At 73.6% G+C, this 56202-nt stretch carries 50 protein-coding genes (1 of these 50 running past the window's edge); 17 read left to right on the plus strand and 33 right to left on the minus strand.

Translation table 11 applies throughout. The annotated features are described in order from the left end of the window. Positions 1-106 precede the first annotated feature (106 nt). From ACZ4VF_RS05000 to ACZ4VF_RS05040, 9 genes are all read right to left on the minus strand, one after another. The gene (locus ACZ4VF_RS05000) at positions 107-1774 is read right to left on the minus strand and encodes an AMP-binding protein (protein ID WP_467923221.1); all 1668 of its coding nucleotides are present in this window, start codon (positions 1772-1774) and stop codon (positions 107-109) included. Further along, positions 1771-2892 (minus strand): Glu/Leu/Phe/Val dehydrogenase dimerization domain-containing protein, encoded by a 1122-nt coding sequence (locus ACZ4VF_RS05005; protein WP_467923222.1) that lies wholly within the window; start codon positions 2890-2892, stop codon positions 1771-1773. The genes ACZ4VF_RS05000 and ACZ4VF_RS05005 overlap by 4 nt, the downstream gene beginning before the upstream one ends. Before the next feature lie 34 nt (positions 2893-2926). Continuing rightward, positions 2927-3490: a type 1 glutamine amidotransferase gene (locus ACZ4VF_RS05010; protein WP_467923223.1), complete on the minus strand. Its 564-nt coding sequence runs from the start codon at positions 3488-3490 to the stop codon at positions 2927-2929. Positions 3491-3501: 11 nt separating this feature from the next. Next, the gene (locus ACZ4VF_RS05015) at positions 3502-4305 is read right to left on the minus strand and encodes an amino acid kinase family protein (RefSeq protein WP_467923224.1); all 804 of its coding nucleotides are present in this window, start codon (positions 4303-4305) and stop codon (positions 3502-3504) included. Beyond that, positions 4302-5360: an N-acetyl-gamma-glutamyl-phosphate reductase gene (gene argC / locus ACZ4VF_RS05020; RefSeq protein ID WP_467923225.1), complete on the minus strand. Its 1059-nt coding sequence runs from the start codon at positions 5358-5360 to the stop codon at positions 4302-4304. The genes ACZ4VF_RS05015 and argC overlap by 4 nt, the downstream gene beginning before the upstream one ends. Next, a complete protein-coding gene (locus ACZ4VF_RS05025) occupies positions 5357-6205 on the minus strand; it encodes an ATP-grasp domain-containing protein (protein ID WP_467923226.1) in 849 nt (282 codons plus the stop codon). Before ACZ4VF_RS05025 ends, argC begins: the two co-directional genes overlap by 4 nt. A gap of 1 nt (position 6206) precedes the next feature. Then, positions 6207-6392, minus strand: coding sequence for a lysine biosynthesis protein LysW (locus ACZ4VF_RS05030; protein ID WP_356162895.1), 186 nt, complete (start codon positions 6390-6392; stop codon positions 6207-6209). Positions 6393-6504: 112 nt separating this feature from the next. Then, the gene (locus ACZ4VF_RS05035; protein ID WP_467923227.1) at positions 6505-7656 is read right to left on the minus strand and encodes an isopropylmalate synthase; all 1152 of its coding nucleotides are present in this window, start codon (positions 7654-7656) and stop codon (positions 6505-6507) included. Positions 7657-7914: 258 nt separating this feature from the next. Then, a complete protein-coding gene (locus ACZ4VF_RS05040; protein ID WP_467923228.1) occupies positions 7915-8655 on the minus strand; it encodes an SDR family NAD(P)-dependent oxidoreductase in 741 nt (246 codons plus the stop codon). Between the two features lie 101 nt (positions 8656-8756). On the opposite strand from ACZ4VF_RS05040, the gene ACZ4VF_RS05045 reads away from it, so the two are divergent. Beyond that, positions 8757-9152: a MerR family transcriptional regulator gene (locus ACZ4VF_RS05045; protein ID WP_467923229.1), complete on the plus strand. Its 396-nt coding sequence runs from the start codon at positions 8757-8759 to the stop codon at positions 9150-9152. 12 nt (positions 9153-9164) lie between these two features. Here ACZ4VF_RS05045 and ACZ4VF_RS05050 read toward each other — a convergent pair whose 3' ends face one another. Beyond that, positions 9165-12614, minus strand: a complete 3450-nt coding sequence (locus tag ACZ4VF_RS05050) for an AfsR/SARP family transcriptional regulator (RefSeq protein WP_467923230.1) — start codon at positions 12612-12614, stop codon at positions 9165-9167. Positions 12615-12861: 247 nt separating this feature from the next. Here ACZ4VF_RS05050 and ACZ4VF_RS05055 point away from each other — a divergent pair, with 247 nt between their 5' ends. The 5 genes from ACZ4VF_RS05055 to ACZ4VF_RS05075 all read left to right on the plus strand — a co-directional run bounded on the left by ACZ4VF_RS05055 (position 12862) and on the right by ACZ4VF_RS05075 (position 19119). Further along, entirely contained in the window at positions 12862-14103 is a 1242-nt protein-coding gene (locus ACZ4VF_RS05055; protein ID WP_467923231.1) for an MFS transporter, read from the plus strand. A 342-nt stretch (positions 14104-14445) separates the two neighbouring features. Continuing rightward, positions 14446-15693, plus strand: coding sequence for an IS701 family transposase (locus ACZ4VF_RS05060; RefSeq protein WP_467923232.1), 1248 nt, complete (start codon positions 14446-14448; stop codon positions 15691-15693). Next, a complete protein-coding gene (locus ACZ4VF_RS05065) occupies positions 15690-16379 on the plus strand; it encodes a response regulator transcription factor (protein WP_467923233.1) in 690 nt (229 codons plus the stop codon). The genes ACZ4VF_RS05060 and ACZ4VF_RS05065 overlap by 4 nt, the downstream gene beginning before the upstream one ends. A gap of 152 nt (positions 16380-16531) precedes the next feature. Next, entirely contained in the window at positions 16532-17911 is a 1380-nt protein-coding gene (locus ACZ4VF_RS05070) for an NtaA/DmoA family FMN-dependent monooxygenase (RefSeq protein ID WP_467923234.1), read from the plus strand. Next, on the plus strand, positions 17908-19119 hold the full coding sequence (locus tag ACZ4VF_RS05075) for an LLM class flavin-dependent oxidoreductase (RefSeq protein ID WP_467923235.1): 1212 nt from the start codon (positions 17908-17910) through the stop codon (positions 19117-19119). The genes ACZ4VF_RS05070 and ACZ4VF_RS05075 overlap by 4 nt, the downstream gene beginning before the upstream one ends. A 46-nt stretch (positions 19120-19165) precedes the next feature. On the opposite strand, the gene ACZ4VF_RS05080 is transcribed toward ACZ4VF_RS05075, so the two are convergent. The 8 genes from ACZ4VF_RS05080 to ACZ4VF_RS05115 all read right to left on the minus strand — a co-directional run bounded on the left by ACZ4VF_RS05080 (position 19166) and on the right by ACZ4VF_RS05115 (position 29847). Further along, positions 19166-21400, minus strand: coding sequence for an SWIM zinc finger family protein (locus ACZ4VF_RS05080; protein ID WP_467923236.1), 2235 nt, complete (start codon positions 21398-21400; stop codon positions 19166-19168). Beyond that, positions 21397-24252 carry a DEAD/DEAH box helicase gene (locus ACZ4VF_RS05085; protein WP_467923237.1) on the minus strand — a complete coding sequence of 952 codons (2856 nt, stop codon included), beginning with the start codon at positions 24250-24252 and terminating at the stop codon, positions 21397-21399. Before ACZ4VF_RS05085 ends, ACZ4VF_RS05080 begins: the two co-directional genes overlap by 4 nt. A 95-nt stretch (positions 24253-24347) precedes the next feature. Continuing rightward, on the minus strand, positions 24348-24929 hold the full coding sequence (locus tag ACZ4VF_RS05090) for a sugar kinase (RefSeq protein ID WP_467923238.1): 582 nt from the start codon (positions 24927-24929) through the stop codon (positions 24348-24350). Continuing rightward, positions 24926-26071, minus strand: coding sequence for an ROK family glucokinase (locus ACZ4VF_RS05095; protein WP_467923239.1), 1146 nt, complete (start codon positions 26069-26071; stop codon positions 24926-24928). The genes ACZ4VF_RS05090 and ACZ4VF_RS05095 overlap by 4 nt, the downstream gene beginning before the upstream one ends. 62 nt (positions 26072-26133) lie before the next feature. After that, positions 26134-26904, minus strand: a complete 771-nt coding sequence (locus ACZ4VF_RS05100; protein WP_467923240.1) for an ATP-binding cassette domain-containing protein — start codon at positions 26902-26904, stop codon at positions 26134-26136. Continuing rightward, entirely contained in the window at positions 26901-27944 is a 1044-nt protein-coding gene (locus ACZ4VF_RS05105; protein WP_467923241.1) for an ABC transporter permease, read from the minus strand. Before ACZ4VF_RS05105 ends, ACZ4VF_RS05100 begins: the two co-directional genes overlap by 4 nt. Beyond that, positions 27941-28945, minus strand: coding sequence for a sugar ABC transporter substrate-binding protein (locus ACZ4VF_RS05110; RefSeq protein WP_467923242.1), 1005 nt, complete (start codon positions 28943-28945; stop codon positions 27941-27943). Before ACZ4VF_RS05110 ends, ACZ4VF_RS05105 begins: the two co-directional genes overlap by 4 nt. A gap of 164 nt (positions 28946-29109) precedes the next feature. Beyond that, positions 29110-29847 carry a GntR family transcriptional regulator gene (locus tag ACZ4VF_RS05115; RefSeq protein WP_467923779.1) on the minus strand — a complete coding sequence of 246 codons (738 nt, stop codon included), beginning with the start codon at positions 29845-29847 and terminating at the stop codon, positions 29110-29112. A gap of 130 nt (positions 29848-29977) precedes the next feature. Here ACZ4VF_RS05115 and ACZ4VF_RS05120 point away from each other — a divergent pair, with 130 nt between their 5' ends. Then, positions 29978-31000, plus strand: coding sequence for a Gfo/Idh/MocA family protein (locus ACZ4VF_RS05120; RefSeq protein ID WP_467923243.1), 1023 nt, complete (start codon positions 29978-29980; stop codon positions 30998-31000). A 991-nt stretch (positions 31001-31991) separates the two neighbouring features. On the opposite strand, the gene ACZ4VF_RS05125 is transcribed toward ACZ4VF_RS05120, so the two are convergent. From ACZ4VF_RS05125 to ACZ4VF_RS05135, 3 genes are all read right to left on the minus strand, one after another. Further along, positions 31992-33176 (minus strand): cytochrome P450 family protein, encoded by a 1185-nt coding sequence (locus ACZ4VF_RS05125; RefSeq protein ID WP_467923244.1) that lies wholly within the window; start codon positions 33174-33176, stop codon positions 31992-31994. Positions 33177-33247: 71 nt separating this feature from the next. Continuing rightward, positions 33248-33928, minus strand: coding sequence for a response regulator (locus tag ACZ4VF_RS05130; RefSeq protein ID WP_467923245.1), 681 nt, complete (start codon positions 33926-33928; stop codon positions 33248-33250). Positions 33929-34074: 146 nt separating this feature from the next. Beyond that, on the minus strand, positions 34075-35328 hold the full coding sequence (locus tag ACZ4VF_RS05135; RefSeq protein WP_467923246.1) for a sensor histidine kinase: 1254 nt from the start codon (positions 35326-35328) through the stop codon (positions 34075-34077). 200 nt (positions 35329-35528) lie between these two features. Here ACZ4VF_RS05135 and ACZ4VF_RS05140 point away from each other — a divergent pair, with 200 nt between their 5' ends. After that, positions 35529-35732, plus strand: a complete 204-nt coding sequence (locus ACZ4VF_RS05140; protein WP_467923247.1) for a hypothetical protein — start codon at positions 35529-35531, stop codon at positions 35730-35732. Between the two features lie 175 nt (positions 35733-35907). Beyond that, a complete protein-coding gene (locus ACZ4VF_RS05145) occupies positions 35908-36294 on the plus strand; it encodes a guanyl-specific ribonuclease (protein ID WP_467923248.1) in 387 nt (128 codons plus the stop codon). 94 nt (positions 36295-36388) lie between these two features. Here the strand turns inward: ACZ4VF_RS05145 and ACZ4VF_RS05150 are convergent, their stop codons facing one another. The 4 genes from ACZ4VF_RS05150 to allB form a co-directional block, all read right to left on the minus strand. Further along, the gene (locus ACZ4VF_RS05150; protein ID WP_467923249.1) at positions 36389-37015 is read right to left on the minus strand and encodes a dihydrofolate reductase family protein; all 627 of its coding nucleotides are present in this window, start codon (positions 37013-37015) and stop codon (positions 36389-36391) included. A 101-nt stretch (positions 37016-37116) separates the two neighbouring features. Beyond that, positions 37117-37929, minus strand: coding sequence for an AIM24 family protein (locus ACZ4VF_RS05155; protein WP_467923250.1), 813 nt, complete (start codon positions 37927-37929; stop codon positions 37117-37119). 169 nt (positions 37930-38098) lie between these two features. Further along, positions 38099-39214, minus strand: coding sequence for an allantoicase (gene alc, locus ACZ4VF_RS05160; protein WP_467923251.1), 1116 nt, complete (start codon positions 39212-39214; stop codon positions 38099-38101). A 47-nt stretch (positions 39215-39261) separates the two neighbouring features. Then, complete coding sequence (allB, locus tag ACZ4VF_RS05165; protein ID WP_467923252.1) at positions 39262-40599, minus strand: allantoinase AllB; 1338 nt, start codon at positions 40597-40599, stop codon at positions 39262-39264. Positions 40600-40872: 273 nt separating this feature from the next. Here allB and ACZ4VF_RS05170 point away from each other — a divergent pair, with 273 nt between their 5' ends. Continuing rightward, positions 40873-41670 carry an IclR family transcriptional regulator gene (locus ACZ4VF_RS05170; RefSeq protein WP_467923253.1) on the plus strand — a complete coding sequence of 266 codons (798 nt, stop codon included), beginning with the start codon at positions 40873-40875 and terminating at the stop codon, positions 41668-41670. A gap of 96 nt (positions 41671-41766) precedes the next feature. Further along, positions 41767-42183 (plus strand): DUF6234 family protein, encoded by a 417-nt coding sequence (locus ACZ4VF_RS05175; protein ID WP_467923254.1) that lies wholly within the window; start codon positions 41767-41769, stop codon positions 42181-42183. 207 nt (positions 42184-42390) lie between these two features. Here the strand turns inward: ACZ4VF_RS05175 and ACZ4VF_RS05180 are convergent, their stop codons facing one another. Continuing rightward, positions 42391-42705, minus strand: a complete 315-nt coding sequence (locus tag ACZ4VF_RS05180; protein WP_467923255.1) for a DUF5955 family protein — start codon at positions 42703-42705, stop codon at positions 42391-42393. A gap of 144 nt (positions 42706-42849) precedes the next feature. Between ACZ4VF_RS05180 and ACZ4VF_RS05185 the strand changes: the two genes are divergently transcribed. Then, positions 42850-43458 carry a nucleotidyltransferase family protein gene (locus ACZ4VF_RS05185; protein WP_467923256.1) on the plus strand — a complete coding sequence of 203 codons (609 nt, stop codon included), beginning with the start codon at positions 42850-42852 and terminating at the stop codon, positions 43456-43458. A gap of 184 nt (positions 43459-43642) precedes the next feature. Further along, positions 43643-45268: a malate synthase A gene (gene aceB / locus ACZ4VF_RS05190; RefSeq protein WP_467923257.1), complete on the plus strand. Its 1626-nt coding sequence runs from the start codon at positions 43643-43645 to the stop codon at positions 45266-45268. Between the two features lie 61 nt (positions 45269-45329). On the opposite strand, the gene ACZ4VF_RS05195 is transcribed toward aceB, so the two are convergent. Together ACZ4VF_RS05195 and ACZ4VF_RS05200 are read right to left on the minus strand one after the other, a co-directional pair. Further along, on the minus strand, positions 45330-46250 hold the full coding sequence (locus tag ACZ4VF_RS05195; protein ID WP_467923258.1) for a HipA family kinase: 921 nt from the start codon (positions 46248-46250) through the stop codon (positions 45330-45332). 88 nt (positions 46251-46338) lie between these two features. Further along, on the minus strand, positions 46339-47406 hold the full coding sequence (locus tag ACZ4VF_RS05200) for a LysR family transcriptional regulator (protein ID WP_467923259.1): 1068 nt from the start codon (positions 47404-47406) through the stop codon (positions 46339-46341). Here ACZ4VF_RS05200 and ACZ4VF_RS05205 point away from each other — a divergent pair. From ACZ4VF_RS05205 to ACZ4VF_RS05220, 4 genes are all read left to right on the plus strand, one after another. Then, entirely contained in the window at positions 47334-48389 is a 1056-nt protein-coding gene (locus ACZ4VF_RS05205; RefSeq protein WP_467923260.1) for an alpha/beta fold hydrolase, read from the plus strand. The two genes, ACZ4VF_RS05200 and ACZ4VF_RS05205, sit on opposite strands and share 73 nt — an antisense overlap. After that, positions 48389-49726 carry an MFS transporter gene (locus ACZ4VF_RS05210; protein ID WP_467923261.1) on the plus strand — a complete coding sequence of 446 codons (1338 nt, stop codon included), beginning with the start codon at positions 48389-48391 and terminating at the stop codon, positions 49724-49726. The genes ACZ4VF_RS05205 and ACZ4VF_RS05210 overlap by 1 nt, the downstream gene beginning before the upstream one ends. A 73-nt stretch (positions 49727-49799) precedes the next feature. After that, positions 49800-50447, plus strand: a complete 648-nt coding sequence (locus ACZ4VF_RS05215; RefSeq protein ID WP_467923262.1) for a nitroreductase family protein — start codon at positions 49800-49802, stop codon at positions 50445-50447. 139 nt (positions 50448-50586) lie between these two features. After that, positions 50587-51000, plus strand: a complete 414-nt coding sequence (locus ACZ4VF_RS05220; RefSeq protein WP_467923263.1) for a hypothetical protein — start codon at positions 50587-50589, stop codon at positions 50998-51000. A 252-nt stretch (positions 51001-51252) separates the two neighbouring features. Here the strand turns inward: ACZ4VF_RS05220 and ACZ4VF_RS05225 are convergent, their stop codons facing one another. The 5 genes from ACZ4VF_RS05225 to ACZ4VF_RS05245 form a co-directional block, all read right to left on the minus strand. Further along, on the minus strand, positions 51253-52320 hold the full coding sequence (locus tag ACZ4VF_RS05225; protein WP_467923264.1) for a GDSL-type esterase/lipase family protein: 1068 nt from the start codon (positions 52318-52320) through the stop codon (positions 51253-51255). Next, positions 52317-53753: an MFS transporter gene (locus ACZ4VF_RS05230; RefSeq protein ID WP_467923265.1), complete on the minus strand. Its 1437-nt coding sequence runs from the start codon at positions 53751-53753 to the stop codon at positions 52317-52319. The genes ACZ4VF_RS05225 and ACZ4VF_RS05230 overlap by 4 nt, the downstream gene beginning before the upstream one ends. Before the next feature lie 261 nt (positions 53754-54014). Continuing rightward, positions 54015-54857: a class I SAM-dependent methyltransferase gene (locus tag ACZ4VF_RS05235; protein ID WP_467923266.1), complete on the minus strand. Its 843-nt coding sequence runs from the start codon at positions 54855-54857 to the stop codon at positions 54015-54017. A gap of 57 nt (positions 54858-54914) precedes the next feature. After that, positions 54915-55727 carry a cyclase family protein gene (locus tag ACZ4VF_RS05240; protein WP_467923267.1) on the minus strand — a complete coding sequence of 271 codons (813 nt, stop codon included), beginning with the start codon at positions 55725-55727 and terminating at the stop codon, positions 54915-54917. A 14-nt stretch (positions 55728-55741) separates the two neighbouring features. Next, positions 55742-56202: the 3' end of a serine hydrolase domain-containing protein gene (locus ACZ4VF_RS05245; protein WP_467923268.1), read on the minus strand. 775 nt of this gene lie beyond the right edge of the window; 461 of the gene's 1236 nt are visible here — the last part of the coding sequence; its start codon lies off the right edge, out of view — the gene reads right to left on this strand; the stop codon is at positions 55742-55744.

Genomic DNA, 56202 nt, shown 5'->3' on the forward strand with positions numbered 1-56202 from the left:
TCCCCCCCCCCCCCCCCCCCCCTCCCCACTCCCCCCCCCCCCCCCCCCCCCCCCCCTCCCCCCCCCCCCCCCCCCCCCCCCCCCCCCGCCGTGCGGGACGGGAGGGTCAGGCTCCGGCGAGGCGCCGCCGCAGTTCCGCCTTCTTCACCTTGCCGGTGAGGGTCTTGGGCAGGGCCTCGGCCAGTTCCAGGCGGTCCGGCAGGAAGCGGGGGTCCTGCCCCCGGTCGAGCAGGTGCTCCCGCATCTCCCGGAGCGTGGGCCGGGTTCCGCCGCGCGGGACGACGAAGGCCACGACGGGGTCGTCCGTCCGCCCGGTGGGCCCGACCAGCGTCGCCTCGGCGATCTTCGGGTGGGCGCAGAGGATCGCTTCCAGCTCGGCCATCGGGACGACGTCCCCGTCCCGCAGGACGGCGTCCTTCGCCCGGCCCAGGACGCGGATGCCGCCGCGGCCGTCCTCCCGCGCCACATCGCCGGTGTCGAACCAGCCGTCCGCGCTCAGTTCCGCGTCGAAGGCGCGCTGGTTGCGGTAGTAGCCGAGCGCCTGGGAGGCGCCGCGCACCCGCAGCCGGCCGACCCGGGCCCGCCGGCCGGGGTCGTCGCACCGGTCGATGCGGATCTGCATGGCGTCGATCGCCCGGCCGTGGCTGTGCGCGGACCAGTCCTGGTCGTAGTCGAGCCGGCTGATGGTGATCGGGCCGAACTCCGACATGCCCCACACCGAGTAGGTGGCGGTGTCGAAGGTGTCGCGCAGCTCGTCCACCAGTTCCTGGAGCACCGGCTGGGCCCCGGTGACGGTGTAGCGCAGGCTGGACACGTCGTGCCGGTCGGCGCGCTGGGCCGCCGCCACTCCGAGGAGGGTGGGCGGCGGACCGTACAGCAGCGTGGCCCGGTACCGCTCCGCCAGGTCCAGCAGGCTGGTGTGGTTCCTGCCGTCCTGGAAGGCGACCGTCCCGCCGAGCATGACGCCCGCGAGGACGCCCTGGCCGAAGCCGGAGTAGTGCACCAGCGGCGTGGTGACGACGGCCACCAGGTCGTCGCGGAGCAGGAAGGCGTCCACGTAGCCGCGCACGCCCGAGTGAACGGTGTTCTGGCTGTGCACGACTCCCTTGGAGAAGCCGGTCGTACCTGAGGTGAACAGCACCACGAACGGCTCGTCGGGGCCGAGCGCGCGGCCCTCCAGGTCGCCCATGTGCGTGTCCTCCCAGGGCACCGCCACGAAGTGCTCGTGGAAGCCGAGCGTGCCCTCGGGAGCCCGGCCGCCGACCACCACGACGCGCTCCAGCGGCAGTTCGGGGCGGAGCGCGGCGACGTTCCGGGCGAGGGGATGTCCGTCCCACTCGGCGACCGTGACGCACAGCCGGGCGCCGGTGAGTTCGAGGCGGTGGCGCAGCTCCTCGCCCTGGCACTCCGGCGCGATGGGGCAGATGACGGCGCCGACGGCCATGCACGCGTACATCAGCGGCACCATCTCCCACCGGTTGGGCAGCTGGACCGCGACGACGTCCCCCCGCCGGACGTCGAGTTCGAGCAGCGCTCCGGCGAACCGGTCGGTGAGGAGGGAGAGTTCCGCGTAGTCGAAGGTGTCGGTGCGCGCCTCGCCCAGGCGGCGCCCGGCGACGGCCAGCTTGCGCGGCCGTATCCGGGCCTGCCGGCGCAGGTCGTCGAGGAACGTCTCGTCCCTCCACCAGCCGCGCGAGCGGTACTCGGCCGCGCGGTCCGTGGCCGGCGCCGGGGCCGGCGCCGGTATGGGTGCGGGGGGAACGATCGTCGTCATCGCAGTTCTCCACGTCGCACCGCGAGCAGCTCCGGCAGCGGGTCGCCGGCGCGTCCGGCGGCGATCTCCAGCAGGGCCCGGGTGTTGTCCCGTACCCGGTCGCCGATCCAGTCGAAGACCCAGGCCTTGCGGGCCTCGGCCGCCAGCTCGAAGGGCACGACCCGGGTGACGGCGAGGGCCGCCGCGCCGGCACCGCCGATGTTGGCGATGACGCCCGGCACCAGGGTGGCGCCGGCCGCCCGGGCCTTCTCCCGCGCCTCGGCGTCGGAGGCGAGGTTGGCGCCCTCGACCACCAGGCCGGCGCGCAGCCGGTGCGCGTTCTCGGCGTTCAGGGCGTGCTTCTGGGCGGCGAGGACCAGCAGGTCGGCGTCGACGTCGAGCCAGGCGTCGGGGCCGCTGGAGAGGGTGACGTGCTGCGGCAGGCGGGAGCGGTCGATCAGCCCGAACTCGTCGGTGACGGCGATCAGGTCGGCCACCGGCAGCCGGTCGGCGCTGATGGTGCCCTGCGCGTCCGCGACGCCCACGACGACGTGGCCGCGGTCCTCCAGGAACCGGGCGACCGCGCGGCCCACCGCGCCGAAGCCCTGCACCACGACCCGCGCGGGCTCGGTACGGCCGCTCGCCTCCAGGGCGGTGACGGCGGCGACGCCGACGCCGTGCCCGGTGACGTCGATGAGCGGCTCGTAGTAGGTGCGCCAGTCGATCGGCATGTCCGGGGCGCCCAGCCGGTAGCGCGGGTCGTAGCCCGCCTCGTCGAAGAAGACGGCCCGGTCGGCGGGGGTGACGCCCATGTCGATGCCGAGGTGGATGCCGCCGTGCAGCAGCGGCTTGACGGTGCGTCCGAAGGTGCGGAAGGTCTCCTCGCGGTCGCTGCCGTCGGAGACGATGCCGCCCTTGGCTCCGCCGATGCGCAGGCCCGCGAGGGTGAACTTGTGGGTCATGTCGCGGGCGAGGCCGGCCACCTCCTCCTGGGTCACCCCGGGGGTCATCCGGACGCCGCCCATCGCGAGGCCGTCGACCAGCGTGTCGATCACGACCCAGCTCCTGATGGTGCCGCCGCTGCCGTTCAGGTGCACGACGAGCGCGGGATCCTGCGTGGTGGTGTCGTCGAGGCTCATGTGCCGAGTACTCCCATCGGTTCGTGAGGTGCGTTCACTGGTAGAGCTGGGCGAAGCCCCGCAGGATCTCCAGGCCGTCGCTGCGGAACTCCAGGTGCGCCTGGGACCCGTGGATCCGGCCGTCGTCGGAGCGCAGGAACTCCACGGGCGCGTGTTCGGAGCGGCCGATGGAGCGGAAGCCCTCCGGGGCCTCCTGCAGGTAGAGGGTGTGCCGGTGGAAGACCGTCACGGTGGGCTTCACATGGGTGAAGAGGGGCTCTTCCTTGTCGACCTGGACCTCGTAGCCGCCGACCCGCTGCGGGCCCTCGGCCAGCTTGCCGCCGTTCGCGACCGCGAGGATCTGCATGCCGCCGCAGATGCCGAACACGGGGACGTCGGCGTTCATGACGAGGTCCACGAGCGGCTTGTAGTACTCCTGGTCGTAGGCGCGCACCTTGGTGCCGCTCAGGACGATCGCCTGGTAGCGGCCGTCGAGCCGGGCGGGCACGGAGGCCGCGTCGACGGTGTCGGTGTCCGAGCCCAGCGCCTCGAAGCGGCCGCGGAGCTGTTTCAGGGACAGGGTGCGGTTGTTGACAACCAGCACACGGGATTTCGCCACGGTGGTGCTCCTCAGGTTCGCGTGATGACGGTGCCGGTGCGGGCGGCGAGCAGGTCGGTGACCGGCGCGCTGCCGATGACGACCCGTTCCACGCCCCGGTCCAGGGCCTCGCCCGCGGCCCGCAGCTTCTTGCGCATGCCGCCGGTGGCCCCCTTGTCGCGGAACTCGGCGGCCGCCCCGGCGGTGATCTCGGACACCGGCTCGCCGTCGATCAGCAGGTGGGCGACGTCGGTGACGAGGATCAGGTCGGTGGCACCGGTGGCCCCGGCGATGGCGGCGGCGGCCCGGTCGGCGTCGGTGTTCACCTCCTGGCCCGCCTCGTTCCGGGCCAGCGGTGTGACGAGGTAGGCGTGCCCGGGCCGCAGTCCGGTCAGCGGCGCCGGGTCGACGCCGGTGATCGGGCCGACCAGGTTCTCCAGCTCGACCAGCTGCTTGTCCTTCCACCACCAGCGCTCGCCGGCGCCGGCCCGGACCAGGCCGTCGCTGCCGAGCAGCCGCCGGGCGGTGATGCCGCGCTGTCCGAGCCGGTTCAGCACCTCCCGGCCCAGCTCGGCGCTGACGGTCTTGATGTCGCCGATGACCTCCGGGGTGGTCCAGCGGCTCTGGTTGCCGTAGCGGTCGCGCAGGATCGCCGAGGGTTCGCTGTAGCGGGGGCTGAGCTGCTTCAGCGGCTTGGACCAGCCGTGCACGAGGACCAGCGGTCGCTCCTGGCCGTGCCCCGCGAGGTCGTCCCACCAGCCGCCGTCGAGGTCGGCCAGGCAGCTGCCGCCGAGCTTGACGACGGTCGGGGGGAGCTGTGCGTCCGTGCCGTTCACGCGGGCATCACCGGCTGCATGGTCAGGCCCGTGTCCTCGGGCAGGCCGAAGCGCTTGTTCACGGCCTGCACGGCCTGGCCGGCGGCGCCCTTGACCAGGTTGTCGAGGGCGGCGAGGACGACGATCCGGCCGCCGTCCGGGTCGTGCAGGGCGGTGACGTCGCAGTAGTTGGAGCCGAGCACGGCCTGCGGGTCGGGCACCGGGATCAGCGTCTCGTTGTGCCGGCGCACCCGGACGAACCGGTGTCCCTTGTAGAACCTGATGTAGGCGCGCTGGAGTTCCCGCTGGTCCACCTGCTCGTCGGTGTACACGTAGCAGCTGGCCAGCAGCCCGCGCACATGCGACACCCCGTACGCCGACATGGCCAGGGAGCCGACGCTGCCCGGCTTGCTGCGCTGCAGGAAGTCGCTGACCTCGGCGGCGTGCCGGTGGCCGGTGGGGGCGTACGGCGCGATGGCGCCGTTGCGCAGCGGGTGCAGGTCCGGGACGCGCATCTGCAGGCCGCCGCCGCTGGAACCGCTCTTCCCGTCGATCACCACGGTGCGCAGGTTCAGGCCGAGCCCGAGGGTGAGCGGGGCGAGCCCCAGGGTGATGGCGGTGGCGTAGCAGCCGGGCACCGAGATCAGCGCGGCGTCCGCCAGCTGGTCGCCGACCAGCTCCGGCACCCCGTAGACGAAGCGGTCGGCCAGCTCGGTGGCCCGCTCGGCCTTCGGGTACCAGCGGTCGTGCAGCTCCGGGGTGCGGATGCGGAAGGCGCCGCTGAGGTCGGCCACGCACGGGACGCGGTCGGCGAGTTCCGCGGCGAGCCGGGCGGAGACGGGGGCGGGCGTGGCGAGGAACACCACGTCGCACCGCTCGGCCACCCGGTCGGCCGTGACGGGCTCGACGGTCAGGCCCAGGTCGAGACGGAGCCCCGGGTGCAGCTCGGCCGGCCGCCGGCCGGCGCTGGAGTCGCCGCCCAGGAAGGTCAGTTCCATCTCGGGGTGCTGGGTGACCAGCCTGATGAGTTCCCCGCCGGCCAGCCCGGAGGCGCCGGCGATTCCCACACGGATCATTCGAGTGTCTCCTGGACGTGACGGACCACGACCGACGCGATGTCGACCCCGGTCGTGGAGGCGACTCCCCGCCAGGCGGGGGCGTGGTTGACCTCGTTGACGAGATAGCCCGACGGGGTCTTGAACAGGTCGACCCCGTAGATGCCGCTGCCGAGCCGGTCCACGACGCCGTCCACGATCTTCTGCACGTCGGGGTCGTGGGCGAGGGCACGGCTCTGGTTGCCGAGGGCCGCGTTGCTGCGCCAGTCCGCGCCCGCGCTCTCGAACTCGGCGGCGGCGACGATCTCGCGGCCGACGACCAGGCAGCGGATCGAGCCGCCGCCGAGGTACGGCTCCACCAGGCAGGCCTGCTCGAAGGCGTGGCCGAGGTCCTCGACGTAGTCGTAGACGGACTGCGCCAGGTCGGCGTCGCGGACCAGCGTCACCCGCTTGCCCATGCCGCCGTAGACCGGCTTGAGCACGACCGGTACGCCCAGGTCGTCCAGTGCCTTCTCGAAGTCCTTGCGGGACAGGGCGAGCCGGAAGTCCGGCACCGGGACACCGGCCTCGCGCAGGACGGCCCGCAGGACCAGCTTGTTCTCGCAGGAGTGGATCGCGGAGGCCGAGTTGAGGACGCGGAAGCCGTCGGCCTCGGCGAGGGTGGCGATCAGGCCGCCCCGGGTGTAGCTGCGGCTGCGCACCATCAGGGCGTCGTAGCCCTTGACGGACAGGGCGTCGCGGTGGCCGGCGCACAGGGACTCGTCGTTGACCCAGTCGATCCGCAGGCCGAAGTCCTGGGCGGTCTCGATCAGCCGGCGTTCCTCCCAGCCGACCCGGTCCGCGACGATGGCGACTCGGTTGGCCATGTCACTGGCCCCAGTCACGGAGCTGGACCTCGACCATCTGGAGGGTCAGCCGGCCGTCCTCGATGCCCTCGATGCGCAGGGTCAGCATGCACTCGGGGCAGGAGAGGGTCTCGCCCTCGACCATCTCGGGCACGGTCAGGTCGGTCTCGCACTCGGGGCACGAGCCGGTGAGAACAGCGGTGCTCATCGCGGAACTCCGTTCACGGTGAGGGGTGGAGAGGGGAAGGTGGAGAGGGGAAGGCGCGGAGTGAGGTCTGAGGGAGGAGGCAGGGCGCGTACGGTCGCGGCGCGGGACGCGCTCAGGCGGCCTGGAAGTCGATGGCGGCCTTGCGGACCGCCTCCTGGTCCAGCACGGGGGCGCCGTTGCTCTCCTGCCGCTGGACGAGCCAGGCGGTGAAGGCCTCGGTGTCGACGTCGATGCCCGAGCCGGCCAGCGCCCACTTGACGAGGGCCGGGGAGAGGCGGGTACGGACCCGCAGTTCCCGGCTGTTGCCGACGAGTTCGGCCGGCAGCGTCTCGTACGCCTCCGGGTGGCTGAGCTGGCCCGGCAGCTCGTAGGCGAAGGCGTGCGGTGTCGTCGGGCCGGACTGGAAGGCGCTGCCGAGGCCGGCGCCCCTGAGGGCCGCCCGGGACAGCTCCGTGAGGTGGGTCAGGTCGAAGCGGGTGTCGCCGTGGATGACGCGCAGCGAGGTGAGCAGCTCGGCCAGGGGGGCGTTTCCGCCGCGCTCGCCGATGCCGCCGACGGTGGCCGAGATCCACCGGGCTCCCGCGCGGACGGCGGCGAGGGAGTTGGCGACGGCCATGCCCAGCATGTTGTGGGAGTGGATCTCGATCTCGGAGCCGTCGATGGCGGTGAGGTCGGAGATCACCTCCTCCATCTGCCAGGGCGAGAGGTAGGCGACGGTCTCCGCGAGCCGGAACCGGTCGGCTCCGGCCTCGAAGCCGGCGGTGACGTAGGGCACGAGCCGGCCCTTGGGGGTGCGGGCGCCGTCCTCACCGCTGAAGGTGACGTGGAAGCCGCGCTCCTTGGCCTGCTCGATCGCCGAACGCGCCAGCACCTGCAGGAACTTGGCGCTGGGCGAGCCGAGCTTCAGCTTGGCGTGCTGCTCGGAGGTGGGGATGGAGTACATGATGTGCCGCACGCCCAGGCGCTCGGCCTCGTCCAGGGCCCTGCCGACCTGCTCGCGGTCGCGCACCACCACGAGGGTCATGCTGCGCTCGGGCCCGATCGCCTCGTGCGTGGCGAGCACCAGGTCGGCGTCCTTGGAGTTCGGGCCGGAGACCATGCCGACCTCGACCAGGTCGATACCGGTCCTCACCAACAGCTCGGAGATGACCGTGGCGTCCTTCGGACCGAATTCGACACCTCCCATGTGAGCGGAGTCGCGCAGGGTCGCGTCGGACAGATGGGGCAGATACGGAAGGCTGCCCTCGTTCTCTGATTCAGCCATTGCGTTCCCTCCTTTTCCGGAACCTGCTTCCTTTTCGACACGGAACATGCTGCGCGACCCCGTGCAAAGAAGCGATGGCCGCTCTGTCAGAGCTGTGTCAAGGGCTGTCAGGGAATGTCACGCGCGGCAAGAAGTGCGAATGATTCTCAGGCTCCGGCCATTCCGGGAACCGCTTGTCGTCTGTCTTTGAATGAAAACCGCCCCCGCCGGCTGGGCCGGCGGGGGCGGTTCGGGGTCCGTCGTACGGTTCTGAATCCGTCAGGCGGTGTAACCGCCGTCCACGGCGAGGGCGGTACCGGTGATGTAGCGGCCGGCCGGGCCCGCCAGATAGGCCACCGCGGCGGCGATGTCCTCCGCCTCGCCGTAGCGGCCCAGGGCGGTGAGGGAGGCCTGCCACTCGGCGGAGTCACCGTCGGCCGGGTTCATGTCGGTGTCGATCGGGCCCGGGTCCACGACGGTGGCGGTGATCCCGCGCGGCCCCAGCTCCCGGGCGAGGCCCTTGGTCAGACCGACGAGCGCGGTCTTGGCCATCGCCTGGAGGACGAAGTTCCCCGCGGGGACACGGCCGTTGAAGCACGAGCCGATGCTGATGATCCGGCCGCCGTCGCCCATGTGCCGGGCGGCGGCCTGGGAGGCCAGGAACACCGACCGGACGTCGGCGGCGAGCACCTTGTCCAGGTACTCGGGGGTCACCTCGTCCAGCGGGCCGTAGGCGAGGAAGCCCGCGTTGTTCACCAGGATGTCGATGCCGCCCAGCTCGCGCACCGTCTGCTCCACGGCCTCGGCCGCGTCGTTCGGCCGGGTCAGGTCGGCCCGGACGACCGCGGCCCTGCCGCCGCTCTCCTCGATGCTCTTGGCGACCCCGCGGGCCTGGTCCTCCGCCTGCACGTAGGTCAGCGCGACCGCGGCACCGGCGTCGGCCAGCCGCTTCGCCACCGCCGCACCGATACCGCGGCTGCCGCCGGTCACCAACGCCACTTTGCCGGTCAGGTCACTCATGGGACTTCCTCCGTAGACGGCTCGATGTTCGTCGCACCGCTACGCTAGAAGCTGACACCGGTGTGAGATTCAAGTCCTCCGTGAGGACAGGGGGTTGGACGATGCGGATCGGTGAACTGGCCAGGCGCAGCGGGGTCAGCGAGCGGTCGCTGCGCTACTACGAGGCCCAGGGGCTGCTCACGTCCGAGCGGACCCCCGGCGGCCACCGCGACTACGGCGAATGGGCCGTCGACCGGGTCATCCGCATCCAGGCGCTCTACGCCGCCGGCCTGAACAGCAAGAAGATCGCCCAGCTGCTGCCGTGCATGCGCGACGGCGACGGCACACCGAGCGCGAGCGCGACCCCACGGCTCGTGGACGAGCTGACCGCGGAACGCGACCGGCTCGACCGGATGATCGCCGACCTGGTCCGCTCCCGGGACGTCCTGGACGGTGTCATCAGCACCGCCTCCGAGGGCCTGGGCGCCGCCACCCTCTCCGGCACCGGCGGCGGCTGACCGCCCGGTGGTTCAGGCCGCCTTGTCCGCGAGTGCGGCCAGGGCGGTGCGCGCGTGGTGCTCCGCCTCGGCGGGACTCAGCCACGCCCCGCGCTCGAACGCCTCGGTGAAGGCCCGCCCGCCCAGGGCGCCCCGGGCCGCCGCGGTGATCCGGTCGACGTCGCCCCGTTCCGCGGGCGGCAGGGGCGCGCCCACGCTGCGGCGCGCGGCATGGGCGGCGCCGAGGAGCAGGGCCGCGCAGGTGGCGCCGGAGCGGTGCCCGCACAGCGCGGCCGTGCCGGCGAGTCCCTCCAGGGACAGGGCGAGGGCGCGCGGCTCGTCCAGGCAGCGGGCGATGCGCAGACCGCGCAGGTGGTGGGTGGCGGACCGGGCGGCGTCGCCGCGGAGTTCGGCGATGAACCCGAGTTCGGCGTGGAGCAGGTGGTCACCGGCCGGTGAGGAGACGTCGGCGTGGGCGTCGCGGATGCGCAGCAGGTGCGCCTCGGCCGCGTCGATGTCCCCGGAGCGCCGCGCGCCGAGCGCCAGGCCCATGTCGGCGTGGATCTCCCCGTACTTGTAGCCCTGTTCGACGGCGATACGACGGGCCTGCTCGTGCAGTTCGCGGGCGCGGTCGAAGTCCTGGGCGAGCAGCGCGAGCCGGCCGAGCCCGGACAGCCGGGCCGACACCTCGGCCTCCAGGCTCAGCTCCCGGGCGATCTGCAGCCCTTCGTGCTGGCGGTGCGCCGCCTGCGCGTACTCCCCCTTGATCTCGGCGAGCGCGGCGAGCGGTGAGACGGTCTGCAGTTCCCCCCAGCGGTCGCCCAGTTCACGGAAGAGGGCGCGGCTGCGCCGTCCGTCGCGGGCCAGGCCGTCCAGGTCGCCGCGGACCAGGGCGAGCGCCGCCCGCAGGCCCAGCGCCGCGGCGATGCCCCACTGCTCGTCCGCGGCCTCGAAGTGCAGGAGCGCGCGGGTGTTGAGCGCGCTGCTGCCGTCGAGGTCGCCGACGCCGAACCTGCCGTAGGCGTTCAGCCACAGTGCCCGGGCGCGGCGCACGGGGTCGGGTACGGCGTCGGCGCGGCAGGTCACCGTGCGCTCCCCGGTCAGCAGTACGAATCCGCCGTGCAGGAGGGCAAGTTCCGGGTCGCAGTGGCCCGTGGTGGCCGCGAGTACGGCGGCCAGGGCGCGGCGGGCCTCGGTGAGCCGCCCGCGCAGCAGCCACCACCAGGACAGGGCGGTGGCGAGCCGTACGGCCTCCTCGCTGCGTCCGTCGGCGGCCCGTCGTACCGCCTCGTCGAGGGCGGCGCGCAGGTTGCACGCCTCGGTGTCCAGGCGGGCGAGCCAGTCCCGCTGTTCGGGACCGCGCAGCCGGTGCTCGGCGTGTTCGGCGAGCGCGAGGTAGTGGCGCAGGTGGCGTTCGCGGGCCGCGGCCTCGTCGGCGGACTCGCGCAACCGCTCGGCGGCGTAGGCGGCGACCGACTCCAGGAGGCGGTAGCGGGGGCCGGCGGGGCCGTCCGTGACCACCACGAGGGACTTCTCCACCAGCCGGGTGACGAGGTCGAGCACGTCGGCGCCGGCGACGCCCTCGCCCGCGCACACCGCTTCCGCCGCGTCGAGGCCGCAGCCGTCGCGGTGCACGGCGAGGCGGCTCAGGACGAGGCGTTCGGGCGGGCTGAGCAGCTCCCAGCTCCAGTCGATCATCGCGCGCAGGGTCTGCTGGCGGGCGGGCGCGCCCCGCTGCCCGGAGTTCAGCACCCGGAACCGGTTGCCGAGGCGGGCGGCCAGCTCCCTCACGCCCAGGGCGCGCACCCGGGTCGCCGCCAGCTCCAGGGCGAGCGGGATGCCGTCCAGCCGGCGGCAGATCTCGGCCACGGCGGCGTGCTCCGCTTCCTCGCCCGTGCCGAGCCGGAGACCGGGGGCGCAGGCGGCGGCCCGCTCGGTGAACAGGCGTACGGCGTCGGCGGTGGGGAGCGGCTCGACCAGGAACACGGCCTCGCCGGCCAGGGCCAGCGGTTCCTGGCTGGTGGTGAGGATGCGCAGCTGCGGGGCGCTGCGCAGGAGCAGCGCGACCAGTTCGGCGGCGGCCGCGACGACGTGCTCGCAGTTGTCCAGCACCAGCAGGGTACGGCGGTCGCGCAGGGCGGCGGTCAGCCGGTGCACGGGGGAGGCGGTCGCGGCGCCGGTGGCGGGCGGGGTGGAAGGGGCGTCGTCCCGGATGCCGAGGGTCGCGGCGACGAGGCCGGCGAGGTCGTCCGGGGTGGCGCTGCGCACCCCCGCGAACTCCACGAACCAGGCCCCGTCGGGCAGGTCCCCGCCGCCGGTCACCGCGTCCTGCGCGGCGGCCACGGCCAGGCGGGTCTTGCCGACCCCGCCGGGCCCGGTGAGCGTCACGAGCCGCTGCCGCCCGAGCATCCGGGCGATCAGCCCGAGCGCCTCCTCCCGCCCGATGAGCGCGGTGAGGGGCACGGGCAGGCCGGGCGACGGGGCGGCGGCCTGCGGGACTCCGGGGTGCGGGACTCCGGTGTGCGGGGACGGCGGGGCGGACGGGGGCGGGGCGGGCGCCGTCGCGGCATGCGGCCGGTCGGTGTGCTGCGGGTCGGTGAGCGGTGGGCCGGTGTGTGCGCGCCCGGCGTGCGGGAGGGGAGCGTGCGGCGGCGCACTCTTCGGTGAAGCGGCGTACGACGGTGCTCCGTGCGCTGGACCGGCGTACGGCCGCGCCCCCCGCGAGGAGCCCGGGTAGGGCTGCGCCGCGTCCAGGGCCGGGTCCTGGCGGAGCATGGCCTGGTGGAGGGCGCTCAGAGCGGGGGCGGGGCAGGCGCCGAGTTCGGTGGCGAGGCGGGTGCGCAGGTCCTCGTACGACGCGAGGGCCTCGCCCTGGTGGCCGGCCCGGTACAGCGCCCGCATCTGCACGGCCCGCAGCCGTTCCCGCAACGGATGCTCGGCCACGAGCGCGGCCAGTTCGCCGGCGAGCAGCAGGTGGTCCCCCGCCGCCAGCCGGGCCTCGGCCCGCTCCTCCAGCACGGCCAGCCGCTGTTCCGCGAGGCACTCCCGGGCCGCGCGGACGAACTCCTCGTCGGCGAAGTCCGCGTACGCGGGCCCGCGCCACAGTCCGAGGGCCTCGGTGAGCAGGTCGGCCCGTGTCCGCGGGTCCGCGACGGAGCGGGCCTCGGCCACGAGCCGGCCGAACCGGTCGGCGTCCACGTCGTCGGCGGGGCCGAGCCGCAGCCCGTACCCCGGCGGCTGCCGCAGCAGCCGTTCCCGGCCGAGCACCCGGCGCAGCTGCGAGACCTTGGCCTGCAGCGCGCCCGCCGGATTGCCGGGGAGCCGCTCGCCCCACAGGTCGTCGATGAGGCGGTCCGCGGAGACCGGGCCGCCGTCGTGCGCGAGCAGATCCGCCAGCAGCGCCCGCACCTTGGTCTCGGGGACCTGGAGCCGCTCCCCGTCGTCGTCCCACACCGCGAGTGGTCCGAGCACCCCTAACCGCATGTGCACCACCGTACCCGTTCCGTAATACGTCCGCTCGGCTCCGGTTCCGTACCGGGCCCGATCCGTTCCGGCACCGGCCCCGAAGCGTTCCCGAAGGCTTTCCGAAGCATTCCCGAAGCGGCCGCGCGCACAGTCGTGACTCCCCGGATGTCCGGCTGCCGGGTGTGCCCGGCGGCGTCACGGCAGGCCCCTCTCTTCCCCGGCCGCGACCCACGGGCATCGCACCAGCAGAGACGGAGCACACCCCATGAGCGCCTCACCCGACACCGCCGCCGCTGCCGCCCCCGGTGCCGCGCCGCCCACCGGGCGGGCGGGCGAGGAGCCGCGGCAGAGACTTCCGATGCTCGCACTGCTCGCCCTGGCCACCGCGGTGTTCGTCACCAGCCTGACCGAGACGCTGCCCGCGGGCCTGCTCCCCGGCATGAGCCACGCCCTGGGGGTGAGCGAGTCCGCGACCGGGCAGACGGTCACGGTCTACGCCGTCGGCACCGCGCTCACCGCGATCCCGCTGACGGCGGCCACCGCGGGCTGGCGGCGCAAGCGGCTGCTGCTCACCGCCGTCGCGGGCTTCGCCGTGGCCAACACGGTCACGGCCCTGTCGTCCGTCTACGGCCTGACGATGGTGGCCCGCTTCCTCGCGGGCGTCGCCGCGGGCCTCGCGTGGGCCCTGCTCGCCGGCTACGCGCGGCGCATGGCGCCGGTTCCCCTCCAGGGCCGGGCCATCGCCGTCGCCATGGCGGGCATCCCGGTGGCGCTCTCCCTCGGCGTGCCCGCCGGGACCTTCCTCGGCCAGGCCCTCGGCTGGCGCGTGGCGTTCCTGGCGATGACGGCGCTCACGGTGGTGCTGCTGGGGTGGATCACCGCCGCCGTGCCCGACTACCCGGGCCAGCGGCGGGGCGAACGCCCCCGGATGCTGCGGGCGCTGGGTGTCCCGGGTGTGCGCCCGGTGCTCTTCGTCACGCTCGTCTTCGTGCTGGCCCACACGGTGCTGTACGCGTACATCGCCACCTTCCTGGACGACCTGGGCATGGGCGGCCAGACCGATCTGGTCCTGCTCGCCTTCGGCGCGACCTCGCTGTTCGGCATCTGGATCGTGGGCGCCCGGATCCAGTACCGGCTGCGCGCGCTGACCGTCGCCAGCACGCTGCTGGTGGCCGCCGCCGCCGCGCTGCTCGCGGCGCTGGGCGACGGCGGCCCCCTGGTGTACGTCGCGGCCGCCCTGTGGGGACTGGGCTGGGGCGGACTGCCCACCCTGCTGCAGACCGCCGTCGGCGACGCTGGCGGCGACCAGGCCGACGCGGCGCAGGCGATGCTCGTCACGCTCTGGAACGTGGCCATGGCCGGCGGGGGCGTACTGGGCGGCGTGCTGCTGGACGCGACCGGCAGCGGTTCCTTCCCCTGGACGGTGCTGCTGCTCCTGGGGCCGGTGCTGGCGGTGGTGCTCGCCGCGCGCCGCCATGGCTTCCCGGCGCGACGACGCGCAACGTGATGTTCACACACCCGTGAGGGTACGCGGGCTTTCTTTTCGGACCTTCTCCGCCGGCGGCCCCGGCCGTCGGCGGAATATCCGGTTCACACCGCCTGACCAGTGGAAACCGATTCTCCTCCGGGGGTCCGGGAAGGGGCGCAAGGGCTTTCCCCGGCCCCCTGGCCGACCCCGGCCACACCCCTCCTCCGACCGTGTTTGCGCAGGTCAGCGGCCGAAATGGCAAAGTGACAGCACAACGCGTGAAAATGGCGATGCAGCCGGTAGCTTTATCCCTCGTACGACTGCACGTACAACCACACGAACACAGTGGGGCGACACGACTGCGAGGGGGCGTAGTTCAACATGTCGTCATTGGGAGTGCGCGTCGCTGCCGGGGATCGCGAGCGCATACAGACGTTTGTTGAAAGCGTATTCAATCCGCTGCACCGGGCGGAACAACGCCGCTGGGCCCGGGCCTACTTGTGGGGACTCATCCACACCCCCGGCAAGAAGACTCCGCGGCGCATGGCCGAGGCCGGTTCAATGCCGGCCGGCGCGGCTCACGGTCTGCACCAGTTCATCAACAGCAGCACCTGGGCCTGGGAACCCGTACGCCGCGCGCTCGGCCGGACCATCGCGGCGCACCGGCCGGCGTACGCCTGGACGGTCGCCGATCTCCTGATCCCGAAGCAGGGCGAGCACTCGGTGGGGGTGCACCGTCGCCTGGACCAAGCGACCGGACGCACCGTCAACTGCCAGCGCGGCGTGGGGCTCTTCCTGTCGACGGACACCCGGTGCTTCCCCGTCGACTGGAGCCTCGTCCTCGACGGAGCGTGGGACTGGGACGATCTGCGCAGGCGCCGTGCACGGATACCGGACACGGAGACCGGGCGCCCCGTGGGGGCGTTCGTCCTCGGCTTCGCCGCCGGGGTCACCGCGGCGCACCCGCCGCTGCCCACGGCGCCCTGGGTACTGAATCTGACGCAGCGGTGCGACGACGCGAGCGGTGTCATGGCCGGACTCGCCCGCCGGGGGCTCGACTTCGTGTGCGAGGTCGACTCCGGGCAGATCGTCCTCGTCGGACGTCCCTCCCCCAGGGTGATCACCGTCGGGGAGCTGATGGAGGAACCGCACGCCCGGCAGCCGCACGTGCTGCTGCGCCCCACCGAGCACGGAGTGTCCCGGGCCGTACGGGTCAACGCGTACGCGGGGCCGGTCCGTCTGTCCCAGCGCGGGGCCGCCAAGGACGGCGTCTCGCGGACGTACCACGTCCTCGAACAGGTCTCCGCCGACGGCGGGCAGCCGGCGCGGTACTGGGTCACCAGCCTGATGGACCGGGGCGTGGAGGAGGTCCTGGCACTGGCCCGGAGCCAGGCCCTCGCCCGCCGGACCGTCGCCACGCTGCGGGAGGGGTTCGGGGTGCTCGACTTCGAGGGCCGCTCCTTCCCCGGCTGGCACCATCACATGACCATGGTCTCGGCGGCGTACGCCTGCCGGCAGCTGTGCGGCGTTCCCGACGCCGTCCCCGCGCCGGTATCGGGGCCGGCCGAGGCCGGCCCCGATACCGCGGACTACTGGGCGGACGCCGGAGCGAAAGGCCTGGGAGCGTGAAGAAAGTGCTGGTCGTAGAGCCGGACGCCACCACGGCCGAGGCTACCGCGGGTGATCTGCGCCGACAGGGCTACGCCGCCCACACCGTCGACCGGGGGTCACGGATCCTCCGTTCCTACCACGACGCCGATCTGGTGCTGCTCTCCCTGGATCTGCCCGACATCGACGGACTGGAGGTCTGCCGCACGCTGCGGGCGGAAAGCGATATTCCGCTGATCGCCTGCACGCACCGGGACAACGAACTGGAAAGGGTCCTCGCGCTCAAGGCGGGAGCGGACGACTGCGTGCTGAGGACGTGGAGTCCGCGCGAGATCGGCGCGCGGATCGAAGCGGTGCTGCGGCGGACCCGCCCGCACTCCGTCGGCGCCGACAGCATCTCGCTCCGGCCGCTGCACATCGACCCGCGGACGCGGGAGGTGCGGCTGCGCGACCGTGTCGTCGACGTGACGGCCACGGAGTTCGAGCTGCTCTACACCCTGGCCGCCCGGCCCGACTCCGTCGTCTCGCGCAAGGAGCTGATGGCCAAGGTCTGGGGCAGCAACTGGGTGAGCACCAGCCGCACCATCGACACGCACGTGAGCAGCCTGCGGGCGAAGCTCGGCTCCAGCCGCTGGATCATCACGGTGCGCGGGGTCGGCTACCGCATGGGACACGTCGGGCAGGTCCCGGAGATGTCCGCGGGCTGACCCGCGCGGGCCGCCGTCGAGGACCCCGGGAACGCGCGGTGCCGGTCACCGCGCGTGCCCGGGGCGGTTCCCCCTGCGCTTGAGACCCCGCACGCACGTGAGAACCGCGCGCGGGACCCCGTACCCGAGACCCGCGCTTCAGAAGGAGCATCGTGCCGAAACAGATCCATCTCGCGGCCCAGTTGCCGGGCATCCACAACGTCACCGTCTGGTCGGACCCCCGCTCCGGGAGCCAGATCGCCATCGGCTCCTTCGTGCACCTCGCGCGGACCGCGGAACGCGGGAAGTTCGACTTCTTCTTCCTCGCCGAAGGACTGCGGCTGCGCGAACACAAGGGTTCCGTCTACGAGCTGGACGTGGCCGGCCGCCCGGACAACCTGACCATGCTGAGCGCTCTGGCCGCCACCACCACCCGTCTCGGGGTCGCCGCCACCGTCAACGCCACGTTCAACGAACCCTACGAGGTGGCGCGCCGGCTGGCGACCCTGGACCACCTCAGCGGCGGACGGGCCGGCTGGAACGTGGTGACCAGCTTCGACGCCTTCACCGGGGAGAACTTCCGCCGCGGCGGCTTCCTCGCCGAGTCCGACCGCTACACCCGCGCCGCCGAGTTCCTGGCCACCGCACGTGAGCTGTGGGACAGCTGGGCCGCCGGGGACGTGCCCGCGGATCCGGTGTCCGGGCGGTTCGTACGGCCCGGGGCCGGTGAGTTCGCCCACCACGGCGGGCACTTCGACATCACCGGGCGGTTCACCACCCCGCGCAGCCCCCAGGGACACCCCGTGGTCATCCAGGCCGGGGAGTCCGACGCGGGCCGTGACTTCGCGGCGTCGGACGCCGAGGTGGTCTTCAGCAAGTACAACCGGCTGGAGGAGGCCCGCGCCTTCTACCGGGACGTCAAGGGCTGGCTCGCCCGGTACGGCCGGTCACCGGACGACCTGCGGATCATGCCCACCGCCACCGTCGTCGTCGCCGACACCGACGCGGAGGCCGCGGCCTACGCCGACGAGATCACTCGCGCCCAGGTGAGCCCGCAGACCGCCATCGCCCACCTGGAGGCCGTCTGGGGCCGCGACCTGTCCGCGTACGACCCGGACGGCCCGCTGCCCGACATCGACCCCGAACCGGAGTCGCTGGTCCTGAAGGGGCACTCCGTGTTCCGCACGGGCCGGGCCGAGACCGCCCGGCGCTGGCGGGCCCTCGCCGGGGAACGCGGGCTGAGCATCCGCGAGCTGGTCATCGAGGTGCACGGCGGGCAGACCTTCGTCGGCAGCCCGCACACCGTCGCCGACGCCATCGACCACTTCGTGCAGACCGACGGCGCGGACGGCTTCGTCTTCGCCACACATCTGACGCCCGGCGGCCTGGACGACTTCGTCGACCGGGTGGTGCCCCTGCTCCAGGAGAAGGGCGTCCACCGCCCCGACTACACCGGCACGACGCTGCGGGACCACCTCGGCCTGCGCGGACTGCCGGACACCGGGCGCACGTCCGCAGCCGCTTCGGCCCAACGGGAAGGCAGCGCATCGTGAACGACAGCCCCCTGCACCTCGCCGTCGCCCTGGACGGCGCCGGCTGGCACCCCGCGGCCTGGCGGTCCGCGGGAGCCCGGCCCGGCGCCCTGTTCACGCCCGGATACTGGGCGGACCTGGTCGCCGAGGCCGAGCGCGGCCTCCTCGACCTCGTCACCTTCGAGGACGCGCTCGGCCTGCAGTCGGCCGCACCGCACCGTCCCGACGACCGGACCGACCAGGTCCGCGGCAGCCTGGACGCGGTCCTGCTCGCCTCCCATCTCGCCCTGCTCACCACGCACCTCGGCCTGGTCCCCACGGTCAACGTCACCCACACCGAGCCCTTCCACGTCGCCGTGGGCATCGCCACCCTCGACCATGTCAGCGAGGGCCGCGCGGGCTGGCGGCCGCAGATCGCCTCGCGCGCCGCCGACGCCGCCCACTTCGGCCGCCGTACGACCCCGCAGCTGACCGACGACGACATCCGCGACCCCGAACTGATCGCCGCACGGCTGCGCCCGCTGTTCGCGGAGGCCACCGACGTGGTGGAGGTGGCCCGGCGGCTGTGGGACAGCTGGGAGGACGACGCGGAGATACGGGACACGGCCACGGGCCGCTTCCTCGACCGCGACAAGCTGCACCACATCGACTTCGAGGGCGCCTCCTTCAGCGTCAAGGGCCCCTCGATCACCCCGCGCCCGCCGCAGGGCCAGCCGGTGGTGGCGAGCCTCGCGCACGCCTCGACGCCGTACGAGTTCGCGGCGCGCGCCAGCGACGTCGTCTTCGTGACACCGTTCGACCGCGCGGGCGCCAAGGCGGTCCTGGCGCAGGTGGACGAGGCCGCCGACCGCGTGGGCCGGGACCTGCGGGACCGGCCGCTGCGCAGGTTCGCGGACCTCGTCGTCTTCCTGGACGACGAGCCCGGCGCCGCCGCCCGCCGCAAGGAGCGCCTGGACGCGCTGGACGGAGCGGAGTACGCCTCGGACGCCCTCGTCTTCACGGGCACCCCCGGTGAACTGGCCGACCTGCTGCTCGACTGGCGTACCGCCGGACTGGACGGCTTCCGCCTGCGCCCCGGCGCGCTGCCGCACGACCTCACCGCGGTCACCCGGCGGCTGGTCCCGGAACTGCGCCGCCGCGGCGCGTTCCGCGACGCGTACGGCACCGGGACCCTGCGCGAGCGGCTGGGCCTGCGAAGGCCCCGCAACCGGTACGCGGCGCAGGGCTGATCACCGCCGGCGGGCGGTGCGCCGGGCGCCGTTCAGCCGGTGTCCTTCACCGGGCGTCGTCGGGTGTGCCGAGCCCGGTCAGCGCGCCCACCGGGTCGAGGTCCGGGGTGCCGCGGGGCCACCAGTCGTCCTGGCCGGGCTCCGACTCGTAGGCGTACCAGAGGCCGTCGCGGCCGAGACGGAGCTGGACGTGGCCGCGGGGGTGGGTGAGGCGGTTGCGCCAGGGACGGAACGCCGGGAGGTCGGCGGCGAGCAGCAGCGGGCGGGCCCGGTCGAAACGCCCGGCCGGCGGGTCCCACGGCTCCTCCAGGACGGCCAGGCCGGCCGGCCCGCCCTGCCGCCACGCGGCGACGGCACGCGCCAGGTCGGCCGGGGTGCGGCCGACGGCGTCGGCGAGCGTGGCGTACAGCGCCCGGGTGGCCGCGGTCAGCCCGGAACCGGGGCGGGCCGCGGCGAGCCGCACCGCGTCCTGCCACAGGGTCAGCTCGCCGACCGGGTCGCGTCCGGTGCCGAGCAGGGCGTGGGCGCGCGCGGCGGCGTCGGTGGCCAGCTGGTCCAGGGCGAAGGGGTCCGGGCCGCCGGGTGCCGAGGGATAGACCGGGGGCTGCCCGGGGTGCGGGGGCACCGGCGACGGCGGGGGCAGCGGCGGGCGTTCGCGCACCGCGAGTGCCTCGGTGGCCCGGACGCCGGGCAGGGTCTGCGGCCGCGCCTCCCGCGCGGCGCGGGCGGCGCTGCGCCGGGACAGCGCGTCGAGCAGTTCCTTCTCGCCCCGGCCGCGCACCAGGAGCAGCACGAACGGGTCGGCGTCGAGCAGGCGGGCCGTCTGGTAGCAGAGGGCGGCGGCGTGCTTGCAGGGGTGGCCGGAGTCGGGGCAGCTGCACCGGGGGGTGAGGTCGCCGGGTCCGGGCAGCAGGGGCACACCGCAGTCGGCGAGCGAGGGCGGCAGCTCCTTGTCGAGCAGCGCCGCGATGTGCCCGGGGCGGTCGGCCGCGGTGTCGAGGAACCTCTCCCAGTCCTCGTCCCCCAAGGTCCGCACCCGGACCTGGACCCGGTAGGGACGGGGCCGGCTTCCGCGCACATAGGCCAGCACCAGCCCCGGGGTGACGGTGATGGCGTCCACGTGCCCCCGCTCCGCGTACCCCCGTCCGCGGGCCAGCCGCTTGCCGTCCAAGGCCCCCCGCTCCAGCGCCGCCACCCAGGCGTTCCCCCACCAGGTCCCGGCGAACGGGGTCTCCTCCCCCGCCCCGTCCCGCACCGCGAAGGCCGGGAAGGTACGGCGGAGTTCGGTGTCGCGGTGGGGGGTGGCCATGCTGGGGGGCACGTGCGGGGTGGCAGGGGTGGCCGAGGCGGGTGGCGGGGCCGACGAGGCCGGCGTCGTCGGGGCCGGCCCCTCGGGAGCGGGAGCGGGACGGTGGGCGGGGGTGTCGAGGGTGCCGGGGGCGGGGTCTTCCGGCTCGCCGGGGGTGTCCGTCCACGTGGGCATGCGGAAGGCGGTCGCCAGGTAGTGGCGCATCTCCTGCGCGGCCTTGGCCCTGGTGGCCCGGCCTTGCCCCTCCGGCGCGGGTGCCGCGGGACCGGACGGCGCCGGTGCCCGCCGCGCGCGCCGGGGCTCCGCCGCCTCCGCGCGCAGCGCCTCCCGGCGGGCCGCGCGCAGGGCCTCCCGCGCGGCGTCACCGGGACGCCCGCCCGGGCCACCGACAGCCCCGGCCCCGGCGCCAGCACCAACACCAGCACCAGCACCAGCACCAGCCGGACTCGAATCCGCACCAGCAGGACCCGCATCCGCACCCGCCGCACCAGAACCGGCCGCACCAGCACCCACCGCGCCGTAACCGGTCGCGCCCGGGCCACCCGTCCCCGTTTCCGTCACGGCGCGCGCCGGAGGCTCCTGCCCCGCGCCCGCGTCCGCCACCGGGCCGCCACCGTCCCCCGCCGACGCGCCACCGTCGGTCGGCGACGCGTCCCCCCGCCGTGTGGAGAAGGCGGCCCGGAGCGCCGCCCGTGCCACGTCCCCGGGCCGCGCCGCGCCCTCACCGGACGGCACCTCGCGCGTCGGCTCCTCCGTCCCGGCCTCGCCGGAGCCCGACGGCGCCCCACGCGCCGCACCGCCACCGGCACCGGCACCGGCACCGGCATCTGCATCTGCATCGGTATCGGCATCGGACGGCACCTTCGGCGACAGGTCCCCCGCTTCCGTCTCCGCGCCGCCGGCGTGGTGGCGGGCCGCCCGCAGGGCGCGGCGGGCGACGTCCGCGGGGCGGGGGTCGTCGGAGCCGGTCATGGCGTCCTCCGCAGGGAGACCAGGTCGGAGAGTTCCCGGTCCGTGAGTTCGGTGAGCGCGGCCTCCCCGGAGCCGAGGATCGCGTCGGCGAGGGCGCGCTTGGAGGCGAGCATCTCGGCGATGCGGTCCTCCACCGTGCCCTCGGTGACCAGGCGGTGGACCTGGACGGGCTGGGTCTGGCCGATGCGGTACGCACGGTCCGTGGCCTGTTCCTCGACGGCCGGGTTCCACCAGCGGTCGAAGTGGACGACGTGGCCCGCGCGGGTGAGGTTGAGGCCGGTGCCGGCGGCCTTCAGGGACAGCACCAGGACCGGGGTGCCGCCGCTCTGGAAGCGGTCGACCATGCGCTCGCGTTCGGGTACCGGCGTGCCGCCGTGCAGCAGGTCGACGGGGACCGCGCGGGCGGCCAGGTGGGCGGTGAGGAGGCGGGCCATGCCGACGTACTGGGTGAAGACGAGGGCCGAGCCGTCCTCCGCGAGGAGGGTGTCCAGCAACTCGTCCAGGAGGGCGAGTTTGCCGGAGCGGGCGGCCAGGCGGTCGGGGTCCGGCTGCTCCTTCAGATAGAGCGCGGGGTGGTCGCAGATCTGCTTCAGCGCGCCGAGCAGCTTCAGCACCAGGCCCCGGCGGGCCATGCCCTGCGCCGTCTCGATGGCCAGCATCGACTCGCGCACCACTGCCTCGTACAGCGCGGCCTGCTCGCGGGTGAGCGGCACCGGGTGGTCGGTCTCCGTCTTGGGCGGCAGCTCGGGCACGATGCCGGGGTCGGACTTCCTGCGGCGCAGCAGGAAGGGCCGGACCAGGCGGGCCAGGCGTTCCACGGCCTCCGTGTCCTCGCCGTTCTCGACGGCTCGCGCGTGCCGGGCGCGGAAGGACTTCAGCGGGCCGAGGAGGCCGGGGGTGGTCCAGTCGAGCAGGGCCCACAGTTCGGAGAGGTTGTTCTCCACGGGGGTGCCCGTCAGCGCGACGCGCGCGGGGGACGGGATGGTGCGCAGCGCCTTGGCGGTGGCGGAGTAGGGGTTCTTCACGTGCTGCGCCTCGTCGGCGACGACCATGCCCCAGGGCTGCCGTGCCAGCTGCGTGGCGGCGGAGCGCATGGTGCCGTACGTGGTGAGGACGAAACCGCCGGTCACGTCCTCCAGGGTGCGCTCGGGGCCGTGGAAACGGCGGACGGGGACGCCGGGGGCGAAGCGGGTGATCTCCCGCTGCCAGTTGCCCAGGAGGCTGGCCGGGCAGACGACGAGGGTCGGCTCGGTGCGGGCCCGCTTCAGGTGCAGGGCGATGAGGGTGACGGTCTTGCCGAGGCCCATGTCGTCGGCGAGGCAGCCGCCGAGGCCGAGGGAGGTCATGAGGTCGAGCCAGGCCAGGCCGCGCAGCTGGTAGTCGCGGAGGACGGCGTTCAGGCCGGGGGGCGGGGTCGCGGGGTGCAGGCCCGCGGTGAGCCGGTCGCGGAGGGCGGCCAGCGCGCCGGCGGGGACGACGTCGACGGTCTCGCCGTCCACCTCGGCCTCGCCGGTGAGGGCGACGGACAGCGCGTCGACCGGGTCGAGCAGCCCGAGTTCGCGCTTGCGGGCCTTGCGGACCAGGGCGGGGTCGACCAGCACCCAGCGGTCCCGGAGCCGTACGACGGGGCGGTGGGCCTCGGCGAGGGTGTCCATCTCCGCCTCGCTGAGCGGGTCGCCGCCGAGCGCCAGCTGCCAGCGGAACCGGAGCAGCTCCTCGCTCTCGAAGAAGCCGGTGCCGTCGGTCGCCGAGCCGGGTGCCGGGCGGACCTCCGCGGTGGCGGTCAGGTCGCGGGCGAGGTCGCGGGGCCAGTGGACGGCGACCCCGGCGGCGGCCAGCCGGGCCGCCGCCACGCCGAGCAGCTCGCCCAGCTCCTCCTCGGTGAGGGCGAGGACGTCGGGCACGTCCTGTTCGGCGAGGCGGTCCAGGGGCGGCCACACCCGGGCGGCGCGCCGGACGGCGAGGGCCGCGTCCACGCGCGCGCGGGGCCCGAACGCCGTGCCCGCCTCGCCCGTCCACAGGGCCGCCGCGTCGGCCACCAGGGTGGGGTCGGCGAGGCTGTGCACCTGCACGACGGCCGCCCCCGCGGCACGCGTGCCCTCCCGCGCCCCGGCGTCGAACACGTCGTACGCGGACAGGTCAAGGCGCAGCGAGATCCGCACGCCCGCGTCCATCCCGGCGGCCACCTCGGCCGCCCACGCGTGGGCGTCGGGCAGGTGCTGGGGCTCGCGGGCGGCGTAGGGCCGGCCGGCGGTGAAGGGGGCCGCGGGCGTGCGCGGCAGGGTGTCGGCGACCGCGTCCAGGAAGGAGCGGACCAGGGCCTCCGGCTCGGGCAGGCACAGCGGGCCCGGGCCGGGCAGCGGCACCGCGTGGCCCTCGGCGGGCAGGGCCGCGGCGACGGCGCGCAGGTGGGCGATGTCCTCGGGCTCCAGGGGGCCGGCCCGCCAGGCGTCGTGGCCGCCCGGGGTGAGGCCCGGCAGCAGCCGGCCGCGGGCGACGAGCCGCAGCGCGTGCAGGGCGGCGGCTCCCCAGCAGGCGGTGGCCGGGTGGGCGGCCGGGTCGCGCCGGGCGCGGACCAGCAGCGGCAGGGCCTCGGCGAGCGGCAGGGTCAGGGCGGGCACCTGCCGGCGGCGCACTCCGGGGCCGTGCCGTCGGACGACCGTCAGCTCCTCGGCGGTCGCGCCGGCGCCCTCGGGCAGCGGGGCACCGTCGGGGTCCCAGAAGGCGAGACGGCCCTGGCGGGGCAGGGGCGCGGGGAGGTAGACGGACGCGAGGCGCACCGGGACCGGGTCCCCGGTCCCCGTCTTCGGGGAGCCCCCTGGGCGCTCGGCCACCGCAGCCGTGCCGCTCATACGTCCTGCCACCTCCCGCCCGTGTCCCGGATCAGTCGTCTCCGACTCTACGGGCGGGGTCTGACAATCGGCCCCGGGGCCGGTCGGGGCCCCGGTTACGGCACCGTGCGGGAGACGACGAACACCATCGGCTGCTGCGGGTCGGACAGGTCGACGACCACGTCCTGGGTGGGTGCCGGGTTCCGCTGCTCGTGGGTCAGGCCGTACCACGGGCCCGGGCCGCCGAAGGTCCAGCCGCTGACCTTCCGGTCGCGTTCGCCGACGGCGATCTCGTTCTTCCTCAGCTGGTCGCGGCGGACGCCCATGGTCCCCAGGAAGCTGTCCAGTCCGGCGGGGTTGGTGCGGAACTGGACGTAGAGGCGGCTGGTCTTCCAGTTGTTCGTCTCGTAGTAGGCGACGTCGTCGGCGGGGTGCGGGACGGTGACCTGGTACAGGCGGCGCTGGACCTTCGACGGCCAGCCCGGGGTGAGGCCGGTCGCCGAGTACTTGGCCTCCTTGTCCTTGCCGCTGTTGCGGCTCTGGTTCGCGGAGATCACCAGGTAGCCGGCCGGGACGCCGATGAGCAGGACGATGATCAGCAGGGTGAGGGCCCGCCGCTTCGCCTTGTGCCGGGGGTCCTCGGCGGGCCGCCGCGGCTCGTCCGGCGGGCCGCCCTGGTGGGGCAGCGACGAGGTCATGCGGTGTCCTGGTCGCGGCGGCCCTGGACGTACCGCTCGTAGCGCTCGTACCGCTCCGCCCGGCGCCGCTTGGCCCGGCGGAAGCGGCGGGCGACCAGCCGGGCGAGGTCGGCGGCGCCCACCATGCCGGCCTCGGGGCCGAGCTGGGCGCGGGTGACGCGGGCCTCGGGGCGGTAGCCGCGGCCGGTGAGGTGGCGCTTGAAGGCGTCCCGGGCCGGGCCGATGAGCAGGTCGTCGGCGGCCGAGACACCGCCGCCGATCACGAAGCAGGAGGGGTCGAGGGCGGCGGCGAGGTTGGCGATGCCGACGCCGAGCCACTGGCCGATGTCCTGGAGCAGCTCCACGCACATCGCGTCGCCCTCGCGGGCCAGCTCGGTGATCATCGGGCCGGTGATGTCGCCGATGTTCCCCTTGACGTGCTCGATGATCCCGTAGGCGACCGGTGAGTCGGCGGCGGCCAGCTCACGCGCCTCCCGGACGAGCGCGTTGCCGGAGCTGTACTGCTCCCAGCAGCCGCGGTTGCCGCACGGGCAGCGGTGCCCGCCGGGGACGACCTGCATGTGGCCGAACTCCCCGGCGACGCCGAACTTGCCGCGCTTGACCTGGCCGTCCTCCAGGATGGCGCCGCCGATGCCGGTGCCGAGGGTGATCATGACCAGGTGGTCCTCGCCGCGGCCGGCGCCGAAGCGCCACTCGGCCCAGGCGGCGGTGTTGGCGTCGTTGTCGACCAGGACCGGCACGGCGAGGCGGCCGGCGATGCGGTCGCGCAGGGGTTCGTTGCGCCAGGACAGGTGGGGGGCGAACAGGACGCGGTTGCGGTCGGCGTCGACCCAGCCGGCGGCACCGATGCCGACCGCGTGCACGTCGTGCCGGTCGGACAGGTCCAGGACCAGCTCGACGATGGTGTCCTCGACGACCTTGGGGCTCTTGGACTTGTCCGGGGTCTCCGTGCGGAGCTTCTCCAGGATGTTGCCGTCGGCGTCCACGACGCCCGCCATGACCTTGGTGCCGCCGATGTCGATACCGACCGTGGGCACCCGGGGCGCGGTCAGGTGGGACCGGCGCTCCCGGGTGCCGACGGTGCGCAGGACCGGGGCTCGGCGGGAACCGATGGGGGCGGTGAGGTCGCGGTAGGTGCTCATCGTTGGTCGATTCTGCCGCACGCTCACACCGAGTGCCGCGCAGGGCGGGGGGGTGCGCGTCCTCAGGTTCGCTGCAGTTCGTGGACCAGCGCGTCCAGGTCGGCTCCGCCCGCCATCTGCTTCGTCAGCTCGTCCAGTGTGATCTCGTCCCGTGTGTGATGACCCACCATGGTGCCGCGCCGCAGCAGCACGAAACGGTCGCCCACCAGGTACGCGTGATGCGGATTGTGGGTGATCAAGACAACCCCCAGGCCCTCGTCCCGTGCCGCCGCCACATATTTCAGGACCACACCGGACTGCTTCACACCGAGGGCCGCCGTCGGCTCGTCCAGGACCAGGACCTTCGCGCCGAAGTGGACGGCCCTCGCGATGGCGACGCACTGGCGCTCGCCGCCCGACAGCGTGCCGATGGGCTGGTCGACGTCGCGGAGGTCGATGCCCATGCGCAGGAGCGCGTCGCGGGTGGTGCGGCGCATGAGGTCGGTGTCGAGCCGCTTGAAGGGGCCGGTGCCCTTGCGGGGCTCGGAGCCGAGGAAGAAGTTGCGCCAGACCGGCATGAGGGGGACGACGGCGAGGTCCTGGTAGACCGTGGCGATGCCCCGGTCCAGGGCGTCGCGCGGGGAGGAGAGGGTGGTCTCCTCGCCCTCGACGCGCAGGGTGCCGCCGTCGTGCCGGTGCAGGCCCGCGATCACCTTGATCAGCGTCGACTTGCCCGCGCCGTTGTCGCCGAGGACGCAGGTGATCTGCCCCGCGTGGACCTCCAGCGAGACCCCTTCCAGGGCGCGGACGGTGCCGTAGTGCTTGCTGACGTCGGTCAGCTCCACGAGTGTCACTTGGTGGCCTCCGCGCGCTTCTTGACCCAGGCGTTGAGCAGGGTCGCGAGGAGCAGCATCGCTCCGAGGAAGAACTTGAACCAGTCGGGGTTCCACTCGGCGAAGACGATGCCCTTGCTGGTCATGCCGAACAGGAGGGCGCCCACGGCGGAGCCGATCGCGCTGCCGTGGCCGCCGGTGATCAGGCAGCCGCCGATGACGGCCGCGATGATGTAGATCAGTTCGTTGCCGACGCCCTCGCCGGACTGGACGGCGTCGAAGGAGAAGAGCAGGTGCTGGCCGGAGATCCAGGCGCCGAAGGCGACGCCCATGTAGAGGCCGATCTTCGTCCGGGTGACCGGGACGCCGACCGCGCGGGCCGCGTCCTGGTTGCCGCCGACGGCGAAGATCCAGTTTCCGGTGCGGGTGCGCAGCAGGATCCAGGAGGCGAGGGCCACGAGGCCCAGCCACCACAGGATGGTGACCTTGACGTCGACACCGCCGACCTCGATCGTCGAGGCGAAGACGGTGCGGGCGCTCGCGAAGCCCTCCATGTCGGCGATGGTCTTGGTGGAGACGGTGCCGTCGATGAGCTTGGTGAAGCCGAGGTTCATGCCGGTCAGCATCAGGAAGGTGCCCAGCGTGATGATGAAGCTGGGCAGTCCGGTGCGGGTGAGCATGAAGCCGTTGAAGGCGCCGATGGCCAGCGTGACCAGCAGGGACACGCCCACGCCGACCCAGGTGTTCGCCGTCATCTGGTAGCTGAACATCGAGGAGACCAGCGCGGAGGACGTCACCAGGACGCCCGCCGAGAGGTCGAACTCGCCACCGATCATCAGCAGGGCCACGGGTACGGCCATGATCCCGATGGTCGAGGAGGCGTACAGGACCGTGCTGAGGCTGGAGGCGCGCAGGAAGCCGTCGGCGGCGAAGGCGAAGAAGACGAAGACGGCGAGGGCGCCGACGACCGAGCCGAGTTCGGGGCGGGCCGGCAGCCTCCGCAGCGGAGAAGTCCGCGCAATCCTCTCGTCCGTCGTCTTCTCGTCGGTGACCGCGCTCATCGGGTGCCCCGCTCGGTGTACTCGGCGAGGGCGGACGCCTGGTCCTTGGTGATGATCTGCGGGCCGGTCAGGACCGGCTTGCCGCCGCCGAGGACGTCGCCGTTGTACTTGTACAGCCACAGCAGGTCGACGGCCTGGTAGCCCTGGAGGTACGGCTGCTGGTCCACGGCGAAGCCGAGCGTGCCGTCCTTCAGCGAGGCCGCGACCTTGGCGTTGAGGTCGAAGGTGTCGATCTCGGCCTTGCTGCCCGCGTCCGTCCTCGCCTTCACGGCGGTGTCGGCGTAGGGGGCGCCCAGGGTGACCACGGAGTCGATGGAGGTGTCGGCCTGGAGCTTGGCCTCGATCGCGGACTGCACGTCGGGCATGTTGGTGCCGTTGACGTAGAGCTTGCGCAGGGTGCCGCGGAAGGTCTTGGCGACGCCGTCGCAGCGCTGCTCGTGGCCCACGTTGCCCTGCTCGTGCAGGACGCACAGGGCCTTCTTCCTCCCGCGCTCGTTCAGCTCGTCGCCGACGGCCTCGCCGGCGATGGTCTCGTCCTGGCCGATGTGGGTGAGCGCGCCGAAGGCCTTGGACTCCCCGGAGCCGGAGTTCACCGTGACCACCGGGATGCCGGCCTTCTCGGCGCGGGCCACGGCGGCCTTCAGGGCGTCCGGCTTGGCGAGGGTGACGATGATGCCGTCGACCTTCTTGTCCACCGCCGCGTCCACCAGCTGTGCCTGCTGCTGGGCCTCGTCGTCGTGCGAGTACAGGAAGTTGATGTTGTCCTTGACCGCTGCCTGCTTGGCACCGCTCTGCACGATGTCCCAGAAGGTGTCGCCGTCTCCCGAGTGGGTGATCATCGCGAAGGTCCAGCGGGGGGTGTTCACCGCCGCCCGCCCCTGGGCCGCGGCGGCCTTGCGGGCGTCCTCCGCCCGCTTGCCTCCGGTGCTGCTGCACGCCGCCAGGGACACGGAGAGTGCCCCCGCCAGCGCTATGCCTACCCAGGTCCGAAACCGTGCCACGAGGCCGTGCCCTTCTTGCCGTGTTCTTCCATGCGCAAGGGGCCGTCGATCGCATCAGCGGCCCCCAAACGCTCCAGTATCGAACACGGGGAACACCCATGACACGACCGGGGGAGCCTTCACGGGTCGCATTGTCCGGACATTGCGACGAAGGGGGCGGTCGCTCAGGGGCGTACGAGCAGCTGGAACTCGAAGGAGTAGCGGCCCGGGCGGTAGGTGTGGTCACCGAACTCGACCGCGCGGCCGGTGTCGTCGTAGGTGGTGCGCTGCATGGTCAGCAGCGGGGCGCCCTCGGACTCGCCGAGCCGCTCGGCCTCGGCGGCCGTGGCGCCGCGGGCGCCGATGGACTGCCGGGCGCTGTGCAGGGTGATCCCGGCGGAGCGCATCAGCCGGTACAGGCCGGTGGCCTCCAGCTGGTCGGTGTCGAGGTCGAGCAGGCCGGGCGGCAGGTGGTTCAGCAGGTACGCCATCGGTTCGCCGTGCGCGAGGCGGAGCCGCTCGACGCGGTGGACGTCGCTGCCCTCGGCGACCCCGAGGGCGGCGGCGACCGCCGCGGAGGCCGGGACGACCGTGTTGACGAGAACCTTCGTCGCGGGGCGCTGCCCGGCCGCCTCCAGGTCGTCGTAGAGGCTGCTCAGCTCCAGCGGCCGCTTGACCTGGCTGTGCACGACCTGGGTCCCCACGCCCCGGCGCCGCACCAGGAGCCCCTTGTCGACGAGGGACTGGATGGCCTGGCGGACGGTGGGCCGGGACAGGCCGAGCCGTGCGGCCAGCTCGATCTCGTTGCCCAGCAGGCTGCCCGGGGTGAGGCTGCCCCGCTCGATGGCGGCCTCCAGTTGTTGGGAGAGCTGGAAGTACAACGGCACCGGGGAGCTCCGGTCCACACGGAGGTCGAGCGACACGGTCGGGTCCACATCTGGTTTCGGCACGGGCCCGAGCGTAGTCCGGTGCCCGGTTGACGGGAAGTCGTGTAGTCCGGTTGTCCGGACATGCGCATTGACAGGGTACGGGGTCCGCCCTCACTTTGTTTCCATGCGCATCGGGGTCATCGGTACGGGCCGCATCGGCACCCTTCACGCGAGGACGCTCAGCCGCCACCGCGAGGTCGGGTCCCTGATCCTCACGGACGCGGAGCCGGCGCGGGCGCAGGAGCTGGCGCACCGGCTGGGCGAGACGGCCGCGCCGGGCGTGGACGAGATCTTCCGGTGGGGCGTGGACGCGGTGGTGATCACGACCGCGACGGCGGCCCACGCCGAGTACATCGGCCGGGCGGCCCGCTCGGGTCTGCCGGTCTTCTGCGAGAAGCCGATCGCGCTGGACCTGCCGGGCACGTTGCACGCGATCGCCGAGGTGGAGACGGCCGGGACGGTGCTGCAGATGGGCTTCCAGCGGCGGTTCGACGCGGGCTACGCCGGCGCCCGGGAGGCCGTCCGCGCCGGCCGGCTGGGACGGCTGCACACCGTGCGCGCCCTGACCTGCGACCAGTCCCCTCCCCCGGCCGCGTGGCTGCCGCTGTCCGGCGGTCTGTTCCGGGACACGCTGATCCACGACTTCGACGTGCTGCGCTGGGTGACGGGCCGTGAGGTGCGCGAGGTGTACGCCACCGGTTCGGACCGCGGTCCGGCGATGTTCCGGGAGGCCGGGGACGTCGACACGGGCGCGGCGCTGCTCACGCTGGACGACGGCACCCTCGCCTCGGCGACCGCGACCCGGCTGAACGGCGCCGGCTACGACGTCCGCATGGAGCTGGCCGGGGAGCACGACACGGTCGTGGTCGGCCTGGACGACCGCACGCCCCTCGCGTCCACCGAGCCGACCGGCCCGCCGCCCGCGGACAAGCCGTGGACGGGTTTCCCGGAGCGCTTCGGTCCCGCCTACGAGGCCGAGCTGAACGCCTTCGTGGAGGTCGTGCGCGGCGAGCGGCCCAACCCCTGCGACGGCCGGGAGGCACTGCAGGCGCTGCGGATCGCCGAGGCCTGCGAGCGCTCCCGCCACGAGCGGCGCCCGGTGGCGCTCGCGGAGATCCCGGGCGGCCGGCAGACGGCGGACGGCTGAGGGGCGTACGACCGCCGCCGGGAGCCGCCGGACGCCGCCCAGGCCCGCCGGACGCGCCCAGGCCGTGCCGGCGCCGCCCAGGCCGTGCCGGCGCCGCCCAGGGCCCGGTCGGCGCCCCCAGGGCCCGGTCGGGCACCGCCCAGGCCCTGCCGGACGTCCCCGGGGCCCTGCCGGACGCCCCCCAGGCCCTGCCGGACGCCCCCGGGACCCGGTCGGACGCCCCCCAGGCCCTGCCGGACGCCCCCGGGACCCGGTCGGACGCCCCCCAGGCCCTGCCGGACGCCCCCGAGACCCGGTCGGACGCCGCCCGGAATCCGGTCCGCACCCAAACCCCCGCCGGACAACGCCGGCAACCAGCGCACGCCACCCCCCATCCGGTCCGCACCCGAACCGCCGCCGGACAACCCCGGGAACCGGCCGCACGCCACCCCCATCCGGTCCGCGCCAAACCCCCGCCGGACAACCCCGGGAACCGGCCGGTCACCGCCCGGGATCCGGTGCGGCCGCTGTCACCGCGCCGGCGGGTTCCCGGCACTGCGCAGCCCGGGGTCCGGTCCGTGCCGGCGGTTCCCGGCACCGCGCAGCCCGGGGTCCGGTCCGCCCGCTGCCGGCGCACGGGCGGGCTTCCGCCACCCCCGCGGCCCAGGGCCCGGACCGTCAACCGTCACAGCATGCGGGGCAGTAGCCCGCCGCCCAGGGGCCGGCCCGTCCGCCGTCACAGCACGAGGAGCGTGCCCCGCCGCCCAGGGCCCCGCCCGTCCCCCGTCACAGCACGAGGAGCGTGCCCCGCCGCCCAGGGCCCCGCCCGTCCCCCGTCACAGCACGAGGAGCGTGCCCCGCCGCCCAAGGCCCCGCCCCTCCCCCGTCACCGCACAGGGGGTCCGTGCCCCGCCGCCCAAGGCCCCGCCCGTCCGCCGCCACAGCACAGGGGGTCCGTGCCCCGCCGCCCAGGGCCCGGCCCGTCCGCCACCGGCTACGGCTACGGCTACGGCTACCAGCGCACCGGCAGGCTTCTGACGCCCCGCATGAGCAGGCCCGGCAGCCACTCCCCCGGTTCGCCGTCCAGGGCCAGGCCGGGAGCGCGGTCCAGGAGGGTGCCGAGCGCGATCCTGGCCTCCAGGCGGGCCAGGGGTGCGCCCAGGCAGTAGTGGATGCCGTGACCGAAGGCGAGGTGGCCGCGGGTGTCGCGGTGGATGTCGAAGCGGTCCGGCTCGGCGTACCGCCCGGCGTCACGGTGGGCGGCGGTGAGGCCCACCAGCACGCCCTGGCCCCGCCCTATCCGGACGCCGGCGATCTCCAGTGGTTCGGCGGCGTACCGGTAGGTGGCGTTGTGCACCGGACCCTCCCAGCGCAGCGTCTCCTCCACCGCCGCGTCGAGGAGGGTCGTGTCGGCGCGCAGGGCCGCGAGCTGGTCGGGGTGGGTGAGCAGGGCGAGGACGGCATTGCCGATGAGGTTGACCGTGGTCTCGTGGCCGGCGATGAGCAGCAGGTAGGCCAGGCCCCGCAGCTCCTGCGCGGAGAGCCGGTCGCCGTCCTCGGCGGTGGTGCGGATCAGGTCGCTCAGCAGATCGCCCGTGGGCCCGGCGCGGCGCTTGTCCTCGATCAGCTCGGTGAGGTACTCGGCGAGGCGGACGGTGGCGGCACGCTCGCTGTCCTCGCCGGTCGGCGCGACGACCTCCGTGGAGAGCTTGCGGAACTCCGTGCGGTCCATCTCCGGGACGCCGAGCAGCTCGCAGATGACCGTGATCGGCAGGGGGTAGGCGAGGGCGTCGACGAGGTCGGCGCGGCCGCGGGGCAGCATCTCGTCGAGCAGCTCGTCGGTGATCCGCTGGACGCGCGGGCGCAGTTGCTCGACCCGGCGCATGGTGAAGGAGCGGGCGACCAGGCCGCGCAGGCGTGTGTGCTGCGGGGGATCGGCCGTCAGCAGGTACTTGCCGATCAGCTGCTCGTCCAGCGGCACCTCGCCCGTCTTGGCGGTGTCCTTGGCCAGCCGGGCGTCGGCGAGGGCGGCCCGCGCCTCCTCGTATCCCACGACCAGCCAGGTCTCCCAGGGTCCTCCCGGCGTGGCGAGCCGGACCCGGTGGACGGGACCCTGTTCGCGCAGTCGTGCGTAGACCGGGTGCGGGTCCCGGCGGAGTGCGTCGCCGTACTCCGCCAGGTCGATCACTGGTTCCATGCCCTCCCCTTAAGACAGCCCCCGAGGTCCCGGACAGCCGCCGGTACCCCGACAACGCGCACGGCGCCCGGCTAGTGCCCGTTCTCGCCGTCCAACAGCCCGGCGTCGTAGGCGAGCAGGGCGATCTGGACCCGGTTGTCGAGGCCGAGCTTGGCGAGGATGCGCGAGACGTGGGCCTTGACGGTGGCCACGCTGACGAAGAGTTCGGCGGCGATCCCCGCGTTGGCCAGTCCCCGGCCGACGCCGACGGCGACCTCGCGTTCGCGGTCGTTGAGGACGTCGAGCCGCTCGCGCGCGCGGGTCTGCCGGGAGTCGGCGGCGGTGCCGGCCGCGTGCCGCATCAACTGCCGGGTGACGGCGGGAGACAGGACCGGGTCGCCGGCGGCGACCCGGCGCACGGCGTCGACGATCTCGGCGGGTGGGGTGTCCTTCAGCACGAAACCGGCGGCCCCGGCGCGCAGGGCGTGCAGCACCTGTTCGTCGGCGTGGAAGGTGGTGAGCACCACGACCTGTGGTGCGTCCGGCCGCGCGCGCATCCGCCGCGTCGCGGTGATGCCGTCCACCACCGGCATCCGGATGTCCATCAGCACGACGTCCGGGCGGGCCCGCCGCACGACGTCCTCGGCCTCCGCCCCGTCGGCCGCCTCCCCCACGATCTCGATGTCCTCGGCCCCTCCGATCATCAGCGCCAGACCGGCGCGGACGAGGGGGTCGTCGTCGACGAGGAGGAGTCTGATCGGCGTCGCAGTCATGAGGGTCACGTAATCACGGGCGGGGCGTGGCACACACGCGCGTGCGGGACGGGGCGTCCGGCCGGACCGCGTCGGCGGGCGCCCGCGCGCGTGCGGTGTCCGCGGCCGGCGGTGTCCGGTGACGGCGGCCCTCCCCGTCACCGGGGTCACGGCCACGGCAGCCACCCCCGCACCTCGAAGCCCCCGTCGGGCCGCCCGCCGTGGCGCAGGTGGCCGCCGGCGAGGGTGGCGCGTTCCGTGAGGCCGATCAGGCCCTGGCCGGAGCCGGGGACGGGGGGTACCTCGGCGGGCGGGGCGGGGTTGGTGACCGTGACCGTCAGGCCGTCGCCGGGGGTGCCGGAGAGGCGGACCGTGACCTGCGTGCCGGGGGCGTGCTTGCGGGCGTTGGTCAGGGCCTCCTGGGCGATGCGGTAGGCGGTGCGGCCGACGGAGGCGGGTACGGTGCCCGGGTCGGCGACGCGGTGGTCCAGGGCGACCTCCATGCCGGCCTCCCGGCACTCGGCGACGAGGGCGTCCAGCGCGGCGAGCGTCGGCTGGGGTCGCCCGCCGGCGGGTTCCTCGGCCTCGTCGGCCCGCAGCACGCCGATGATCTCCCGCAGGTCCTGGAGGGCCTCGTGGGCGCTCTCCCGGATCACCCCGGCGGCCCGCGCGATCTCCTCGCGGGAGGCGTCCGGACGGAACTCCAGGGCACCCGCGTGCACGCTGAGCAGGGTGAGCCGGTGGGCGAGCACGTCGTGCATCTCCCGGGCGATGGCCTCGCGGGCCAGCCGCTGCGCCTGCTCGGCCCGCAGACGCGCCTCCGTCTCGGCGTGCCGGGCGCGGTCGCGCAGGCTCAGCATGAGCTGACGCTTGGACCGGACGAACATCCCCCAGCCGACCATCGAGACGGTGAGCAGCACGCCCGAGGCGACCGCCCCCGCGTACGGCACGTCGGGGTCGGGCCGCAGCCAGTAGAAGACCGGGAGCAGCGCGGCGGACACCCCGCCCGCCCAGGCCACGTACCGGAAGGGCCGGTGCACGGCGAGCGTGAACAGGGCGACGACGCCCGCGCCGCCCGCGGTGTTCGACAGGAAGGCGACCGGCACCATCGCCGCGGCGAGCCCCACCGGCCACCGGCGCCGCAGCCACACGGCGGCGCAGGCGAGCGCGCCCAGCGCCTGGTCGAGGGCGGCGTAGCCGTACGGGAGGTCCTCGTGCCGGAGGCTGTCCGCGCTCAGCAGGCCGATGAGCACGGCCAGCAGGAAGCAGAGGAAGTCGACCACCCAGTCGCGGGCCGTGCGCCGGGGCCGCCGGCCGGAAGCGGCGGCGTCCGGGTCGAGTTCGTGGAGCAGCGCGGAGGGGAACAGCCACCGGCGGCCCGTGATCTGCTGCGGCGCCCGCGCCCTCTCGTCAGTGCTCACGGTCGGCAAATCTACGCACTCGGGGCGCCGTCCCGTCCTCCCGTGGCGGCAATCGACTACCGGACGACCGGGGTCGTCGACCAAAGTCGCACCCCGGTGGACTTTCGGCGCCGGGCGTCGGCGCGGGCGCGGCCTTTCGGCGCCGCGCGTTCGCCCCGCGGCCGATGCGAGGGGGCGGACGGCGGGGCGAGAGTCGTGCCATGAAGCGTCTGCTGGAGTTCTTCGGGTTTCTCGCCCTGGTGCAGGGCACGGGCGGTCTGGTGTACGAGATCACGGGCAGGGTGCGCTGGGGCGTCACCCAGCAGTGGAGTGTCCTCCGCGGCTACGAGATCCACGCCGGCATCGCGCTGATCGTGCTGGCGCTGGCCCTGTTCGCCGCCGCCGAGAGCCGGAAGCCCGGCTGAACGCGGGGCCGGTCCGTGGGGCCGGTCCGTGGGGCCGGTCCGTGGGGCCGGTCCGTGGGGGATCCGTGAAGCCGCCGGCCGCCGGGTGAACGTCCCGGGAACCTGTCGGACGTTCCGGCGAACACTCCATGATCGTCATTGACATGCCATGCTCGCCGCGCGTCACCATGAGGTCGTGAGAATCCCCCACGTCATCGTCCGGACCGGCGCCACGGCCGCCGCCCTGTCCGCTCTCCTCGTCGGCGCCACCGTCTCCGCCACCACCGCGGACGCCGCGGTCGGCAGCGTCTGCTACAGCGCGCTGCCCTCGCAGGCGCACGACACGCTCGACCTGATCGACCAGGGCGGTCCCTTCCCCTACTCCCAGGACGGCGCCGTCTTCCAGAACCGCGAGAGCGTCCTCCCCCGGCAGTCCAGCGGCTACTACCACGAGTACACCGTGATCACGCCGGGCTCCTCCACGCGCGGGGCGCGCCGCATCGTCACCGGCCGGAAGTACGAGGAGGACTACTACACCTCCGATCACTACGCCACGTTCAGGCTCGTCGACTTCGGCTGCTGAGATCCGCCCCGTCCCGCCCCGACGGCCTCGTCCCGCGTTCCCCCGCTCCGCCCAGGGGACGCGGGGCGAGGCCGTCGCGGGACCCGATGCCGGTTCAGGCGTCCTCGGGCAGCTCGAAGGTGCCGTACTCCGGGCTGCCCGCCGGTTCGTACGTCTGGATGGAGACGCCGGAGCCGGTGACGCGGCCGGAGCGGTGGGTGAAGCGGGTGGGGACCGTGCCGTCCGGGAACAGGCGGCGGCCGGCGCCGAGGACGACCGGGAACGTCAGCACGTGCAGGGTGTCGACGAGCCCGAGGTCCAGCAGCGAGCGGAGCAGGACGCCGCTGCCGTGGATCTGCAGTTCGCCGTCCGTGCGCTCCTTCAGGGCCGTGACCTCCTTGGCGAGGTCGCCCGGGACGACGCTGGTGCCGGACCAATCGGGTGCCGGGAGGGTCGAGGAGACGACGTACTTCGGGAGGGTGTTGAGCGGGCCGGCGATGGGGTGGGCGGGATCGGTCACCCTCGGCCAGTACGAGGCGAAGATGTCGTACGTACGGCGGCCTAGCAGGAAACCGCCCGCGCGGGCGAAGACCTCGGTGACGAACCGGCCGGATGTGTCGTCGGCGTGCGGGAAGCTCCAGCCGCCCTGGGTGAAGCCGTCGCGGGTGTCCTCCCCGGGGCCGCCGGGGGCCTGGTAGACACCGTCGAGGGTGACGGAGATCGTGGAGACGAGCGTGCCCATGGCAGGTGCCTTCTTCCGGGTGCGGGGTCTGCTGTCAAGGGTGCAGACCCCGCGTCCGCCCGTGACTCATCGGTCCGGCCGCGAGTCCGTGGGGATCCGGCTCAGCCGGCGTGGGTGGAGAACAGTCCGCCGGTCGGGCCCTGCTTGTCGCCGCCCTGGGCCTTCTTCAGGGCGTTGGCGAGGCTCTCGATGGTGAGGGACTGCAGGATCACCCGGCCGTTGCCCTCCAGGGTGGCCAGGGACAGGCCCTCGCCGCCGAACACGGCGTTCATGATCCCCTGGCGGTTGAGGCCGCCGACGCGCTGGACGCCGTACTGGATGCCCTCCTCGAAGGCGACCACACAGCCGGTGTCGACCTCGATCCGGCCGCCGAAGTCCGCCGGGTTGAGGTCGATGAAGTTGCCCGCGCCGGCGATGATCACCGTGCCGTGCCCGGTGAACTTCTCCAGGACGAAGCCCTCTCCGCCGCTCATGCCGGTCCGGCCGCCGGCGAAGGCGATGCCGAAGTCGACGGTGGACTCGGCGGCCACGAAGGCGTCCTTCTCGGCGAACCACGCGCGCGTGCCGTCCAGCTCCAGGGCGCGCATCTCGCCCGGGAGGACGCCCGCGAAGCCGACGGTGCCCTCGCCGCTCTGGGCGGTGAAGTACTGGAAGGCGAGCGATTCGCCCGCGAGCATGCGCTGGCCGACCTGCATGGCGGTGCCCATGGCCTGGCGGAGCAGGCCGCCCATGCCGCCGCCCGAGCCGCTCTGCTGCCCGCCGCCGTTCGACGGGCCGGACAGACGCGTCTCCATGGTGACGTTCACCGTCTTGAACAGGAACTTCCCGGCCTCGCAGTACACGGTCTGGCCGGGGCGCAGGTTGACGACCGCCATCTGCATGGCGTTGCCGACGATCTCTTGCTGAAGGGTCACATCGGAGACAACGCGGGAGGTGGACGAAAGAGTTCCGCACCGGGTCCGTACGGGTGGGACGCGGGGGTGGGACACGGGTGCCCGTGGGCGGGACACGGGTCCCGTGGGTGCCGCGCGGGGCGCCCCGGTGCTGTCCAGCCGGGGCGCCCCACGCGCGCGTGGACGGGGATCAGCCGCCCAGCTCCTGGTGGCGGGCGGCGAGGCCGCTCGCGCCCTGCTCGGTCAGCGAGCCGAACAGGCGCAGCCGGGAGATGCCGCCGTCGGGGAAGATGTCGACCCGCGCGTGCGTGCCGACCGCCGGCCCGGGCAGGACGAACCGGTGGTTCGTGTCGGGCTGGAGGCGCGTGCGCGGAAGGACCTCGGTCCACGCGCCGCTCTCGCCGTCCCTGACCGACACCGACGCCCACCCGGCGCTGTTCCCCTTCAGGTAGGCGGTGTCGATCTCGATCGCGCGGATCCGGGACTGGGCGGCGAGCCGGTAGCGGATCCAGTCGTTGCCCTGGTCGCGGCGGCGGCGGGTCTCCCAGCCGTCGTCCATCTTGCGGGAGCGGCCCGGCTGGATGGTGTTGGTCGCCGGCGAGTAGAAGAGGTTCGACGCGTCCTCGACCTGGCCGCCGTTCTCCAGGGCGACCACGTCGAAGGTGCCGAGGACCGCCAGCCACTCGGGGTCCGGGACGACCTCGCCGTGGACGCGCAGGCGGGCGATGCCGCCGTCGGGGTGCTGGTTGACGCGCAGGTGCGTGAAGCGCTGTTCGACGGAGACGGCGAAACCGTTCGCCGCGTGGCCGCCGACGGCGGTGCGCGGGACCAGGGTGGTCCACTTCACGTCGTCCCCGAGCAGCTCCTCCGGGGACGGTGAACCCGGTACGGACGTGCCCTCGACCGAGACCGCCTGCGGGTAGTTGCCGCGGAAGTGCGCGGTGTCGACGACGATCCCGCGTACGACGCCCGGCGCGCCGAGCCGGACCAGCGCCCAGTCGTGGTCCTCGGCGGTCGGCCACGGGTGCTCGGCGGAGACTCCGCGCCGGCGGCGGGTCTCCCAGCCGTCCATGATCTTGCCCTTGTGGCCGAAGTGCTCGGGGTCGAACTCGGCCCGCTCGGGCACCAGCAGGTTCTCCCGCTGGGCGAAGAACTCGTCGTTGGCGGCGATGACACCGGCGCCGAGCTGCCGGTCGGCGAGGTTGGCGTACTGGGTGAAGGGGAAGTCGGCGGTGCGGTAGTCCGCGTACGGGTCGCCGCCTCCGTAGGGGTTCGCGTCGCCGGTGAAGCTGGGTATCGCCGTCACGGTGATCAGGGGGTCCTTTCGGGAGTCGGGCCGGGTGCGGGGGTGGCTCACTGGGAGCGGCTGAGCAGCGTGCCCTTCGGCTCGGTGAACGCGCCGTCGGCGACGATGCGTTCGCCGCGCAGCCAGGTGGACTTGACGACGCCGTGCAGGGTCCTGCCGGCGTAGGCGGTGACCCGGTTGCGGTGCTGGAGGCCGGCCGGGTCGACGGTGAAGGTCTCGTCGGGGGCGAGGACGGCGAAGTCGGCGTCGCGGCCGGCCTCGATGGCACCCTTCCGGGACAGGCCGGCCAGGCCGGCGGTCCGCGTGGACATCCAGCGGACGACGTCCTCCAGGGTGTGACCGCGCCTGCGGGCCTCGGTCCACACGGCGGACAGGCTGAGCTGGAGGCCGGAGATGCCGCCCCACGCGGTGGCGAAGTCGTCCGTCTTCAGGTCGGCCGTGGACGGCGAGTGGTCGGTGACCACGCAGTCGATGGTGCCGTCGGCGAGGGCCTCCCACAGGAGGTCCTGGTTGGCGGCCTCGCGGATGGGCGGGCAGCACTTGAACTCGCTCGCGCCGTCGGGGACTTCCTCGGCGGTCAGGGTCAGGTAGTGCGGGCAGGTCTCCACGGTGACGCGGACGCCCTCGGCGCGGGCGGCGCGGATCAGCGGCAGCGCGTCGCCGGAGGACAGGTGCAGCACGTGCACGCGCGCGTTCAGCCGCCGGGCCTGGGCGACGAGGTTCGCGATGGCGGTGTCCTCGGCGTCGCGCGGGCGGGAGGCGAGGAAGTCGGCGTACCTGGGGCCGCCGTGCTGCGGGGCGGCGGCGAGGTGGTGCGGGTCCTCGGCGTGCACGATCAGCAGCCCGTCGAAGCCGGCGATCTCCGCCAGGGACTGGGCGAGCTGGTCCTGGTCGAGGTGCGGGAACTCGTCCACGCCGGACGGGGAGAGGAAGGCCTTGAAGCCGAAGACGCCGGCGTCGTGCAGCGGGCGCAGGTCCTTGACGTTGTCGGGCAGGGCGCCGCCCCAGAAGCCGACGTCGATGTGCGCCTTGTCGGCGGCCACCTGCCGCTTGACCCGCAGGTGGTCGACGGTCGTGGTCGGCGGCAGGGAGTTGAGCGGCATGTCGATCAGGGTGGTGATGCCGCCGGCCGCGGCCGCGCGGGTGGCGGTCCAGAAGCCCTCCCACTCGGTGCGGCCCGGGTCGTTGACGTGCACGTGGGTGTCGACGAGGCCGGGCAGCAGGACGTGGTCGCCGAGGTCCTCCAGCCGGGCCGCGGCCGGGACCTCGGCGTCGTAGGGCAGGACCGCCGTGATCTCCCCGGCGGACACGGTGACGGTGGCGGCCCGCGTCCCCTCCGGAGTGATCACGCGCGTGGAGCGCAGCACCAGTTCAGCGTCGGACACCCGAACCCCTCTCTCTACCGCCGTTTTACGTCCAGGAAACGGGATGTACACCCACGTAACGGATTTCAACGTTCTGTTGAAGGAGTCTTCACTCCCGCTCCCCCGCCGTCAAGAGGCACACTTCCGAGCGGGACGGAGGGAGTGGGCACTCTGGACGTTTCCACAAGGCGGAATTAGAATTCCAGCAGGCAGAACGTAGCTATGCACAAGCGGGGAGTCAACCGGCTGCCGGGTAGGCTTCTGCCCTCCCGCCAGTCCCGAAAGGAACGCGCCGTGCCGACGTCCAGCGCCAGCACCACCGACTCCGCCAAGCCCTCCGCCGCCGGCGGGGTGCAGTCCCTGGAGCGCGCCTTCGACCTGCTTGAGCGGATGGCGGACGCGGGCGGCGAGGTGGGTCTGAGCGAGCTGTCCGCGGCCAGCGGGCTGCCGCTGCCCACCATCCACCGGCTGATGCGCACCCTGGTCGCCTGCGGCTACGTCCGCCAGCAGGCCAACCGGCGGTACGCGCTCGGCCCCCGGCTGATCCGGCTCGGCGAGTCCGCGTCCCGGCTGCTCGGCACCTGGGCGCGGCCGTATCTGGCCCGGCTGGTGGAGGAGACCGGCGAGACGGCGAACATGGCGCTGCTCGACGGCGACGAGATCGTGTACGTGGCACAGGTGCCCTCGAAGCACTCGATGCGGATGTTCACCGAGGTCGGGCGGCGGGTGCTGCCGCACTCCACCGGCGTGGGCAAGGCGCTGCTGGCCGGTGTGCCGGACGACGAGGTGCGGGCGCTGCTGGCCCGGACGGGCATGCCGGCCGCCACGGAGAAGACCATCACCACGCCGGAGGGCTTCCTGGCGGCGCTGGAGGACGTACGGCAGCTGGGGTACGCCGTCGACGACAACGAGCAGGAGATCGGGGTGCGCTGCCTCGCGGTCTCCGTGCCCGACTCCCCCACGGCCGCGGCGATCTCCATCTCCGGCCCGGCGGGACGGGTCACGGAGGCGGCCACGGAGAAGATCGTGCCGATGCTCCAGCAGATCGCCCGCGAACTGTCCGCGGCACTGGCCAGCCAGAACCCCGGGTGACCGGCCCGGGCCCCCGGCCCCCCGCAGGGCTCCCCCGGCCCGGCTGAGTACCCGTACTCATGTGCCCGCCCCGCCCGCGAGGGCAGAGTGACGGGCATGGACCTGCCCACCGCCCCGCCGGCCTTCGACGCCACCGAGGGTCCCGGGCCGCACCGCCGCGCCGACCTGGGTGCCGACATCGGGGCCGGGTGCGGGCTCGTGGTGCTGGAAGCGATCGCCCTGGCGGTGATCTTCGGGCTCTGGTGGCTGTCCGGGTTCCACCTCGACCCGGCCGAGGCCGCCACGGCCGACTCGCTGTGGGGCTATCTGGCCGCGGCCGGCGCGGTCGGGGTCCTCGCCGTCGTCGCGGCGGCGGTCGCCGCGCGGGCCCGGGCCTTCGTGACCGTCGTCGGCCAGACCGTCATGACCGTCCTGGTCTGCCTCCTCGCCTTCGGCGGAGTCGCGGCCCAGTCCCACCAGGACCGGGTGTGCCGGGAGACGCCGTCGACGCCTGGCTGCCCGGCAAAGCGCTAGGGCCCTTCTCCCGCACCAGGCCCGCTCTTGGCGACGGCGCCCGCCGGTCGGCCCGAGCGGGGTCCGGCGTGCGGCTGCGCGGCGGAGGAGGGCGTCGACGCGGGCCCCGCGCTGAGGATGTCGAGCGCGACGGACCCGCAGCCGGCGGCAACGCCGCGGACGTGCGTGCCCGACCCCGCGACCCCGGCACGGCCCGGAATCGAGACCCTAGGTCCGGGGCGGCTCGCCGAACAGGTCGACGGCGTCGCGTACCTGCGACAGCCCCCGGGCCAGAGCGCTCATCGAGCCGATCGCGCCGGCTATCAGCAGCAGGGAGCTGCGCAGGCGCGGGATCTCCGGCGGGCCGCTCGCGGCCATCGCCGCCAGCGCCGCGAGTTCGTCCTCGGCTATCACCCGGTCGGGGAAGTCCGCCGGCAAGGCCGCGAGCTGGCGGCGCAGCCGGGACACCGCGGTCCGCAGTTCCGCCACCCTCGGGTCCTCGTCGCTGCCGGTCACTGGCCTCTGCCCCAAGCTCCGCAACACAGCCCTCCCCCTGGCACGCCCTCGTGCGCGGGTCAGTAAACGCCACCCGGTGCGGGAGCGCCACAGCGCGGACCGAAATTCAGCCCATCGGCATCGGCGCCGGGAGAACCGGCCGGTTCCGGCGCCGTCGGGTATGCAGGACCCATGACGGACAACAGGGATCTTCGCGGGGAGGTCGCCGGGCTGCTGCTCGCCGCCGGCGGCGGCAGACGGCTGGGCGGGCGCCCCAAGGCGCTGCTGCCGCACCGGGGACGCCCCCTGGTCGAGCACGCGGTCGGCGTGCTGCGCGCGGCCGGGTGCGGGCGGGTCCACGTGGTGCTGGGCGCCTCGGCGGCCCAGGTACGGGCCCGCGCCGAGCTGAGCGGCTGCGTGCTGGTGGACAACCCGGACTGGGCGGAGGGGATGGGCTCCTCGCTGCGCGCCGGCCTCGCCTCACTGGCCGGTACGGGGGCGCGGGCGGCCCTGGTGAGCCTGGTCGACCAGCCCGGCATCGGACCGGCCGCGGCGGCCCGCGTGCTCGGCGCGTACGAGGACGGGGCCTCGCTGGTCTCGGCCGCCTACGACGGGGTGCGCGGGCATCCGGTGCTGTTCGGCTCGGCGCACTGGGCCGGCATCGCCGCGACGGCCACCGGGGACCGCGGGGCGCGGGACTACCTGAAGGCCCACGCCGCGGGGATCCGGCTGGTGGAGTGCGCGGACGTCGCCGAGCCGTACGACATCGACACCGAGGCCGACCTGAGCCACCTTGAGTGAACGGGGTGGCACCGAGCGCCACCTTGCCTCGAACCGGAGAATCTCGACATCAACAAACCATTGAACTTCCACGATGAGGAAACTACTATCCACTGATCAGAAGCGTCCGACCGCACAGCGGGCGCTCACTGTCCTATTCGTGCCACTTGGCACTAGGTGCCACCGCTGAAGGAAGTGACAGCTCATGTCCGCACCAGCGCCGTCCCCGCTGGCCATCGTCGACGCCGAGCCCCTGCCCCGGCAGGAAGAGGTCCTCACGGACGCGGCGCTCGCCTTCGTGGCGGAGCTGCACCGGCGGTTCACCCCGCGCCGTGACGAACTCCTGGCCCGCCGGGCCGAGCGCCGCGCCGAGATCGCCCGCACCTCCACGCTCGACTTCCTGCCCGAGACGGCCGCGATCCGCGCGGACGACTCCTGGAAGGTCGCCCCGGCACCGGCCGCGCTGAACGACCGGCGCGTCGAGATCACCGGACCCACCGACCGCAAGATGACCATCAACGCGCTCAACTCGGGCGCGCGCGTCTGGCTCGCCGACTTCGAGGACGCCTCCGCGCCCACCTGGGAGAACGTGGTCCTCGGCCAGCTCAACCTGATCGACGCCTACACCCGGAACATCGACTTCACCGACGAGCGCACCGGCAAGTCGTACGCCCTGCGGCCGAACGAGGAGCTGGCGACCGTCGTCATGCGCCCGCGCGGCTGGCACCTGGACGAGCGGCACCTCACCGACACCGGCGGCCGGGCCGTCCCCGGTGCCCTCGTCGACTTCGGCCTGTACTTCTTCCACAACGCCCAGCGCCTGCTCGACCTCGGCAAGGGCCCCTACTTCTACCTGCCGAAGACCGAGTCCCACCTCGAAGCCCGCCTGTGGAACGAGGTGTTCGTCTTCGCCCAGGACCACCTCGGCATCCCGCAGGGCACCATCCGCGCCACCGTCCTGATCGAGACCATCACGGCCGCGTACGAGATGGAGGAGATCCTCTACGAACTGCGCGACCACGCCGCCGGGTTGAACGCCGGACGCTGGGACTACCTGTTCTCCATCGTCAAGAACTTCCGTGACGGCGGGGCGAGGTTCGTCCTCCCGGACCGCAACGCGGTCACGATGACGGCCCCGTTCATGCGGGCGTACACCGAACTCCTCGTCCGCACCTGCCACAAGCGCGGCGCGCACGCCATCGGCGGCATGGCGGCCTTCATCCCGTCCCGCAAGGACCCGGAGGTCAACAAGGTCGCCTTCGAGAAGGTCCGCGCCGACAAGGACCGCGAGGCGAACGACGGATTCGACGGCTCCTGGGTCGCCCACCCCGACCTGGTGCCGATCGCCATGGAGTCCTTCGACAAGGTCCTCGGCGACAAGCCGAACCAGAAGGACCGGCTGCGCGAGGACGTCCACGTCGAGGCGGCCGACCTGATCGCGATCGACTCGCTCGACGCGAAGCCGACGTACGGCGGTCTCGTGGGCGCCGTCCAGGTCGGCATCCGCTACATCGAGGCCTGGCTGCGCGGGCTCGGCGCGGTCGCCATCTTCAACCTGATGGAGGACGCGGCCACCGCCGAGATCTCCCGCTCGCAGATCTGGCAGTGGATCAACGCCGGAGTCGAGTTCGAGAACGGCGACAAGGCCACGCCGGAGCTGGCCCGCAAGGTCGCCGCCGAGGAACTGGACGCCATCCGCAAGGAGATCGGCGAGGAGGCCTTCGCGGCCGGGCACTGGCAGGAGGCGCACGACCTGCTGCTGAGGGTGTCCCTGGACGAGGACTACGCCGACTTCCTCACGCTGCCGGCGTACGAGCAGCTCAAGGGCTGAACCACCGGGCGCACAGGTGCGCCGGGCGGCTCCGGGGAGCACCCCGGGGCCGCTCGCGCGTTCAGCCCAGGTGCACCGACCAGTCCTGTTCCGCCGCCGGCTTGCCGTGCAGGTCGGGGACCCGCTTGAGCCAGTCCGGGCGCCCCGCCTGGGTCTTCGCCGCGCGGGCGGCCTCCTCCGCCGCGAGCTGCTCACGGCTCGGGAAGTCGGTGGGCAGCCACTCGGCCGAGAGCCGCAGCCGGTCCAGCAGATAGCCGACGTAGGCGTCCCGGACGTCGTCGGGCGTGGCGAAGGCGGCGTCCTCGGCCAGCCAGGCGTCCGGCACCTCGGCGACGATCGCGCGCAGCAGCTCCTCCGTCACCCGGGGCGCGAGTTCCGCGTCGGCGGCGCGCACGTCGGGGCCGTAGTGGCCGAGGGCGTGGTGCCGGAAGTCGTACCTGCGGCCCGGGGCCGTGGTGTCCCAGCGGTGGTGGAAGACGAGGGCGGCGCCGTGGTCGATCAGCCACAGCCGCGGCGGCGCGGTGCCGAAGGTGGGCCAGACCATCAGGTTGGAGCTGTGCACCGTGCGGTCCACGTTGACGGTCAGCGCGTCCAGCCAGACGATCCGGCCGGCCTCCAGCGGGTCCACCGGGAAGACCCGGGCGATCTCCGGGGTGAAGTCCCGGGCGCCCGGCAGGTGGTCCATGCCGAGGTTGACGCCCGCACTGGCGCTGTGCAGCTCGCGCACCTCCTGGTGCGGTTCGGCGGCGGCGATGTCCGGGTCGAAGTGGACCAGGACCAGTTCCGGGAAGCGCAGGCCGAGCGCGCGGGCGAGTTCCCCGACGACGATCTCGGCGACCAGTGCCTTGTGGCCCTGTGCCGAGCCCGTGAACTTGACGACGTACGTGCCCAGGTCGTCGGCCTCGACGACGCCCGGTACGGATCCGCCGGAGTGCAGGGGGGCGACGTAGCGGACCGCGGTGACCTCCCTCAGCGGTGCCATGCCGATCCCCGTCCTTCCGAACAGCCCGAAGTGAGCATAGTAACCGCGTGTGACGACGGGCGCGGGGTGCGCGGCCCCGGGGGCGGTGTCACCACGGGCCGCCGGGGCCGGGGGCGTCCGTCCCCGGGCCGGGGCCGGCGATCGCCCGCGCCACCTCGCGGACGACGGCGCGGGTGTCGGACTCCGTCACCAGGTAGGTGGTCATCGTCAGCGGCAGATCGGTCAGCGGCTCCCAGCGCCAGCCCGGCAGCTGGGCGGCGGCGGTGTGGGCGACGACCAGGACGGCGTCGCACTCGGCCGCGTGGGCGTGGGCGAGGGCGTGCTCGGTGAAGTGGGAGAAGTGCCAGTGCGGCCGGACCCCGGCGGCCTGCGCGGCGGCGATGAGCCCGTGCTGCTCGGTGGGGACACGGTCCTGGGCGTGCAGCAGGGTGCGCAGCCCGTCGAGGTCGCCCAGCCGGTAGCCGCCCCGGGCCGCCAGGGGATGGTCCGGCCGGACGGCGATCCCCAGCGGGTCCCGGCGCACCTCCCGGACCGTGTGGCCGTCGGGCGGCGCCTGGTGGACGAGGCAGATGTCGAGCCTGCCCTGCCGCAGCAGCCGCAGCTGGTCGGAGCTGGTGGCCTCGACGTACTCCGGTGCCGCGTCCGGGACCCCGGCCCGTACGGCGTCCACGGCGGCGATCAGCCAGCCGCCGTCGGTGCCGGGCGGGACCCCGATGGTCACCCGCTGGCGCACCGCCCTGGCTCCGGCGACCGTCTCGCGGGTCGCGTCGGCCAGCGCCAGCAACTGGTGGGCGTGGGGCAGCAGCGCCTGGCCGGCCGGGGTGAGCCGGACGCCCCGGGAGGTGCGCTGCAGCAGCTGCTGTCCGAGCTGCCGCTCCAGGTGGACGATCTGGCGGCTGAGGGACGGCTGGGAGACCAGGAGCCGCCGCGCGGCGCGGTTGACCGAGCCCTCTTCGGCGACCATGACGAAATACCGAAGGTGACGTAGCTCCATCCGGTCCCCCGAGCACCTCTGGTGATGCCTGGTGAGCATATCCGCTCTGCGGCGGAGGACTTGGACGGCGACGGTGGCGCCGGTCTCTAATGGATCGATCAGGCGACGAGGCGGGCGGCGCCGCGACGGCGCCCCGGCACGGCCGTACGGCACCCGCGACATCGCCCCTCGCCACCGGCGAGTCCCGCACGTCGGCGACCATCCCGCGCGCGCACGGCTGGAGTACCGCGATGCCCTTCGTCGATCTGCCCGAGGTACGGCTGTTCCACGTCGACCATCCGCCGCCCGCCGGCGCCGCGCAGCCCGGGGCGCTCACCCTGCCGACCGTCCTGGTGCACGGCCTGTGGGACAGCGCCGACACCTGGCTCCACCAGCTCCCCCACCTGCGGACGCGCTGCCGCACACTCGCCGTGGACCTGCGCGGGCACGGCCGCACGGGACCGGCGGCGGACGGGGAGTACTCCACGGACCGGCACGCCGCCGATCTCGCGGCCTTCGTCGAGCGGGTGGTGGGCGGACCGGTGGTGCTGGTCGGGCATTCGATGGGTGCCTCCGTATCCAGCGTGCTGGCCGCCCGCCGGCCCGATCTCGTCGACGCCCTGGTGGCGATCGACCCGGACTACGCGGGCGACGACGACAGCCGTGCCCGGCTGCGCGCGCTCGCCGACACGCTCGACGGGCCGTCGGCCGAGGACACCGCGGTCCGTCTCGCGACCACCCTGGCGGCGGGGCCCGGGACACCGGCGCACCTGGTCGAACGGCAGCGGCTGGCCGTGCTGTGGCCGGCGGCCGGCACCCGGGCGCGGATCTTCCGGCACAACGCCTTCCACCCGGGCAGCGTCCGGTTCCTGCCCGAGGCCGAGGCCGTGCTGCGCCGGCGACGTCAGCCGGTGCTGGCCCTGCACCGCGATCCGGCCCGGCTGCGCGCCGACGAGCGGTCCTTCACCCACCCGGACAGCAAGGCCGTCCCCGTCACCGGCGCCGGTCACTTCCTCCACCAGGAGCTGCCCGCGTACGTCAACGCGGAGATCGACCGCTGGCTGGCCACGCTGCGCCTGCCCCCGGCCGGCCCGGCCGCGTCCGGGGGCGCCGGGCCCGCCGGCGCGCCGCAACGGGATCCCGTCCCCCACCGAAAGGAACAGTGATGCCTGTTTCCGACGACGCGGCGCCCGCCACCGAGGGCCGGCCGAAGGCGGCGCCGCCCTGGACGGGGCGGGGGCGCGCCGTGACCGTCACGGCGCTGGTGGTCGCCTCCGCGGTGGTGGTCTTCCTCGACAAGGTGCTCCTCGGGCTCGTCGCCACCCCGATGAGCGACGAACTGCACCTGGCCGCCGCCGACTTCGGCACCCTGGCCAGCGCCTCGTACGTGCTGTTCGGCGTGACCTGCCTCGCGGCCGGCTTCACCGCCCAGCGCGTCTCCCCGCGCCTGCTCCTGCTGGTCTGCGGGCTGCTGTGGGCGGTGGGCCAGCTGCCGGCCGTCTTCGCGGTGACCGGAGGCATGCTGTACGGCAGCAGGCTCCTCGTCGGTGCCGCCGAGGGCCCGGCGAGCCCGCTGGCCGTGACCTCGCTGTACTCGTGGTACCCCGACGAGCGGCGCGGGGTGCCGACCGCCTGGTACACCTCCGGCGCCGCGATCGCCAAGATCGCCCTCGCCCCCGTGCTCACCCTGGTCATCGTCACCTTCGGCTGGCGCGCGGGGTTCGTCACCGTCTCCGTCCTCGCGCTGGTGTGGTCGCTCGGCTGGCTCGCCGCGGGCAGGATCGGCCCGTACGGCGCCCGGTCCCGGCCCGCGCCCGCGCCCGCCGGTGTGCCCGAGCCGGCCCGCCCCGCGTCGGTCCCCTGGCGTACGGCGCTGCTCAACCGGACCTTCCTGGGCTGTCTGATCGCCCAGCTCACGCAGAGCGCCCTGGCCGCGGTGATCTTCACCTGGCTGCCGTCCTACTTCCACCACGCGCTCGGCTACTCGGAGCTGACCGCCGGCTCCCTGCTCGGACTGCCCAGTGTCGGCGGCATCGTCGCCCTGTTCACGGCCGGCTTCACCGCCGACCGCCTGGTGCGCCGGGGCGTGGGCTCGCGGCGCGCCCGCGGGGTTCTCGGAGGGGCCGTGCTGGCCTGCGCCGGGCTCGTGCTGACCCTGCTGCCGTGGATCCAGCACCCGGTCGCCTCCATCGGGATCCTCATGCTCGGGTACGGCGGGTCGGTGAGCCTCAACACCTTCACCAACCCCGTGCTCGCCGAGCTCGTCCCGCCGCACCAGCGCTCGGCCGTCCTCGCGGTGTTCAACGGTCTCGGTGTCAGCGCCGGCGCCGTCAGTCCCATCGTCTCGGGGATGCTGCTCGACGCGAGCGACACCCCGCAGCAGGGGTACACCCTCACCTTCTTCTGCTTCGGCGCCCTCGTGGCGTTCGGCGGGCTCTGCTTCGCGCTCCTGGTCGACCCCGAACGCGACGGCAGGCACGCGCGCTCCCTCCCGACGCCCTGAATCGACCCAAACCAGACATCTTCTGGGTGACTATTATTTGACAGCAGATAATTTTGTTCCTACGGTCACGAGCATGACCCTGGATCTGACACCCGATCAACTGCTGTCCACCACAAGGGCGGTGCGCAAGCGCCTGGACTTCTCCCGCCCCGTCCCGCGCAAGCTGATCGAGGAGTGCGTGGACCTGGCCACCCAGGCGCCCACCGGACGCAACCGGCAGCGCTGGCACTTCCTCGTCGTCACCGACGAGGACCAGCGCATGGTCGTCGCCGACATCTACCGCCGCGCCATGGTCACCGGCGGCGGAGCACCGGTGAACGCCCGCGACCTGCGCCGCATGAACGCCCACCCCGGCACCATGGAACGCATCTTCGACGGGGTGCAGTACCTCTACGCGAACATCCACCGCGTTCCCGCCTTCGTCATCCCGGCGGTGGAGGGCCGCACGGAACGGGCGTCCGTGCTCGACCAGTCGATGACCTGGGGGTCGATCCTGCCGGCCGTGTGGAGCTTCATGCTCGCGGCCCGCGCCCGGGGCCTGGGGACCTGCTGGACGACCGCCCAGGGGCCTCTGGAGCGCGAGCTGGCCAAGGCCCTCGGCGTGCCCTACGACGAGGTGATGCTCGCCGCGTTCCTGCCGCTCGCCTACACCATCGGAACCGACTTCAAGCCCGCCCGCCGCGTCCCGCGCGACGAGGTGCTGCACTGGGACACCTGGTAGTCCGGCCCGGCAGGTGAACGGCGGTCGCCGGGGTGCCGCGGGAGCGGCGCCCGGGCGACCGCCTTGTATGTGCCGGAAATTCAGGCGAGAATTCAGTCGATTCATCACCCCGCCCTGTCACTTCACCGGAAGGTATCTCATGGCCGGCACTTCCGCGTTCGACCGCACCGGTGTCGAGAAAGAGGCCCGTGCGGCCCTCGACGCCTTTCTCGACGGACTCAACAGCCATGACCTGGAAACCTGGACCCGCACCCTGCACTTTCCCCAGATCCGGGTGCACGAGGGGGCCGTGACGGTATGGCAGGAGCCGGGGGAGTACATCCGCGGCTCGCAGGCCGAACTGGACGCGCTGCTCGCCTCCGGCTGGCACCGCAGCGCCTGGGACGAGGTGGAGTTCCCGCAGGTCTCCGCGGACCAGGCGCACGCCCAGGTGCGGTTCAGCCGGCTCGACGCCCAGGGCCGGCGACTGGCCGCCTTCGACTCGGTCTACGTCCTGACCCGGCAGGACGGGCGCTGGGGAGTCCTCGCCCGGATCGGGTACGAAGTGAGCTGATTTCCGCCTCGGCGGACACGACGAAACCCGCAGTGGCGGAGCGAGCCGGGGGAATTTACCCGTTCCGCCACTGCGGGTGGTTCATCGTGCCGGCCGCGCTCGCCGCGCTTTTCTTCGCTTTCCGTACCGGACGGGCTCGCCGCACTTTCCGTGCTTTGCGAGCCTTCGGCGTCTTCTATGTCTTCTGCATTTTCTTTTTTTCCGTGCGTTCCGTGTTTTTCTGCGTTCGCCGCCGGCGCGTACCGTCCGCCGTCACAGGCCGGCCGGTGTCACGGCCTTTCGCAGAGCGGCGCCGATCCGGGCGGCCAGGACGTGCTCGCCGTCCGCGGTCGGATGCAGTCCGTCGGCGAACATCCCGTCCGCCTCGTGGACCGGCGCGATGCCCAGTCCGTCCACGGTGTGCAGGTTCTTGTCGCCGAGGCGCTCCAGCACCCGTACCGCCTCCTCGGTCTGGGCGCGCAGCCGGGCCAGCGTCAGACCGACCCGGTTGGCGGAGTCCTCCCGCTCGGGCGAGGACAGCGGGGTGATCACGGCGATCGGGACGTCGGGGTGGCCGTCCCGGACGGTTTCGACGAAGCCGCACACCGCCGGCGCCCAGCTGCGCTCGGAGAAGGTGTTCCGGGTGTGGACGTTGATGCCGAGTTCCAGTGAGACGAGGTCGGCCGGCCGGTCCCGGATCGTCCGCGCCACCACCGGGTCGAGGTGCGCCTCTCCGGAGAGCCCCAGGTTGTGCAGCCGCCAGCCGTGTTCCGCGGCGATCAGCGCGGTCCACGTCCCCGACGGCCCGGAGGGGAACACGCTCTGCGTGATGGAGCTTCCGTACGCCACCCAGCGCAGGCCGGGGCGGTCGGCCGGGCGGACGGTGCCGTGCCCGCGGAAACCGATCCCCGAGACGAGCACCCGCCCGAGGTGCGGCAGCCACACCTCCACGTCCCGCAGCGCGGGTGCGGCGGGCCGTGCCGCAGGCCCGGGGGCCAGCGGCACGGTGATCTCGCGTTCGCCGTCCACTTCGGTGCGCAGCGCCAGGGCGCCGTCGACGACGACGTCCAGCGGGGCGTCGGACGCCTCGACGGACAGTCTCAGCACCAGCTCCTCGGCATCGGTGCGGACGCCGCACCGGATACCCGCGGGCATCGCCGCGAGGCGGCTGAAGTTGGGCGAGAGGGTGGTGGCGAGCCGCTCGGCGGCGAGGCGCCGGGGCAGCCAGCCCCCGGAGAGCCGTTCCAGCTCCACGAGCCCGTCCCAGCCGAGCCGCGGGTCATCGGGCGTCAGCCACTCGATGCCGCGCGGACCCGCCCCGGTTCCCGCGGGCCCGCTCACGCGCGTCCGCTTTCGAGTCCGGCGCCCTGCTGCGGGGTCACGGCCTCCTCCGGCGCGGTGTCGGCCGTGTCGCCCGACGCGCTCGGGGCGCCGAGCCCCAGTGCCGAGGCGAGCGCGCCGACCAGCGAGAAGAGGCCGACGGCCAGGAAGGCGTGGTGGTACCCGCTCACCCCGCCGGTCGCCGCCCCGGCCAGCACGGCGGCACCCACGGCGACACCGAGGCCACCGCCCAGCTGGACGGCCGACTGGATCAGCGAGGCCGCGAGCCCCTGCTTGTCGTCGGCGACGCCGCTGACACCCGCGATGTTGAAGCTCAGGAAGCTCGTGCCGTTGCCCAGGCCGTGGATGACCAGAGCGGGCAGCAGCACCGCCGGGTAGGAGGCGTCCTCACCGGCGCGCAGGAACAGGAAGATGCCGAGTCCCTGCAGCAGCAGGCCGATCACGGCGGGCACCCGGAGCCCGGCCTTGCCGATGACGCGCGGGGCGATGTTGACGGCGACCAGGATGGACGCGGCCATCGGGACGATCGCCATGCCGGCCTTCAGCGCGCTGTAGTGCAGCGTGTCCTGGAGGTAGAGCAGGGCGATGAACTGCCAGCCGATCGTGGCGCAGGCCCAGGCGATGCCCACCACGTTGGCGGTGGACAGCGTGCGCGAGCGGAAGATGCGGAGGTCGACCAGGGGGTCGGTGCGGCGCTTCTGGATCACGACGAAGGCGACCAGCAGCAGCACGGACGCTACCAGGCTGACCACGGTGGTGGAGGAGCCCCAGCCCACCTCGGGGGCCCGGGTCAGCGCGAACACCAGCAGGAGGACACCGCCGGTCGCGGTGACCGCGCCGAAGGCGTCGAAGCCGGGACGCCGGCCCTCGTGCGCCTCGTCGGGGGCGATCACGCTGCGCACGGTGAGCAGGACGAGCGCGGCCACGACGAACGGCACGAAGAAGGTCAGCCGCCAGCTCATGGAGGTGAGCACGCCGGAGAAGACCAGGCCGGCCGCGTAGCCGCTGGCGCCGGTGAGGCCGAACATGCTCATGGCCCGGTTGCGCTCGGGGCCCTCAGGGAACGTGGTGGTGATGATCGACAGGGCGGCCGGCGCGATGAACGCGGCGGCGACACCCTTGATCACACGGGTGAGGATGAGCAGCCCGCCGCTCGACACCAGGCCGCCGGCGAGGCTGACGACCGCGAAGACCGCCGTGGCCCAGAAGAACATCCGGCGGCGGCCGAACAGGTCCGCGGCACGTCCGCCCAGGAGCAGGAACCCGCCGTAGGCGACGGCGTATCCCGAGATGATCCACTGCAGTTGCTCGGCACTGAGGCCCATGTCGTCCTGCATCTCGGGGAGGGCCACACCCATCAGCGAGACGTCCATGGAGTCCAGGAAGAGCTGCGCGCACAGCACCAACAGGACGAGGTTCTTCCGCGCGTTCATCCCTGGCGCCGCCGTTGAGGCGTTCGACTGGCGATCCGACATCTTCCCTGCCATTTCGTCTTGCAGACATCAATCTGCGCGCCAACGATTGGTTCGTAAACGTAGCAATCAAATAATCTGCCGTCAAACGATATTGGCCCCAACTTCTGCCGGACACGCGTGTCCTTCAAGGGAGTTGGGGCCGGGCGCCGGGGCGGCGCACGACGGCCGGTGCCGCGCCGGGTTCCGCACCCCGCGCGACACCGGCCGCGACGCCTGTGGTCAGCCGTCCTGCCTGGTCCCCCAGGCCGTGAAGACAGCGAGGGAGAGGTCGTGGAAGCCGGGGTCGGCCAGCTCGCGGTAGGCGGCCTCGAAGTCCTCGTCGGTCGCGAGTCCCTCGGCGACCACCGCCGCCCGGGTCTGCTCCAGCGTCAGCCGCCACCACTCGGCCTCGTTGTCGCCGCCGGCGATCCGCTGGAACCGGGCGTCGTACCCGATGCCGTCCAGGCCCTTGTCCCGCAGCGGCACCGGAAGGTTGCGCGCCCACTCGGTGTCGGTGCCCACGGCGCTCTCCAGGTGCTCGCGGAAGGCACGCATGACCTTGTGGTACGCCGGGTGCGGGGAGTCCTTGATGGGGAAGAACGCGGGCTCCTCCAGCAGCAGCACACCGCCGGGCTTGAGCCACTGGACGAGCCGGGCCACGGCGCGCTCGGGGTCGGGCAGGTGGATGACGACGTACCGCGTGTGGATGAAGTCGAAGGAGCCCTGCGGGAAGTCGTCCGTGTAGACGTCGTGGCGCAGGACGCGCACGCCCGACTCGGAGAGCTCGTCGAGGTAGGTGGTGTCGAGGTCGGTGACGGTGACGTCGGCGCCCTGGCCGGCCAGCCAGCGGGCGACCGACCCGCCGCCGCCGCCGACCTCCAGGACGCGGTGCCCGGAGGTCAGGCCGAGGCGCCGGAAGTGTCCGCGGGTGTGGTCGTCCAGTACGGACTCCAGCAGCCGCAGCCGCTCCCGCTCGGTGGCCACGGCGTGGCTGAACACCCCGTCCCGGTAACGCTCCTCGGTCCACTCCCAGCGCTCCTTGGACGCGTCGGTCGGGGCCGCCGTACCGGATGATGCGGTCATCTGCGTTACTCCTTGGATGGTGAGAAGCCGGCAGCGGGCGGATCCCCCGCCGGCGGCTCAGACGAAGGCGAGGACGCGGGCCGGACCGCCCGTGCCGCCGGCGTGCTTGGGGGCGCCGACGACCACCGTGGCGCCGATGTCCGGCACGGTGTCCAGGTGCGCCAGGTTCTCGATGCCGTAGAGGCCCGCGGGCAGCAGGACACGGTGGGTGAAGGGGTCGGCGGGGCGGTTGCCCGGCTCCAGGCTGGGCGTGTCGATGCCGACGCCGACCAGCGACCGCTCCTCGACCAGGAAGTGCGCGGCCTCGACGGAGATGCCGGGATGGCGGTAGTGGCCTTCCTTCTCGTCGAAGTTGAGGAAGGCGCCGGGGACCTCGATGCGTTCGGACCAGCCGTTGTCGACGGCGAGCAGCGCGCCGTCCGGGATGCGGCCGTGCCGGCTCTCCCACCGCAGCAGGTCGTCCACCGACAGTTCGGTGAGGTTGTCCCGGGCCGCCCGCTCCCGCACCCGGACGACCGCGAGCGGGGCGACCAGGTTCCGCGCCGGGATCTGCTCGACGGTCAGACCGTCGTCGTCGAAGTGGGCGGGCGCGTCGACATGGGTGCCGATGTGCTCGTTGTAGGTGAGTTCAAAGGCGTTGTACTCGTGTTCGGCCAGGTTGGCCAGGCGCCTCATCTCCATCGGTTTCACATAGAGTTCGAAGACGGGCCACTCGGTACTGAGGACGTGGGTGAGGTCGCGCACGGCGCCTTGGGGCACGAAGGGCGCGGGGGTGCCGCCCTGCTCGGCCGTTCCTTCGGCGCGGGTCCGCCAGGAGCGGTCGGGCGGCTCCGCGGAGGCCGCGCCGATGATGGTTTCCGGAGTGCACATGGCGGATCGCTCCCTCAGTCGACCAGGGCCTGATTGACCAGCTGACGCAGGCGGCTGTGCAGCGGGTGCGCGCTCGACGGCATGAGCTGGGTGAAGAACAGCGCGGTCAGTTCCTCCGCCGGGTCCACCCAGAAGATCGTCCCGGCGGCGCTGTGCCAGGCGTACTCCCCCGGACCGGCCGGTACTCCGGCCGCCGCGGGGTCCTCGATCACGGCGAAGCCGAGCCCGAAGCCGACGCCGGCGGTCGGCATCTCGGAGAAGACCGGACGGCCCACCGTGTGCAGGTCCTTGCCGCCGGGCAGGTGGTTGCGGCGCATGTGCCGTACGGTGCGGGGACCGAGGATCCGTTCCCCGTCGAGGGTGCCCTCGCCGAGCAGCATCTGGGTGAAGCGGTGGTAGTCGGCGAGGGTGGTGACCAGTCCGGCGCTGCCGGACAGGCAGGCGGGCTCGTGGAGCGCGCCCGCGCCCATCCGGT

This window comes from Streptomyces sp. NPDC029151, assembly GCF_055564315.1.

Bases quoted from the DNA above. Each gene is read 5' to 3' on its own strand.
- ACZ4VF_RS05000 (WP_467923221.1), bottom strand. From the start codon at position 1,774: ATGACGACGATCGTTCCCCCCGCACCCATACCGGCGCCGGCCCCGGCG.
- ACZ4VF_RS05005 (WP_467923222.1), bottom strand. From the start codon at position 2,892: ATGAGCCTCGACGACACCACCACGCAGGATCCCGCGCTCGTCGTGCAC.
- argC (WP_467923225.1), bottom strand. From the start codon at position 5,360: ATGATCCGTGTGGGAATCGCCGGCGCCTCCGGGCTGGCCGGCGGGGAA.
- ACZ4VF_RS05025 (WP_467923226.1), bottom strand. From the start codon at position 6,205: ATGGCCAACCGAGTCGCCATCGTCGCGGACCGGGTCGGCTGGGAGGAA.
- ACZ4VF_RS05030 (WP_356162895.1), bottom strand. From the start codon at position 6,392: ATGAGCACCGCTGTTCTCACCGGCTCGTGCCCCGAGTGCGAGACCGAC.
- ACZ4VF_RS05035 (WP_467923227.1), bottom strand. From the start codon at position 7,656: ATGGCTGAATCAGAGAACGAGGGCAGCCTTCCGTATCTGCCCCATCTG.
- ACZ4VF_RS05040 (WP_467923228.1), bottom strand. From the start codon at position 8,655: ATGAGTGACCTGACCGGCAAAGTGGCGTTGGTGACCGGCGGCAGCCGC.
- ACZ4VF_RS05045 (WP_467923229.1), top strand. From the start codon at position 8,757: ATGCGGATCGGTGAACTGGCCAGGCGCAGCGGGGTCAGCGAGCGGTCG.
- ACZ4VF_RS05050 (WP_467923230.1), bottom strand. From the start codon at position 12,614: ATGCGGTTAGGGGTGCTCGGACCACTCGCGGTGTGGGACGACGACGGG.
- ACZ4VF_RS05055 (WP_467923231.1), top strand. From the start codon at position 12,862: ATGAGCGCCTCACCCGACACCGCCGCCGCTGCCGCCCCCGGTGCCGCG.
- ACZ4VF_RS05060 (WP_467923232.1), top strand. From the start codon at position 14,446: ATGTCGTCATTGGGAGTGCGCGTCGCTGCCGGGGATCGCGAGCGCATA.
- ACZ4VF_RS05080 (WP_467923236.1), bottom strand. From the start codon at position 21,400: ATGACCGGCTCCGACGACCCCCGCCCCGCGGACGTCGCCCGCCGCGCC.
- ACZ4VF_RS05085 (WP_467923237.1), bottom strand. From the start codon at position 24,252: ATGAGCGGCACGGCTGCGGTGGCCGAGCGCCCAGGGGGCTCCCCGAAG.
- ACZ4VF_RS05090 (WP_467923238.1), bottom strand. From the start codon at position 24,929: ATGACCTCGTCGCTGCCCCACCAGGGCGGCCCGCCGGACGAGCCGCGG.
- ACZ4VF_RS05095 (WP_467923239.1), bottom strand. From the start codon at position 26,071: ATGAGCACCTACCGCGACCTCACCGCCCCCATCGGTTCCCGCCGAGCC.
- ACZ4VF_RS05105 (WP_467923241.1), bottom strand. From the start codon at position 27,944: ATGAGCGCGGTCACCGACGAGAAGACGACGGACGAGAGGATTGCGCGG.
- ACZ4VF_RS05120 (WP_467923243.1), top strand. From the start codon at position 29,978: ATGCGCATCGGGGTCATCGGTACGGGCCGCATCGGCACCCTTCACGCG.
- ACZ4VF_RS05125 (WP_467923244.1), bottom strand. From the start codon at position 33,176: ATGGAACCAGTGATCGACCTGGCGGAGTACGGCGACGCACTCCGCCGG.
- ACZ4VF_RS05130 (WP_467923245.1), bottom strand. From the start codon at position 33,928: ATGACTGCGACGCCGATCAGACTCCTCCTCGTCGACGACGACCCCCTC.
- ACZ4VF_RS05140 (WP_467923247.1), top strand. From the start codon at position 35,529: ATGAAGCGTCTGCTGGAGTTCTTCGGGTTTCTCGCCCTGGTGCAGGGC.
- ACZ4VF_RS05150 (WP_467923249.1), bottom strand. From the start codon at position 37,015: ATGGGCACGCTCGTCTCCACGATCTCCGTCACCCTCGACGGTGTCTAC.
- ACZ4VF_RS05175 (WP_467923254.1), top strand. From the start codon at position 41,767: ATGGACCTGCCCACCGCCCCGCCGGCCTTCGACGCCACCGAGGGTCCC.
- ACZ4VF_RS05185 (WP_467923256.1), top strand. From the start codon at position 42,850: ATGACGGACAACAGGGATCTTCGCGGGGAGGTCGCCGGGCTGCTGCTC.
- aceB (WP_467923257.1), top strand. From the start codon at position 43,643: ATGTCCGCACCAGCGCCGTCCCCGCTGGCCATCGTCGACGCCGAGCCC.
- ACZ4VF_RS05195 (WP_467923258.1), bottom strand. From the start codon at position 46,250: ATGGCACCGCTGAGGGAGGTCACCGCGGTCCGCTACGTCGCCCCCCTG.
- ACZ4VF_RS05205 (WP_467923260.1), top strand. From the start codon at position 47,334: ATGGATCGATCAGGCGACGAGGCGGGCGGCGCCGCGACGGCGCCCCGG.
- ACZ4VF_RS05200 (WP_467923259.1), bottom strand. From the start codon at position 47,406: ATGTCGCGGGTGCCGTACGGCCGTGCCGGGGCGCCGTCGCGGCGCCGC.
- ACZ4VF_RS05210 (WP_467923261.1), top strand. From the start codon at position 48,389: ATGCCTGTTTCCGACGACGCGGCGCCCGCCACCGAGGGCCGGCCGAAG.
- ACZ4VF_RS05215 (WP_467923262.1), top strand. From the start codon at position 49,800: ATGACCCTGGATCTGACACCCGATCAACTGCTGTCCACCACAAGGGCG.
- ACZ4VF_RS05220 (WP_467923263.1), top strand. From the start codon at position 50,587: ATGGCCGGCACTTCCGCGTTCGACCGCACCGGTGTCGAGAAAGAGGCC.
- ACZ4VF_RS05230 (WP_467923265.1), bottom strand. From the start codon at position 53,753: ATGAACGCGCGGAAGAACCTCGTCCTGTTGGTGCTGTGCGCGCAGCTC.
- ACZ4VF_RS05235 (WP_467923266.1), bottom strand. From the start codon at position 54,857: ATGACCGCATCATCCGGTACGGCGGCCCCGACCGACGCGTCCAAGGAG.
- ACZ4VF_RS05240 (WP_467923267.1), bottom strand. From the start codon at position 55,727: ATGTGCACTCCGGAAACCATCATCGGCGCGGCCTCCGCGGAGCCGCCC.